Here is a 57294-nt window from a genome sequence, read left to right on the forward strand (position 1 = left end):
TGACTGGAGTCGCAGCGTTTTCCGTTAGTAAGGGTTTTGACCAGATACGTAAATCTATGAGCCCCGTCGCGGTTAACATCCCCAGAAAAACCCTACAATTTCAGGCAGTACATATTGGCTAAGGAGCAGTGATATGCGTGTTAATGGTTTAACCCCGCAAGATCTCAAGGCTTATGGTATTCACGACGTCCAGGAAGTGGTCTACAACCCCGATTACGATACGCTGTATCAGGAAGAGCTCAATCCGGCACTGGAAGGATACGAGCGCGGTGTGTTGACGAACCTGGGTGCTATCGCCGTCGATACGGGTATTTTTACCGGTCGTTCGCCTAAAGATAAGTATATCGTCCGAGACGACACCACCCGCGATACGCTGTGGTGGGCTGATAAGGGCAAAGGGAAGAACGATAACAAACCGCTCTCCCCGGAAACCTGGCAGCATCTGAAAGGACTTGTCACCCATCAGCTTTCCGGCAAGCGTCTGTTTATTATTGATGCGTTCTGCGGCGCTAACGCCGACACCCGTCTCTCCGTACGGTTCATTACTGAAGTGGCCTGGCAGGCGCATTTCGTGAAGAACATGTTCATTCGTCCGACCGATGAAGAACTGCAAGACTTCACCCCTGACTTTATCGTGATGAACGGCGCGAAATGCACCAACCCGCAGTGGAAAGAGCAGGGTCTTAATTCCGAAAACTTTATCGCCTTCAACCTGACCGAGCGTATCCAGCTGATCGGCGGTACCTGGTACGGCGGCGAAATGAAGAAAGGGATGTTCTCGGTCATGAACTACCTGCTGCCGCTGCGCGGTATCGCCTCCATGCACTGCTCGGCGAACGTCGGGGAAAAAGGCGATGTAGCAGTGTTCTTCGGCCTTTCCGGCACCGGTAAAACAACGCTGTCCACCGATCCAAAACGTCGTCTGATTGGCGACGATGAACACGGCTGGGATGATGACGGCGTGTTTAACTTTGAAGGCGGCTGCTACGCGAAGACCATTCGCCTGTCGGAAGAGGCAGAGCCGGATATCTACCACGCGATTCGCCGCGATGCGCTGCTGGAAAACGTCACCGTGCGTGCCGATGGTTCTATCGACTTCGACGATGCCTCGAAAACGGAAAACACCCGCGTCTCTTACCCGATCTACCACATCGAGAACATCGTCAAGCCGGTATCGAAGGCGGGTCATGCCACGAAGGTGATTTTCCTGACCGCGGATGCGTTCGGCGTGCTGCCACCGGTTTCCCGCCTGACCGCCAGCCAGACGCAGTACCATTTCCTCTCCGGCTTTACCGCTAAACTGGCGGGTACCGAGCGCGGTGTGACCGAGCCAACCCCAACCTTCTCCGCCTGCTTCGGCGCGGCGTTCCTGTCGCTGCACCCAACGCAGTACGCGGAAGTGCTGGTGAAACGCATGCAGGCATCCGGCGCCCAGGCGTACCTGGTGAACACCGGCTGGAACGGTACGGGCAAACGTATCTCCATCAAAGATACACGCGCCATCATCGACGCGATTCTGGATGGTTCGCTGGATAACGCCGAGACCTTTACGCTGCCGATGTTCGATCTGGCGATCCCAACAGAGCTGCCGGGCGTGGATACGCGTATCCTGGATCCGCGTAACACCTACGGTTCACCGGAACAGTGGCGTGAGAAGGCTGAATCGCTGGCGAAACTGTTTATCGAAAACTTCGAGAAGTATACCGACACACCGGCCGGTGCTGCGCTGGTGAGTGCGGGACCAAGGTAAAAGCAAAAAGGCAACGAAAGTTGCCTTTTTTATTGTTTTCTCCCTCTCCCCGTGGGAGAGGGCCGGGGTGAGGGCATCAGGCCCCCCCTTTTTTAACTCTCTTTCACCTGCCCCCGTAAAACCGGCACCGGTAACCACGCACGAATGCTCAAACCGCCCCGCTCGCTGGTGCCAATTTCCAGCAGTCCGTTATGGTTATCAACTATACGCTGCACAATCGCCAGGCCTAAGCCGGTTCCGCTGGTGCTGCGCGCGCTGTCACCGCGCACAAATGGCTGGAACAGGTGCTTACGCTGCTCAGGCTTGATGCCCGGGCCATCGTCTTCCACCTGGAACCAGGCGCGGTTGAGTTCCGTACCGCTGCTGACTTTGATCCAGCCGTTGCCGTAGCGCGCCGCGTTGACCACCATATTCGCCACCGCGCGTTTAATGGAGAGCGGGTGCATACGTACCTGAATCTCGCCTGCCTGAAGGTCGGTCGCAATTTCACGTTCGTAGCCGCTTTCGGCAGCAACCACTTCGCCCAGAACTGCGTTCAGATCCGCCATCTCCATCGGCATCTCCTGCCCGGTGCGCAGGTAGTCGATAAACTGCTCGATGATGGCGTTACACTCTTCGATATCCTTGTTGATGGACTCTGCAAGATAACCATCCTGCTCGCCCATCATCTCTGTTGCCAGCCGGATACGCGTCAGCGGGGTGCGAAGGTCATGGCTGACCCCCGCCATCAGCAGCGTACGGTCGTCCGCCAGCTGTTTAACGCCTGCCGCCATGTGGTTAAACGCACGCGTTACCGAGCGCACTTCCGATGCGCCATACTCACGCAGCGGCGGTGGGATAATACCTTTACCGACCTGCAATGCCGCATGCTCCAGGTCGACTAGCGGTCGGTTCTGGATACGAATAAACAGCCATGCGCCGCCGATGGCCAGCAGCATGATCGCCAGGGTGTATCGGAACAGCGGCGAGAAGTCGCCCTGATGAATCTCGGTGAGCGGAACGCGCACCCAGATGTTGGGTGACAGCCAGGTTTTCAGCCAGACAACCGGCGAGCTTTTATTGACCTCAACGCGCACTTCCGTCGGGCCGCCAAGCTGCTGCGCCATCTGCTGGCTAAGGAATTCATAGTGCTGCGCCCAGCGCAGGCCGGCATCTTCCGCCGCTTCGTTCGAGTAGAGAGAAATGCCCAGCTCACGGTAGATTTCCCGACGGAACGCCGGGGGAACAACCAACTGCGTGCCGTCCTCCAGTTGCAGTTTGTCGGTCATCAGCATACGCACTTCGTATGCCAGCACCTTATTAAACTGCTGAAGGCTCGGCAGGATTGCAAAGTTCAGCACCACCAGGTAGGTCGTCACCAGGCTGACAAACAGCAGGGTGACGATCAATAACAGCGTGCGGGCAAACGAACTTCGCGGCGAGAAGCGCATTCGCCTCATGCTTTAGAGCCGTCCGGGACAAACACGTAGCCCAGACCCCACACGGTCTGAATATAACGAGGATGCGCCGGATCTTCTTCCACCATACGGCGCAGACGAGAGATCTGCACGTCGATAGAACGCTCCATCGCGGAGTATTCACGACCACGCGCCAGGTTCATCAGCTTGTCACGGGAGAGCGGCTCACGCGGGTGACTGACCAGCGCTTTCAGCACCGCGAACTCGCCGCTGGTGAGCGGCATTGGCTCATCTTCACGGAACATTTCACGGGTGCCGAGGTTCAGCTTGAACTTACCGAATGCAATGACGGCCTCTTCCTGAGACGGCGCGCCCGGCAGCTCGTTCGCCTGACGACGCAGCACGGCGCGAATACGCGCCAGCAGTTCACGCGGGTTGAACGGCTTTGGAATGTAGTCATCAGCGCCGATCTCAAGGCCGACGATACGGTCAACTTCTTCACCCTTCGCCGTCACCATGATGATCGGCATCGGGTTGCTCTGGCTGCGCAGACGGCGGCAAATAGAGAGCCCGTCTTCGCCAGGCAGCATCAGGTCCAACACCATCAGGTGGAAGGATTCACGCGTCAGCAGACGATCCATCTGTTCCGCGTTCGCGACGCTACGAACCTGGAAGCCCTGCTCGGTCAGATAACGTTCCAGCAGCGCACGCAGGCGCATGTCGTCATCTACGACCAGAATTTTGTAGTTCTCTTGCATTGTGTGTACTCCCAAAGGTTCGGATAAGCCTGGAACAGCGTATTCTAAAAAAGTGCACGGGTTCGACCAGCAAATTCTGGTATAAATTCTAGACGAAATTGTTACAAAGCATATTTAACAGCAGCTTATCTGTTCATTTCATCACATAAATCATTATTAATCTTGTCTGTTACACTGTGCGCTACGTATTGTGCGCAAAGACAGTTAACCGGCATTAAAGGCTGCACCATGAAAACGCCTCTGATCACCCGTGAAGGGTACGAGAAACTCAAAAAAGAGATGGATTACCTGTGGCGCGAAGAGCGTCCGGAAGTGACCAAAAAAGTCACCTGGGCAGCAAGCCTGGGCGACCGCAGCGAGAATGCGGACTACCAGTACAATAAAAAGCGGCTGCGCGAAATCGATCGCCGGGTACGCTACCTGACGAAGTGCCTCGAGAATCTCAAAATTGTCGATTACTCCCCGCAGCAGGAAGGTAAGGTGTTCTTCGGCGCGTGGGTCGAAATTGAAAACGACAGCGGCGACACCCTGCGTTTTCGTATCGTCGGCTATGATGAAATTTTCGGTCGTAAGGATTACATTTCTATCGATTCACCCATGGCCCGCGCCCTGCTGAAAAAAGAGGTAGGCGATTTAGCCGTTGTCCAGACGCCCGCAGGTGAAGCAAGCTGGTACGTCAACGAAATCGTGTATGTTAAATAGTCCGAGAGCGCCCTCCCCGGCTGGCATTTTTTGATGTCAGCCCGTATAACTATCCCCCTGATTTTCGATCCACAAGATGAACTGACCATGATGAAAGAGTCGCTCTGCCGCATTATTGCGGGTGAACTTCAGGCCAGAGCCGAACAGGTAGAAGCTGCCGTTCGCCTGCTTGATGAAGGGAACACCGTGCCGTTTATTGCACGTTATCGTAAGGAAGTCACCGGCGGTCTGGATGACACGCAGCTGCGAAACCTGGAGACCCGTCTGGGCTATCTTCGCGAGCTGGAAGACCGACGTCAGGCGATCCTCAAATCTATCGGCGAGCAGGGCAAGCTGACCAGTGACCTGGAAAAAGCCATTAACGGTACCCTGAGTAAAACCGAGCTCGAAGACCTCTATCTGCCGTACAAACCGAAGCGCCGCACGCGCGGGCAGATTGCGATCGAAGCCGGCCTTGAGCCACTGGCCGATCTGCTGTGGAACGAGCCGTCTCACGATCCGGAAACCGAAGCCGCCAAATTTATCGACGCCGATAAAGGCGTAGCGGACACCAAAGCCGCGCTGGACGGCGCGCGCTATATTCTGATGGAGCGCTTCGCCGAAGACGCGGCGCTGCTGGCCAAAGTGCGTGATTACCTGTGGAAGAACGCGCATATCGTCTCCACCGTGGTGTCCGGCAAAGAGGAAGAAGGCGCGAAATTCCGCGACTACTTCGATCACCACGAACCCATTTCTACCGCGCCGTCTCACCGCGCGCTGGCGATGTTCCGCGGCCGTAACGAAGGCGTGCTGCAACTCTCCCTGAATGCCGATCCGCAGTTTGACGAGCCGCCAAAAGAGAGTCACTGCGAGCAGATCATTATCGACCATCTGGGTCTGCGCCTGAACAACGCCCCGGCGGACAGCTGGCGCAAAGGCGTGGTGAGCTGGACCTGGCGCATCAAGGTTCTGATGCACCTCGAAACCGAGCTGATGGGCACCGTGCGCGAGCGCGCCGAAGACGAAGCGATCAACGTCTTCGCCCGTAACCTGCACGACCTGCTGATGGCGGCGCCAGCTGGCCTGCGCGCCACCATGGGTCTCGATCCGGGTCTGCGTACCGGCGTGAAGGTGGCTGTGGTTGACGGCACCGGCAAGCTGGTTGCCACCGACACCATTTACCCGCACACCGGTCAGGCAGCGAAAGCGGCTGTCGTCGTCGCCGCGCTGTGCGAGAAGTACAACGTTGAGCTGGTTGCCATCGGTAACGGTACGGCGTCCCGCGAAACCGAACGTTTCTATCTCGACGTGCAGAAGCAGTTCCCGAAAGTGACGGCGCAGAAAGTGATCGTCAGCGAAGCGGGGGCATCGGTCTACTCCGCCTCTGAGCTGGCAGCGCAGGAGTTCCCGGATCTGGACGTTTCCCTGCGCGGTGCGGTCTCTATCGCCCGTCGTTTGCAGGATCCGCTGGCGGAGCTGGTGAAGATTGACCCGAAATCCATCGGCGTGGGCCAGTATCAGCACGACGTGAGCCAGACGCAGCTGGCGCGCAAGCTGGATGCGGTAGTGGAAGACTGTGTTAACGCCGTCGGCGTGGACCTGAACACCGCTTCCGTTCCCCTGCTGACCCGCGTGGCGGGCCTGACCCGTATGATGGCGCAGAATATCGTCGCCTGGCGTGATGAGAACGGTCAGTTCCAGAACCGCCAGCAGCTGCTGAAGGTGAGCCGTCTGGGGCCAAAAGCATTTGAGCAGTGCGCGGGCTTCCTGCGCATCAATCACGGCGATAACCCGCTGGATGCCTCTACCGTTCACCCGGAAGCCTATCCAGTTGTCGAGCGTATCCTGGCCGCCACCCGGCAGGCGCTGAAAGACCTGATGGGCGACAGCAGCGCGCTGCGTAACCTGAAAGCGGTGGATTTCACCGACGAACAGTTCGGCGTGCCGACGGTCACCGACATCATCAAAGAGCTGGAAAAACCGGGCCGCGATCCGCGCCCTGAGTTTAAAACCGCGACCTTTGCTGAGGGCGTAGAAACCATGAACGACCTGCTGCCGGGCATGGTGCTGGAGGGGGCGGTAACCAACGTCACCAACTTTGGCGCGTTTGTGGATATCGGCGTACATCAGGATGGTCTGGTGCATATCTCTTCCCTCGCCGACAAGTTCGTTGAAGATCCGCACACCGTGGTCAAAGCGGGCGACATCGTGAAGGTGAAAGTGCTGGAAGTGGATCTCCAGCGCAAGCGTATTGCCCTGACCATGCGTCTGGACGAGCAGCCGGGCGACACTAACGCGCGCCGTGGCGGTAATGGCGGTGGCCGTGAACAGCAGCGTCCGGCAGCGAAAGCCGCGAAGCCACGCGGACGTGACGCACAGCCGGCGGGCAACAGCGCGATGATGGATGCGCTGGCAGCGGCGATGGGTAAGAAACGCTAATGCTGTAAATGCCCGGTGGCGCGACGCTTACCGGGCCTACGGTTTTGTAGGCCGGGCAAACGCAGTGCCGCCCGGCAAGCAGGCCGCAGGGAATTAAAATAAATATGTTGTATCCATATTTAAACCACGAATTATCACCTCATTAACAAATAGCCCTCTTTTTATTTTCACCTCAATTTCGAAAATATTGAGCAAGGTCAAGCAGACCGCAAATTAATACGATTAACAACATCCCGTCACATTTTTATTATTGCTGATAAAAACTATTCTCATTATCATCGCAGTGTAGATTATTTAACCTATCGTGGAATCAGGCGCTATGCAATTCACTCCAGACAGTGCGTGGAAAATTATCGGTTTTACCCGTGAGATAAGCCCGGCCTATCGGCAGAAGCTCCTGTCACTGGGCATGCTACCCGGCTCATCATTCCAGGTTGTGCGCGTTGCGCCGTTGGGCGATCCAGTTCATATCGAAACCCGACGCGTTAATCTGGTTCTGCGTAAAAAAGATCTCGCATTAATTGAAATTGAATCTTTATCCCGTTAACAAGCCAGCGGTTTCAGTGAGTCTACTACAATGAAAAAATTAACTATTGGCTTAATTGGCAATCCTAATTCCGGCAAGACAACCTTATTTAATCAGTTAACTGGCGCACGCCAGCGTGTGGGAAATTGGGCAGGCGTGACGGTGGAACGCAAAGAAGGCCAGTTCACCACGACAGATAATCAGGTCACGCTGGTTGATTTACCGGGGACCTATTCCCTCACCACGATTTCATCCCAGACCTCTCTCGATGAGCAAATTGCCTGCCACTATATTCTGAGCGGCGACGCAGATCTGCTTATCAACGTGGTGGATGCCTCTAACCTCGAACGAAATCTGTATCTCACGTTACAGCTGCTGGAGCTGGGTATTCCCTGCATCGTGGCGCTTAACATGCTCGACATCGCGGAGAAGCAAAAGCTGCGCATCGACGTCGATGCCCTCTCCGCCCGTCTGGGCTGCCCGGTGGTTCCGCTGGTTTCCACCCGCGCTCGCGGCATTGACGCCCTGAAGCTGGCGATTGACCGCCACACGGGCAATGCCGACGTCGAACTGGTGCACTACGCCCAGCCGCTGCTGCGCGAAGCCGGGCAGCTGGCGCAGGAGATGGATAACAGCATGCCCGCCAGACAACGTCTGTGGCTTGGCCTGCAAATGCTGGAAGGCGATATCTACAGCCGCGCCTACGCAGGCGATGCGGCGGATAAGCTGGATGTCGCACAGGCTCGCCTTAGCGACGAGCTGGATGACCCGGCCCTGCACATTGCGGATGCGCGCTATCAGGCCATCGCCGCTATCTGTGACGTGGTCAGCAATGCATTAACCGCTGAACCCAGCCGCTTCACCGCCGCCGTGGATAAGATTGTGCTCAACCGCTTCCTCGGTTTGCCGATCTTTTTACTGGTGATGTATGTGATGTTCCTGCTCGCCATTAACATCGGCGGTGCATTACAACCTATCTTTGATGGCGGCTCTGTCGCTATCTTCGTGCACGGTATTCAGTGGCTGGGCTACACCCTCCACTTCCCGGAATGGTTGACCATCTTCCTTGCGCAGGGGATCGGCGGCGGGATCAATACCGTCCTGCCGCTGGTGCCGCAGATCGGCATGATGTACCTGTTCCTCTCCTTCCTTGAGGATTCCGGTTACATGGCGCGCGCCGCCTTCGTGATGGACCGCCTGATGCAGGCGCTGGGGCTGCCGGGCAAATCCTTCGTGCCGCTGATTGTCGGCTTTGGCTGTAACGTGCCGTCAGTCATGGGCGCGCGTACGCTGGATGCCCCGCGCGAACGCCTGATGACCATCATGATGGCGCCGTTCATGTCCTGCGGCGCGCGGCTGGCGATCTTCGCGGTCTTTGCCGCGGCGTTCTTTGGTCAGGAAGGAGCGCTGGCCGTCTTCTCCCTGTATGTGCTGGGTATCGTGATGGCTATTCTCACCGGCCTGATGCTGAAGCACACCATCATGCGTGGCGAAGCGTCGCCGTTCGTGATGGAACTGCCGGTTTATCACGTTCCGCATCTGAAAAGCCTGATTATTCAGACATGGCAGCGCCTGAAGGGCTTCGTTCTGCGCGCCGGTAAGGTGATTGTGGTGGTCAGCATTTTCCTGAGCGCCCTGAACAGCTTCACTCTGAGCGGCCAGGCCGCGGACAACATTAATGACTCTGCCCTGGCCTCCGTCAGCCGGATCATTACGCCGGTCTTCAAACCGATTGGCGTTCAGGAAGACAACTGGCAGGCAACCGTGGGCCTGTTCACCGGCGCGATGGCAAAAGAGGTGGTTGTCGGCACCCTGAACACGCTTTACACCGCGGAAAACATCCAGGAAGAGGAGTTTAATCCGGCAGCGTTCAACCTCGGCGATGAACTGCTTGGCGCGGTGGAAGAAACCTGGCAGAGCCTGAAAGACACCTTCAGCCTGAGCGTACTGGCGAACCCGATTGAAGCCAGCAAAGGCGACGGCGAAATGGCGACCGGAGCAATGGGCGTGATGGGCCAGAAATTTGGCAGCGCGTCGGCGGCCTACAGCTACCTGATCTTCGTCCTGCTCTATATTCCGTGCATCTCGGTCTTGGGCGCCATTGCCCGTGAGTCCAGCCGCGGCTGGATGGGCTTCTCCATTCTGTGGGGGCTGAACATTGCCTACTCGCTGGCGACCGTGTTTTATCAGGCCGTCAATTACAGCCAGCATCCGCGCTACAGCCTGGTCTGTATCCTCGCGGTGATCCTGTTTAACGTGATGGTGATTGGCCTGCTGCGCCGGGCGCGTAGCCGCGTTGACGTTAACCTGCTGGCAACGCGCAAAACCCCGACGACCTGCTGTAGCAGCCCTGCGGGCGACTGTCACTAAGGGGAAGAAAGATGGCATCGTTGATTCAGGTTCGTGACTTACTGGCGTTACAGGGGCGAATGGAGGCGAAGCAGCTCAGCCTCAGCCTGCATACGCCGCAGCCGATGATCGATGCCATGCTGGAAAGGCTGGAGGCCATGGGGAAAGCCGTGCGCATTCAGGAAGAGCCGGACGGTTGTCTGTCCGGCAGTTGTAAGAGTTGTCCTGAAGGTAAAGCCTGTCTCAGGGAGTGGTGGACGCTTCGCTGATAAAACCGGACAGCGCCGAACAAAACTCAGCAGGATGAGAGATGAACGGCGCATGTGCCGCTTTGGCAACCACCATTGATTTACTCTCCGGCCACAGCGCATCCAGCAGCGGAACCACCTTGCGCGGAACCAGTCCATCCAGATAGCCATAAATACGCAGATGCGGCACCGTTAACGACGCCAGCGGCTCGCGCAGATCGGCCGTTTTCAGGATTTCCAGCCCTCCGTTCAGCACCTCAACCTCCGGCATCGGCAGAGAAAGCACCGTCTGCTTCAGCGTCCGCGCATCCTGACGGGCGGTTTCTGTTCCCATCGTCTGTAATGCCAGGAAACGCTCCACCGTCCGCTGGAAGTCTTCGCTCAGCTGATGCTGGAACCCGGCCAGCACCTCAGGTTTGATGCCCGGCCACGCCTCGCGGGCGCTGAAACAGGGTGATGAGGCAACGGTGATCAGCGCCTGGACCCGTTCAGGATGGCGCAGCGCAATCTGGCTTGCCACCAGCCCGCCCAGGCTCCAGCCGAGCCAGACGGCTTTTTGCGGCGTCGCCTCCAGAACCTGCTCCGCCATGTCGTCGAGCGTCATCGCGCCGTAGCCGTGGCTGCGGCCATAGCCCGGTAGATCCACCAGGTGTACCGTGAATTGCGAGGCCAGTTCCTCACTTATGCAACGCCACACTTCGGCGTTCAGTCCCCATCCGTGCAGCAGCACAAGATGACAATTTCCCGTCCCAACGGTCTGCCACCACAGCGTCTTCATCAGTTAACGTTCTCTTTTTTCACATGGAGGTTGCGTATGCTAACAGTGCCCGGCTTGTGCTGGCTATGCCGAATGCCACTTGCGATGAGCGCGTGGGGCGTCTGTTCCGTTTGCACGCGAGCGCTGGGTTACCTGAAGGGCTGTCCGCAATGCGGCTTGCCTGCCGTAAGCCAGACGCTCCCCTGCGGCCGTTGCCTGAAAAAAGCGCCGCCGTGGAGCGCGCTGGTGGCGGTGGATGATTACGTTTTGCCGCTGAGTCGTCTGGTTCATCAGTTTAAGTTTTCCAGCCAGACTGCACTGGCGCAGCCCCTGGCACGCCTGTTGTTACTGGCGGTATTACAGGCGCGAAGAACGCGCGGGCTGCCGCCGGTCGACACGCTTGTGAACGTGCCACTGTTTCAGCGTCGGCACTGGCGGCGGGGATACAATCAGAGCGACCTGCTGTGCCGTCCGCTCGCCCACTGGCTGGGTTGCCGGTACCCAGCCTCTGCGCTGAAACGTACTCATGCCACTGCCGTTCAGCACCGGCTCAACGCCCGGTCGCGCAAAAGGAACCTGAAAAACGCCTTTCGCCTTGAATTGCCGGTCAACGGCCTCCATATCGCGATTGTGGATGATGTCGTCACCACGGGCAGTACCGTGGCTGAACTTTCCCGACTGCTTTTGCAAAGCGGCGCCGCGTCAGTTCAGGTATGGTGTCTGTGCCGTACCTTGTAGCCCTTCTTCAATGGGCGTATGATTATACCCAGGTAATTTAGTCAACTATTAGGTCAAAGCTATGATCCGTATTTCCGATTCTGCACAAGCGCACTTTGCCAAACTGCTGGCAAATCAGGAAGAAGGGACGCAGATCCGCGTGTTTGTGATCAATCCAGGCACTCCGAATGCAGAATGTGGTGTCTCTTATTGTCCTCCGGATGCTGTGGAAGCAACTGACACTGCCCTTAAATTTGAACAGCTCACCGCGTACGTTGATGAGCTGAGCGCGCCGTATCTTGAAGATGCGGAGATTGATTTCGTCACTGACCAGCTGGGTTCTCAGCTGACGCTGAAGGCGCCAAACGCGAAGATGCGTAAAGTCTCTGACGATGCCCCGCTGATGGAGCGTGTGGAATATCTGCTGCAATCGCAGATCAACCCGCAGCTGGCCGGCCACGGGGGACGTGTTTCCCTGATGGAAATCACCGAAGATGGTCTGGCGATCCTGCAATTCGGCGGCGGCTGTAACGGCTGCTCCATGGTTGATGTAACCCTGAAAGAAGGGATCGAGAAGCAGCTGTTGAACGAATTCCCGGAACTGAAAGGCGTGCGCGATCTGACCGAGCACCAGCGCGGCGAGCACTCTTACTACTGATTCAGTCCCCGTCTGTATTGCCCGGTGGCGCTGCGCTTACCGGGCCTACTTTTTCTTGCCTCCCCCTCTGTATGTTGACCTGCGTCTCATAATTCAAATTTTGCCTCCCTGGGTGATTCTCAATCACCGCATGTTACCCGTATCATTCTCGTGGGCACTCAACACCCTTATAACAGCCGACTAAACTTAACGTTTTCGCAGGCATCAGTATGAGTGCCGTTAACACTCTGTTCCCAGTTGGGACAACCGGAATTTGTCGTTGAAACAATGACGTTACCCATAACAATTCAAAGGCCAGGTCAATCATGCCATTAGTCATCGTCGCTATCGGTGTTGTGTTATTACTGCTCTTGATGATCCGCTTCAAAATGAACGGATTTATCGCTCTGGTTCTGGTGGCACTTGCAGTCGGTCTGATGCAGGGAATGCCGCTGGTTAAAGTTATCAGCTCCATTAAAGCCGGTGTCGGCGGTACGCTCGGCAGCCTGGCGCTGATCATGGGCTTCGGCGCCATGCTCGGTAAAATGCTCGCGGACTGCGGTGGCGCACAGCGTATTGCCACCACGCTGATCGACAAATTTGGTAAGAAGAACATTCAATGGGCGGTGGTGTTAACCGGTTTTACCGTCGGTTTCGCGCTGTTCTATGAAGTGGGCTTCGTGCTGATGCTGCCGCTGGTGTTCACCATCGCCGCTGCCGCCAACATCCCGCTGCTGTTCGTGGGTGTGCCGATGGCTGCGGCGCTGTCCGTCACCCACGGTTTCCTGCCGCCGCATCCGGGCCCAACGGCTATCGCCACCATCTTCCATGCCGATATGGGTAAAACCCTGCTGTTTGGTACGATTCTGGCGATCCCGACGGTGATTCTGGCAGGCCCGGTGTATGCGCGCTTCCTGAAAGGCATTGATAAGCCTATCCCGGAAGGGCTGTACAGCGCCAAAACCTTTACTGAAGAAGAGATGCCAGGCTTTGGCGTCAGCGTCTGGACCTCACTGGTACCGGTGATCCTGATGGCGATGCGTGCCATAGCAGAGATGGTTCTGCCGAAAGGTCACGCGTTCCTGTCCGTTGCGGAGTTCCTGGGCGACCCGGTGATGGCGACGCTGATTGCGGTCCTGATCGCCATGTTCACCTTCGGTCTTAACCGTGGCCGTTCCATGGATCAGATCAACGACACGCTGACTTCTTCCATTAAAATCATTGCCATGATGCTGCTGATCATCGGCGGTGGCGGCGCGTTCAAGCAGGTGCTGGTCGACAGCGGCGTGGATAAATACATCGCGGCCATGATGCATGAAACCAACGTCTCCCCGCTGCTGATGGCATGGTCTATTGCCGCGGTGTTGCGTATCGCGCTGGGCTCTGCGACCGTTGCGGCGATTACCGCGGGCGGTATCGTTGCGCCGCTGATTGCGACCACGGGCGTCAGCCCTGAGCTGATGGTTATCGCGGTTGGTTCCGGGAGCGTGATTTTCTCCCACGTGAACGATCCGGGCTTCTGGCTGTTCAAGGAGTACTTCAACCTGACCATCGGTGAAACCATCAAGTCCTGGTCCGCGCTGGAAACCATCATTTCGGTGTGCGGTCTGGTCGGGGTGCTGCTGTTGAATATGGTGGTTTGATGTAAAAAAGCCGGGTGGCGCTGACGCTTACCCGGCCTACATTCTATTCCCTCTCCCTTTGGGAGAGGGTTAGGGTGAGGGTGAAACTACCGCTTCTTACCCACCGCTTTTCGCCGCTTGTCCAAATCCTTAATCAACCTGTTCACCCCGTCATCGGCGAACATCGCTTCAAGCGTTGTGGACAGCTTGCGACGCCAGTTTTTGTACTGATAGCTGGTGCCGGGGATGTTTACCGGCTCCGCCATATCAATCCAGTCTTCCGGTTGCAGACCGAGCAACGCGCTGTTGCTGTCGGCAATATAGCGCTGTAAGCCACGGTTAAGCGTTGGCGTCATCGACATCAGCGACGCCTTATGCCCGGCGCGCTTCGGCAGACAGCCATGCTTATGCAGCGCATCCAGCAGCCCCTGCTTCGCCAGCTCGCGATCCTGATACAGCCCACGCAGAACCTCTTCATCCGGGTAGAGACCCAGCGTTTTGCCGAGCGTCAGGTCGCCGCTTTCCCAGTAGCCTCTGAGCGTAGGAAGATCATGCGTCGTCGCGACTGCCATTGACTGTTCAGGGTACGCTTTCGGCGCGCGGAAGGTTTTCTCATGGTCGTTTTCAAAATAGAGCACTTTGTAGGAGTAAACCCCGCTGTCGCGGAGCTTGCTGACAATTTCCACCGGCACGGTACCGAGATCTTCGCCAATCACCATGCACTGATGACGTTTACTCTCCAGCGCGAGGATTGAGAGCAGATCGTCCACCGGATACTGCACGTACGCCCCGTGGTCAGCCGTTTCACCGTACGGGATCCACCACAGGCGCAGCACGGACATCACGTGGTCGATACGCAACGCACCGCAGTTCTTCATGTTAGCGCGCAGCAGGTCGATAAACGGCTCGTAGGCACGCGCCGCCATCACGTGCGGATCCATCGGCGGTAAGCCCCAGTTCTGACCAAGCGGGCCCAGAATATCCGGCGGCGCCCCCACAGAAGCTTTCAGGCAGTAAAGTTCACGGTCACACCAGGTTTCCGCCCCGCCTTCCGCCACGCCGACAGCCAGATCGCGATACAACCCGATCGGCATGTTATAGCCCTGGCTCACCTGCCAGCAGGCGGCAAACTGGCTGTACGCCAGCCACTGCAACCAGAGATAGAAATCCACCTCGTCGGCATGCGTCTCACAGAATGCCTTCACTTCCGGGGTATCAACGGACTGATAGGTTTCCGGCCACACCGGCCAGCCCCAGCGCATCTCGTCCTCCTGAACCTGATACGCATGCAGCGCATCAAACGCTGCCTGCCAGTAAAGGCTCTCGCCTTCCTGCATCACAAACTGGCGGAAGGCTGTCATCTGCTCGTCGTCACGCTTCGCAAAGCCCTTCCAGGCCAGACGCAGAGCCGCCATTTTCAGCGCGGTAACGGAGGCGTAATCAACCCAGTCCGCATCGCGGGCCTGTTTCAGCAGCTGTTGCGTGGTCTCAAGCTTCCACCACGCCTGCGCCTCTTTGCTGTTTTTGAAATCGTCTAACGCGTTAACGTCGATGTAAATCACGTTCAGCCAGCGACGGGAAGACGGGCTGTACGGGCTGGCGCTTTCCGGATTCGCCGGATAGAGGGCGTGGATCGGGTTGAGGCCGATGAACGCGCCGCCGCGCTCACCAACAGATGCCAGCATCTTTTTCAGGTCGCCAAAATCACCAATGCCCCAGTTGCTGTCCGAACGCAGGGTATAGAGCTGCACGCAGGCGCCCCACAGCTTTTTGCCTTCACGCAGCGCCTGCGGCTCATAGCAGCGCTTTGGCGCCACAATCACCCGACAGTGAAAACGCTGGTCGTCCCGGGTAAGCGTAAGCGTGTGGTAGCCCTCCGGCAGCTTCGCCGGAAGGTTGAGGGTTTTGCCGCCGGTGGCATGGCCTTTGTGCTGATGCCCCTCTTCGGTGGTGAGCAGCCAGCTGAACTCGCCGCGCCCTTCCACCGCCAGCGGCATCTTTTTGCCCGCGGTAAAGACCTTGACGTTCGGCACCGGTGCACCCGACGCTTTCGCGTCGGTTTTGTGCATGGCATCCAGCAAACGTCTTTTGGTGTCCGCACCAATAGACTGCGGTTTGCCGTGCGCATTGATGTAACTGAGGCTAATTCCCGCCGCCTGCGCGGCACTGTCCAGACGTTTACTCTCCATCGCGCTTCCTTAGCGTTTTGCCTGCCAGATACGAGCCTGATAATCACGGATTGAGCGGTCAGAGCTGAACATACCGCAGCGCGCGGTGTTCAGGATACACGCGCGGGTCCAGGCATCCTGGTCGCGATACAGCACGTCGACCTGCTTCTGCGCTTCAACGTAAGCCGAGAAGTCAGCCATCACCAGGTACGGGTCGCCGCCCTGTTTGTCCATGCTGTGCAGCATCTGGTCAAACGCGTGCTTGTCGCCGTCGCTGTACTTCCCGCTTTCCAGCTCTTTGAGCACCGCATCCAGCACTTTATCTTTTTTACGCCATTTCACCGGGTCGTACCCTTTGGCTTTGATGGCTTTCACTTCTTCAACAGTATGGCCGAAGATAAAGATGTTCTCTTCGCCGACCTTCTCGGCGATTTCGACGTTCGCACCGTCCAGCGTGCCGACGGTCAGCGCGCCGTTCAGGGCCAGCTTCATGTTGCCGGTACCGGACGCTTCTTTACCGGCGGTAGAGATCTGCTCGGAAATATCCGCCGCCGGGATCAGCATTTCAGCCGCAGAAACGCAGTAGTCCGGCAGGAACACCACCTTCAGCTTGTCGCCCACTTTCGGATCGCTGTTGATCGCCGCCGCCACTTTATTAATGGCAAGGATAATGTTTTTCGCCAGGTAGTAGCCCGGCGCCGCTTTCGCACCGAACAGGAACACGCGCGGGACGCGGTCGGCCTGCGGGTTCTCGCGGATCTCTTTGTACAGCGCCAGAATGTGCAGCAGGTTCAGGTGCTGACGTTTGTACTCGTGCAGTCGTTTGATCTGGATATCGAAAATCGCATTCGGGTTGATCTCAATTCCGGTGCGCATTTTCACAAACTCGGCCAGACGAACCTTGTTCTCCAGCTTAATGGCGCGGTACTGCTCGCGGAACTTCGCGTTGTCGGCCTGTTTTTCCAGGTTGATGAGCTGGTCCAGGTCGTTGGCCCACTCTTTCTTCAGGGTCTTGTCCAGCAGGCCGGCCAGCAGCGGGTTGCACTGCTTGATCCAGCGACGCGGCGTGATGCCGTTGGTCACGTTATGGAATTTGGTCGGCCACAGCTGGTGGTATTCCGGGAAGAGATCTTTCACCACCAGATCCGAGTGCAGCGCGGCAACGCCGTTCACCGCAAAGCCGCTGACCACGCACATGTTCGCCATGCGCACCTGCTTGTCGTGCACAACGGCCAGCTTCGCCCAGACGGCCTTATCGCCCGGCCAGGTTTTCTCCACCAGCGTTTTGAACTGGTCGTTAATCTTGTTGATGATCTGCATATGGCGCGGCAGCAGCGTTTTCACCAGCTTCTCATCCCAGCACTCGAGCGCTTCCGGCATCAGGGTGTGGTTGGTGTAGGCGAAGGTGCGGCTGGTGATGGCCCAGGCGTCGTCCCAGCTCAGCTGATGCTCGTCGATCAGCACGCGCAGCAGTTCCGGGATGGCAATGGTCGGATGCGTGTCGTTAAGCTGAATAACTTCGAAGTCCGGCAGCTGAGCCAGCTTGCGGCCCGCCAGGTGGTGGCGACGCAGAATATCCGCCACGGAACAGGCGCACTGGAAGTACTGCTGCATCAGACGCAGCTTTTTACCCGCCAGATGATTATCGTTCGGGTAGAGGACTTTGGTCAGCTTCTCGGCGTCGATCCCCTGCTGCTCGGCGCGCAGGAAATCACCGTCGTTGAATTTGGTCAGGTTAAACGGATGCGCGTGCTTCGCCTGCCACAGGCGCAGCGGCTGCGCCACGCCGTTACGGTAGCCGAGTACCGGCAGGTCCCAGGCTTCACCGGTAATGGTGAACGCCGGTTCCCAGAGTCCCTGCTTCGTGACTTTCCCGCCAATCCCGACCTGCACATCCAGCTGCGCGTTGTGGCGGAACCACGGATAGGTATTGCGGTGCCAGTCATCCGGCGCTTCCATCTGATGGCCGTCGGCAAATGACTGACGAAACAGGCCGTACTGATAGTTCAGGCCATAGCCAATCGCCGACTGGCCCACGGTTGCCATGGAATCCAGGAAGCAGGCTGCCAGACGTCCCAGACCGCCGTTACCCAGCGCCGGATCAATCTCTTCTTCCAGCAGATCGGTCAGGTTGATGTCGTGTTCTTTCAGCACGTCACCGACCTCCTGATACCAGCCAAGGTTCAGCAGATTGTTACCCGTCAGACGGCCAATCAGGAACTCCATTGAAATGTAGTTGACGTGACGCTGGCCTTTCACGGGCTTCGTCATAGGCTGAGCGTCCAGCTGCTCTGCGAGCGCCCCGCTCACCGCCTGCCACCACTGGTGAGGCGTCATTTCGTTTGCAGCATGAAGACCAAAACGCTGCCACTGACGCGTCAGGGCAGCCTGAAATTGAGCTTTGTTGAAAGTAGGCTGTGACATAGGGAATCGGCATCCTGTAGAGAGTAAAAACATTTAACGCTAGTGTGCCTGGCTCATTGTGCCTCTTCCTCCTCCTGTCGGGGATTAGACAGGGAGGAGTAGCGGGGATGAGCATAAAAGTGTGATCGAGGCCACTGTGTGAGTGTGCGCTTCGCGGAAAAAGCGATCCCGGAAGAGCGTCAAAGAAATGAAATGCAGTTTCGGAGGAAATTAATCATCGCTGAAATGATTACTTACGTAGAATAATATTTCCGCGCGTCGCGATTATTCAGCACCCCTATTAAGCCGATGCAACTTTCCCCGAAGTTAATTAACTTCAGCGTCATTATCTCTTTCTGAAACCAGTTTCAGCGCAACCGCGACTTATGCACACAAGCCAGAAGCAGCGCGGCATCCAGCCATTTACGGAAAGTTCCATCAGTGATGAGAATGTTTTGTGACAGAGTGCAAATTCAGAGCCTCCAAACCCAGACATAACTTGCAATAGTTCCTCTATTGGCCGAACTTATAGATATTAATTACGAAGCGCAAAAAAAATAAATTCTCTCGTTCCCCACAGTGAAGTGAAAACTATGTTGATTCCGTCCAAATTAAGTCGCCCGGTTCGTCTTGACCATACTGTGGTCCGCGAGCGCCTGCTGGCTAAACTTTCCGGTGCGCATAATTTCCGACTGGCGCTGGTTACGAGTCCTGCGGGTTATGGAAAAACAACGCTCATTTCGCAATGGGCGGCAGGTAAAAGCGATCTTGGCTGGTACTCCCTGGATGAAGGGGATAACCAGCAGGAGCGTTTTGCCAGCTATTTAATTGCCGCGATTCAGCAGGCAACCAACGGACACTGCGTCACCAGCGAGGTGATGGTGCAAAAGCGCCAGTACGCCAGCCTGTCCTCTCTTTTCTCCCAGCTGTTTATAGAGCTGGCCGAATGGCATCGCCCGCTGTATGTGGTGATTGATGATTATCATCTGATCACCAACCCGGTTATTCACGAGTCCATGCGTTTCTTCCTGCGCCATCAGCCGGAAAACCTGACGCTGGTTGTCCTGTCGCGTAACCTTCCGCAGTTGGGCATTGCCAACCTGCGCGTGCGCGATCAGCTGCTGGAAATCGGCAGTCAGCAGCTGGCCTTTACCCATCAGGAAGCGAAGCAGTTCTTTGACTGCCGCCTGACGTCTCCGATTGAGGCGTCGGAAAGCAGCCGCCTGTGCGATGACGTTGCCGGCTGGGCCACGGCGCTTCAGCTGATTGCCCTCTCCGCGCGGCAAAACAACAGCCCGACGCATCAGTCCGCACGCCGCCTGGCGGGCATCAACGCCAGCCACCTGTCGGATTATCTGGTGGATGAGGTACTCGACAGCGTTGACCTCTCCACCCGCCATTTCCTGCTGAAAAGCTCCCTGCTGCGTTCCATGAACGATGCGCTGATTGTACGCGTCACCGGCATTGAAAACGGGCAGCTTCAGCTCGAAGAGATTGAACGTCAGGGTCTGTTCCTGACGCGCATGGACGATCCCGGCGAATGGTTTAGCTACCATCCGCTGTTTGGCAGCTTCCTGCGCCAGCGTTGCCAGTGGGAACTGGCCGCAGAGCTGCCTGACATTCACCGCGCCGCCGCCGAAAGCTGGATGGCGCAAGGTTTCCCGAGCGAGGCTATCCACCATGCGCTGGCCGCCGGGGATGCCGGTATGCTGCGCGATATTCTGCTCAACCACGCGTGGGGACTGTTCAACCACAGTGAACTGACGCTGCTGGAAGAGTCGTTAAAAGCGCTGCCGTGGGAAAGCCTGCTGGAGAATCCGCGTCTGGTGCTGCTCCAGGCCTGGCTGATGCAGAGCCAGCATCGCTACAGCGAAGTGAACACCCTGCTGGCGCGCGCTGAGCAGGAGATGGAAAGCGAGATGGATACCACCCTGCATGGCGAATTTAACGCCCTGCGTGCGCAGGTGGCGATTAACGACGGTGACCCTGAGGAAGCCGAACGGCTGGCGATGGTCGCGCTGGATGAGCTGCCGCTGGCGAATTTTTACAGCCGTATTGTGGCCACCTCGGTACACGGCGAAGTGCTGCACTGTAAGGGCGATCTCACGCGTTCGCTTTCACTCATGCAGCAAACCGAACAGATGGCGCGCCGCCACGATGTCTGGCATTACGCCCTCTGGAGCCTGATCCAGCAAAGCGAGATTTTATTTGCTCAGGGATTCCTGCAAGCCGCCTGGGAAAACCAGGAGAAAGCGTTCCAGCTGATCCGTGAACAACATCTGGAACAGCTGCCGATGCACGAGTTCCTGTTGCGTATTCGCGCTCAGCTGCTGTGGGCATGGTCGCGTCTGGATGAAGCAGAAAGCTGTGCCCGCCAGGGTCTGAATGTCCTTTCGAGCTTCCAGCCGCAGCAGCAGCTCCAGTGTCTGGCTCTGCTGGTGCAGTGCTCGCTGGCGCGCGGCGACCTGGATAATGCCCGCAACCATCTTAACCGCCTGGAAAACCTGCTCGGCAACGGGCAGTACCATAGCGACTGGGTGTCCAACGCCGATAAGGTGCGGGTGATTTACTGGCAGATGACCGGCGATAAAAAGTCCGCCGCCAACTGGCTGCGTCATACGCCTAAACCGGAATTTGCCAATAACCACTTCCTGCAAAGCCAGTGGCGCAACATCGCTCGCGTGCAGATCCTGCTGGGTGACTTTGAGCCTGCCGAGATTGTGCTGGAAGAGTTAAACGAAAACGCCCGCAGCCTGCGCCTGATGAGCGATTTAAACCGCAACCTGCTGCTGTTAAACCAGCTTTACTGGCAGGCGGGCCGTAAAAACGATGCCCAGCGCGTACTGCTGGAAGCATTGCAGCTGGCGAACCGCACCGGGTTTATCAGCCACTTTGTGATTGAGGGTGAAGTGATGGCCCAGCAGCTGCGCCAGCTGATTCAGCTGAACACACTGCCAGAACTCGATCAGCATCGCGCCCAGCGCATTCTGCGCGAGATTAACCAGCACCACCGCCACAAGTTTGCGCACTTCGATGAGAACTTTGTTGAACGTCTGCTGAACCATCCGGAAGTGCCGGAGCTTATCCGCACCAGCCCGCTCACCCAGCGTGAATGGCAGGTGCTGGGGCTGATCTATTCCGGCTACAGCAACGAGCAGATTGCCGGTGAGCTGGCGGTGGCGGCGACCACCATCAAAACGCACATTCGCAATCTGTATCAGAAGCTGGGCGTAGCGCATCGACAGGATGCGGTGCAGCATGCGCAGCAGCTGTTGAAGATGATGGGATATGGAGTGTAATTCCTCTGCGGTCTGATGCCCTCACCCCGGCCCTCTCCCACAGGGAGAGGGAGAAAATTTTGTAGGTCGGGTAAGCGCAGCGCCATCCGACACAACCGCTAGCACAATTCCAGCTGCAAATTGTTATCCTTAATTACCTGCATCACGCCCGCCGGCGGCATTACGTCGGTGTAAACCGCATCCACCATGCTGATGCTGCCCATGTTGACCATCGCGTTACGGCCAAATTTGGAGTGGTCCACCACCAGCATCACGTGACGTGAGTTTTCAATGATCGCGCGCTTGGTGCGCACCTCGTGGTAATCAAACTCCAGCAGCGAGCCGTCGCTGTCGATGCCGCTGATCCCCAGAATGCCGAAGTCGAGGCGGAACTGAGAGATAAAATCGAGCGTCGCTTCGCCGATAATGCCCCCGTCGCGGCTGCGCAGTTCGCCGCCCGCGAGGATGATGCGGAAATCGTCTTTCTGCATCAACGTGTTGGCCACGTTCAGGTTGTTGGTCACCACGCGCAGGTTCTCGTGGTTCAGCAGCGCATGGGCGACCGCTTCCGGCGTGGTGCCGATATCAATAAACAGCGTCGCGCCGTTCGGGATCTGGCTCGCCACTTTACGGGCGATACGCTCTTTCTCTGCCGTTTGCGTCGCCTTACGGTCATGCCATGAGGTGTTCACCGAGCTGGACGGCAGCGCGGCGCCGCCGTGGTGACGCAGAATACGGTTCTGATCGGCCAGGTCGTTGAGGTCACGACGGATGGTTTGCGGGCTGACGGCAAACTGCTCCACCAGCTCTTCAGTACTGACGTATCCCTGTTTTTTTACCAGTTCGATAATGGCGTCATGACGTTGTGTTTGTTTCATGAAATATCCCTGGGTATTATGTTCGTTTTCGCGCATGGAGCGTATCGGCCAGCGCCATCGCCAGCCCAACCGCCAGGCCGGTAACGTGCGCACCATTGGCGATAGACATACCAAACAGATCAAACCATCCGGCAATAAGCCATATTAACGCAAAGGTTATTAATCCACGTTGTAAATAGATGCCGCTATCCGGGTCGCGCTCGCCTCTGAGCCAGGCGTAACCCATCAGGGCGTACACCACGCCGGATAACCCGCCAAACCATGGACCGCTGAATTTGTGCTGCACGTAGCCGCTTAACAGGGCGCTGATAAGGGTGATCACAATCAGCTTGCCGCTGCCGAGCCGCTTCTCCACCGCCCCGCCGAGATACCACCACCACAGCAGGTTAAAGAGGATATGCATCACCGAGAAGTGCATCAGCGCATGCGTGAAGTAGCGCCAGACGTCAAATTGCAGGGAGGGATCGTACGGCCATGCGAGGGCAATCATCACGCTCTGGTCGCCCACCACGCTCATAATAATGAAGACGATGATGCAGGCTGCCATCAAAAGCAGCGTAAACGGCCCTGCGCGCTCGCGGAGGGTGGCGAGAAACGGAAAACGTTGATAGTGCAGGCCACTGCCGGTCTGGCCGGATTGCCAGCTTGCCGCCAGATAACGCGGGTCGCCCGGGTTTTCCAGAAAACGCGCCAGCTCGTCATTCACGCGGCCGGCCTGGCTTTCGTCTGCCAGCCAGACATCCGTCTGTGTATGCTGCTGAATAGTCAGGATAATGCCCTGCGTCGCCATATAGTCGACAAACGCCTGGGCGACGCGCGGGTTGCTAAAAGAAGTGATCATCAACATGGGCAGCGGTCGCTTATTTCCACACAAAAGGGGACAGTATAGCGGGATCAGCGCTCAAACGCGTATTCAACTTCTGCCGGGAAATGACGATGCCAGGCATCGAAGCCGCCATCGACGCTGTACACCGCGTCGTAACCCTGCTGGAGCAGATACTGCGCCGCGCCTTTACTACTGTTGCCGTGATAGCACATCACCATCACCGGGGTATCGAAGTCGTTATCGCGCATAAACGCGCCCAGCGTGTCGTTGGTGAGATGGAACGCGCCCGGCGTGTGGCCCATCGCAAAGCTCTGCGGATCGCGGATATCCACCAGCACCGCTTGTCCCTGGTGCATCTTCTGATGGGCTTCTTCTACGTTAATACATTCAAACTGATCCATGGTGTTCTCATCTTATATTCAGGTGTGGTGCGGTTTTCCCCTCACCCTACCCTCTCCCGGAGGGAGAGGGAAACGGATCACCCTCTCCCCGTGGGAGAGGGCTGGGGTGAGGGCATCAGACCGCACTATTTTACCCCGTAGTGTACGTCCTGGCGGCGGGTAAACGCCATTATGTTATCCATATCACTCTAAATTGTTTTTTTGATGTTACCAAAAGCGCGTTCCTTTGCTATTATGAGCGATATCGAACATTTTTGAGCTTTAACGAAAGTGCATGAGGGTGTTATGGAAACCAAAGATCTGATTGTGATAGGCGGTGGCATCAACGGTGCCGGTATTGCGGTTGATGCCGCAGGACGCGGTTTATCCGTGCTGATGCTGGAAGCTAACGATCTCGCCTGTGCGACGTCGTCCGCCAGCTCCAAGCTGATCCACGGTGGCCTGCGCTACCTGGAACACTACGAATTTCGCCTGGTCAGCGAAGCGCTGGCTGAACGCGAAGTACTGCTGAAAATGGCTCCGCATCTGGCGATCCCGATGCGTTTCCGTCTGCCTCATCGCCCGCATCTGCGTCCGGCGTGGATGATCCGCATTGGTCTGTTTATGTACGATCATCTGGGTAAACGCACCAGCCTGCCGGGTTCGACTGGTTTGCGTTTTGGCTCAGAGTCGGTCCTTAAGCCTGAAATCGTGCGCGGTTTCGAATATTCCGACTGCTGGGTGGACGATGCGCGTCTGGTGCTGGCTAACGCGCAGATGGTCGAGAAGAAAGGCGGCGAGGTGAAAACCCGTACCCGCGCGACCGCCGCACGCCGCGAAAACGGCCTGTGGATTGTGGAAGCGGAAGACGTGGATACCGGCGAGAAGTTCAGCTGGAAAGCGCGCGGCCTGGTGAACGCTACCGGCCCGTGGGTAAAACAGTTCTTCGATGACGGTATGCACCTGCCTTCTCCGTACGGCATCCGCCTGATCAAGGGCAGCCACATTGTGGTGCCGCGCGTGCATACCCAGAAACAGGCTTATATCCTGCAAAATGAAGACAAGCGCATTGTGTTTGTGATCCCGTGGATGGACGAGTTCTCCATCATCGGCACCACCGACGTAGAGTACAAAGGCGATCCGAAAAACGTTGAGATCGACGAGAGTGAAGTCAGCTATCTGTTGAAAGTGTACAACGCGCACTTTAAGAAACAGCTGGCGCGCGATGACGTGGTCTGGACCTACTCCGGCGTGCGTCCGCTGTGTGATGACGAGTCTGACTCACCGCAGGCCATCACCCGTGACTATACGCTTGATATTCATGACGTGGACGGTCAGGCGCCCCTGCTGTCGGTATTTGGCGGTAAGCTCACCACCTACCGTAAACTGGCGGAGCACGCGCTGGAGAAACTGGCGCCGTATTACAAAGGCATCGGCCCGGCGTGGACGAAAGGCGCCGTGCTGCCTGGCGGCGATATCGGCGATAACCGCGACGATTACGCCGCGAAGCTGCGTCGCCGCTTCCCGTTCATTACCGAAGGAATGGCGCGCCACTATGCCCGCACCTACGGCAGCAACACCGAACTGTTCCTCGGCGAGGCGAAAGAGATTGCCGATCTGGGCGAGCATTTTGGCCATGAGCTGTACGAAGCGGAACTGCGCTACCTGGTGGAACACGAGTGGGTGCGCCGTCTGGACGATGCTATCTGGCGTCGTACTAAAGAAGGGATGTGGCTGAATGCCGAGCAGCAGTCTCGCGTGGCGCAATGGTTGCAACAGCATGCGGGAAAGCGTGAATTGTCGTTGGCGTCGTAATTGAAAAAAAGCCGGGTGGCGGCTCCGCCTTACCCGGCCTACTCGATCCCGTAGGCCCGGTAAGCGCAGCGCCACCGGGCTTTTTTTTTTACAACCGCACCGGATCAATATGCCAGATATTCTCGGCATACTCTTTGATGGTCCTGTCCGACGAGAAGTATCCCATGTTGGCGATGTTATGCATCGCGGCGCTGGTCCACTTCTCCTGCTGACGGTACAGTTCGTCCACCTTATCCTGACAATCCACGTAGCTGCGGTAATCCGCCAGCACCTGATAGTGATCGCCAAAGTTAATCAGCGAGTCCACCAGATCGCGATAGCGTCCGGGCTCCTCAGGGTTAAACACGCCGGTGGCGATTTGCGTCAGCACCTGGCGTAACTCTTCATCCTCTTCATAATACTCACGCGGCGAGTAGCCCTGCTTGCGCAGCGCCTCCACCTCTTCCGCCGTATTCCCGAAAATAAAGATATTCTCCGCGCCCACATGCTCCAGCATTTCGACATTTGCGCCGTCCAGCGTGCCGATAGTCAGCGCGCCGTTCAGGGCAAACTTCATGTTACTGGTGCCGGATGCTTCCGTCCCCGCCGTGGAAATCTGCTCAGAGAGATCCGCCGCCGGAATAATCAGCTGCGCCAGGCTTACGCTGTAGTTCGGGATAAACACGACCTTCAGCTTATCGCCAATGTCCGGATCGTGGTTCACCACCTTCGCCACATCGTTGATGAGATGAATGATGTGCTTCGCCATGTAGTACGCGGACGCCGCCTTACCGGCAAAGATTTTCACGCGCGGCACCCACTCCGCCGTCGGGTCAGCCTTAATGCGGTTGTAGTGGGTAATAACGTGCAGGACATTCATCAGCTGACGCTTGTACTCGTGGATACGTTTGATTTGCACGTCGAACAGCGCTTTCGGGTTCGCCACCACGTTCAGATGCATCGCCAGCCAGACCGCCAGACGCTTCTTGTTCAGCAGCTTGGCTTCCCGTACCGCTTTATTCACCGTCGGGAAATCAATGTGCTGCTCCAGCTCGCTCAGCTGGCTCAAATCGGTGCGCCAGGTGCGGCCAATGTTCTCATCCAGAACATCGGAGAGCGGCTGGTTCGCCAGCGCCAGCCAGCGGCGCGGGGTGACGCCGTTGGTCACGTTGCAGAAACGCGTCGGGAAGATCTTCGCGAAGTCCGCAAACAGCGACTGCACCATCAGGTTCGAGTGCAGCTCTGACACGCCGTTCACCTTGTGGCTGATCACCACCGCCAGCCAGGCCATGCGTACGCGACGCCCGTTGGATTCATCAATGATCGAGGCGCGGCTCAGCAGACCGGTATCGTTCGGGTACTGCTCCTGCAAGGTCTTGAGGAAGTAGTCGTTGATCTCGAAGATGATTTGCAGATGGCGCGGCAGAATTTTGCCGAGCATATCCACCGGCCACGTCTCCAGCGCTTCACTCATCAGCGTATGGTTGGTGTACGAGAACACCTGGCAGGTTACTTCAAACGCGTCATCCCAGCTGAACTTATGCTCGTCAATCAGCAGGCGCATCAGCTCAGGGATCGACAGCACCGGATGGGTATCGTTGAGGTGAATGGCGGTTTTTTCCGCCAGATTCGCATAGGTTTTGTGCAGCTGATAGTGACGGCTAAGGATATCCTGAATCGTTGCCGAGACGAGGAAATACTCCTGACGCAGGCGCAGCTCGCGGCCTGAGTAGGTCGAGTCATCCGGATACAGGACGCGTGACACATTCTCGGAGTGGTTTTTATCTTCCACCGCCGCGAAGTAGTCACCCTGGTTGAATTTACCCAGGTTGATCTCGCTACTGGCCTGCGCGTTCCACAGGCGCAGCGTATTGGTCGCATCGGTGTCGTAGCCGGGGATGATCTGGTCATAGGCCACGGCGAGGATCTCCTCGGTTTCCACCCAGCGGGATTTTTTCCCTTCCTGCTGAATACGCCCGCCAAAACGCACCTTGTAGCGCGTGTTGTGGCGCTTGAACTCCCACGGGTTACCATACTCCAGCCAGTAGTCTGGAGACTCTTTCTGACGACCATCCACGATATTCTGCTTGAACATACCGTAGTCGTAGCGAATACCGTAGCCGCGCCCCGGCAGCGCCAGCGTCGCCAGTGAATCGAGGAAACAGGCGGCAAGACGCCCGAGACCACCGTTACCCAGCCCCGGGTCGTTCTCTTCGTCAATCAGCTCTTCTAAATCCAGCCCCATCTCTTCCAGTGCGTTTTTGACGTCGTCATAAATCCCGAGCGATAACAGCGCATTGGAGAGGGTGCGACCAATCAGAAACTCCATCGACAGGTAATACACCTGTCGCGTCTCCTGCGAAAGCTGGGCGCGGTTGGAGCGCAGCCAGCGTTCGACCATACGGTCACGCACCGCAAACAGCGTGGCGTTCAGCCACTCATGTTTGTTGGCAATAACGGGATCTTTCCCAATGGTAAACATCAGCTTATAGGCGATGGAGTGTTTCAACGCCTCAACGCTGAGCGTGGGGGAAGAGTAGCTAAATGGAGCATTCATATCAGTAACTTCGCCTCGTTACATCAAGCGTTGATAAAGGTCGCGGTAGGACTGCGCCGCAACGTGCCAGCCAAAGTCCATGGACATCGCCTGACGTTGTACGTAACGCCACAGGGATGGACGGGACCACAAGACGAAAGCACGCCGGATCGCCCGAAGCAGCGACCAGGCATTACTGTCCTCGAAAACAAACCCGCTGGCGATACCGTCCGCCAGGTTTTCCAGGGAGCTGTCAGACACCGTATCCGCCAGCCCGCCCGTGCGGCGTACCAGCGGCAACGTGCCGTATTTCAGACCATAGAGCTGCGTCAGGCCGCAGGGCTCGAAGCGGCTCGGCACCAGAATCACGTCCGCGCCGCCCATGATGCGGTGCGAGAACGCTTCGTGATAGCCAATCTGCACGCCCACCTGCCCCGGATGTTCCGCCGCGGCCGCAAGGAAACCTTCCTGCAATACCGGGTCGCCCGCGCCGAGCAGCGCCAGCTGGCCGCCCTGCTCCAGTAATCCCGGCAGCGCTTCCAGCACCAGATCCAGCCCTTTCTGGCTGGTCAGGCGGCTAACCACCGCAAACAGCGGCACCTTGTCGTTGACCTTCAGCCCCATCGCAATCTGTAGCTGGCGCTTGTTCTCCGCTTTGTCCTCCACGGAGTCGCGACCATAGCGCGCCGCCAGCAGGAGGTCCGTTTCCGGATTCCAGATCTGTTCATCCACGCCGTTCAGAATGCCCGACAGGCGACCTTCACGGTGGCGCTGTTGCAGTAGCCCTTCCATACCGTAACCGAACTCCGGCTGGGTAATTTCCCGCGCGTAGGTTGGGCTGACCGCCGTGATGTGGTCGGCGTAGTACAGACCGGCCTTCAGGAACGAAATCTGTCCGTTAAACTCCAGTCCGTGCATGTTAAAGAACGACCATGGCAGATCGATGTCATTCATATGATGCGCGTAATACATGCCCTGATACGCCAGGTTGTGCACCGTAAACACCGATTTGGCCGGGTGCCCCTTCGCCGCCAGATACGCAGGAGCCAGCCCCGCATGCCAGTCATGCGCGTGCACCACGTTCGGACGCCAGAACGGATCCAGTCCGACAGCCATTTCCGCCCCCACCCAGCCGAGCAGGGCAAAGCGCATCACGTTATCGGTATAGGCGTACAGGTTGGTATCGTGATACGGGCTGCCGGGTCGATCGTATAAATGCGGGGCATCAATCAGGTAAATCCCTACGCCATTGTAATGTCCAAACAGCAGGGTGATACGTCCCGCGAAGGTCTCGCGACGGGTAACAACCTTTGCATCGGGAATACCGCGCCGGATATCCGGAAAAGCGGGCAACAACACGCGGGTATCCACCCCTCCGGCGATTTGCGCCGCTGGTAATGCACCAAGAACATCCGCCAGGCCGCCCGTTTTTAACAACGGGAACATCTCAGAACATACGTGTAAAACCTGCATCATCGCTCCTGTTTGATTTGCAGCTTCCGCAACATTTCCCGTGTTACTAACACGATCCCCTCTTCCGAACGGTAGAAACGACGCGCATCTTCTTCCGCGTTTTCCCCAATCACCATCCCTTCGGGAATGATGCAGGCACGATCGATAACGCAGCGACGCAGACGACATGAGCGCCCTACCCAGACATCCGGCAGCAGAACTGCCGAATCGATATTACAGAATGAGTTTATACGCACGCGCGGGAACAGCACGGACTGCACCACCACCGAACCGGAGATAATGCAACCGCCAGAGACCAGCGAGTTGAGCGTCATGCCGTGGCTGCCGGAGCGATCCTGAACGAACTTCGCCGGCGGCAACGATTCCATATGCGTGCGAATCGGCCAGTTCTGGTCGTACATATCCAGCTCAGGCGTGACGGACGCCAGATCGAGGTTGGCTTTCCAGTAGGCTTCCAGCGTACCGACGTCGCGCCAGTAAGGTTCCGCATTCGGGTCTGACTGCACGCAGGACAGCGGGAAAGGATGTGCATACGCCATGCCAGCTTTGGTGATTTTCGGGATGATGTCTTTACCGAAGTCGTGGCTGGAGTTTTCGTCTTTGTCGTCCTCTTCCAGCAGTTCATAAAGATAATCGGCATCAAAGACATAGATCCCCATGCTGGCGAGCGATTTGGTGTCGTCGCCCGGCATGGTTGGCGGGTTCGCCGGTTTTTCGACAAAGTCGATAATCTTGTCATCGCCATCTACATGCATCACGCCAAACGCGGTTGCTTCCGCAACAGGCACCGGCAGACACGCCACGGTGCAGCGCGCCCCTTTTTCGACGTGGTCGATCAGCATGTGGGAGTAATCTTGCTTGTAGATGTGGTCCCCGGCGAGGATGACGATGTATTCCGCGCTGTAGCGACGAATGATGTCGAGGTTCTGGGTCACGGCATCCGCCGTGCCGCGGTACCAGTTCTCCCCGTGAACGCGCTGCTGCGCCGGGAGCAGATCGACAAATTCGTTCATCTCTTCGCTGAAGAATGACCAGCCGCGCTGAATGTGCTGCACCAGCGTGTGCGACTGATACTGGGTAATGACGCCAATACGGCGAATGCCTGAGTTCAGGCAGTTGGAAAGTGCAAAATCGATAATACGGAACTTACCACCAAAGTGAACGGCCGGTTTGGCGCGCTTGATGGTCAAATCTTTCAGACGGGTACCACGCCCGCCCGCGAGTATCAGGGCAACTGTTTTTAATGGTAGCTGGCGCGCCAACATTAACGGATCGTTCTTCTCTAATCTAACCATGACTAACTCCTTTTTTATCATCTTTGGAATACGCACACTCCGTGCGCAGGCCCGTGCCAGACAGCCATAACAACCGGATTATCCGCTCCGGCAAAGGGAGGAATGGCTCGCCATTCCCCGTCAGGTAAAACAATCTCTGCGACGTCATCCGTCGCGTTCAGCGTCACCAGCCACGCATCCGAAAGCAGGATTTGCAGACAGGGTATGCCGTGTTGCCACTCTTGCGCGCTTAACGGTTGCGCGTCTTTATTCAGCCAGCGAACGTTTCCGTCGCCCTCTTCCCACCAGCGGTCGGCGGTGAGCGCGGGGATGCGCTGGCGAAGATGGATCAGCGCCGCGGTGAAATGGGTCAGCCCGCTATTCGCTTCTCCCCAGTCGAGCCAGGTCAGGGTGTTGTCCTGGCAATAGGCGTTGTTGTTGCCGTGCTGGCTGTGGCCGTGCTCATCGCCCGCCAGCAGCATCGGCGTGCCCTGCGACAACAAAAGCGTCGTCAGCAGCGCATGAACGCTGGCGCGTCGCCGCTCGATCACATCCAGACTTCCGCCTAACCCTTCTATACCATGGTTGAAGCTATGGTTATTGTTAGTCCCATCGCGATTCTCCTCGCCGTTTGCCTCATTGTGTTTCTGATTGAAACAAACGCAGTCGCGCAGCGTAAAACCGTCGTGTGCCGTCAGCAGGTTAATGGTGGCCGACGGACGTTTGCCGTCACGCTTGAAGAGATCGCTGGAGCCAGCAAAGCGACCGGCAAACTCCCCCAGCGACAGATCGCGCGTCAGCCAGAAGCGGCGGATGGCATCGCGGAAGTGGTCGTTCCACTCGGCAAACAGCGGCGGGAAATTCCCCACCTGATAACCGCCCTCTCCGATGTCCCAGGGCTCCGCGATCAGCTTAACCTTTGAGAGCACCGGGCAGTTTTTGATGGCCTCAAACAGCGGCGCCTGCTGGCTGAACGCCGGGGTGCGCCCCATCACCGGCGCCAGGTCGAAGCGAAAACCGTCCACGTGGAACGTCTCAACCCAGTATTTCAGGCACTCGTACGCGTAATGCGTAACGGCCGGATGACTGAGGTTGAGGGTGTTACCGCACCCGGTCCAGTTCTCGTAATCGCCGTCGTCCCTGATCCAATAATAGCTACGGTTATCGATTCCGCGCTGTGAGAGCGTCGGGCCGTCAAGATCGCTTTCCGCACTGTGGTTCAGCACCACGTCCAGAATGACCTCGATACCCGCCGCGTGAAGCGCCTTCACCGCATCGCGAAACTCATCCCGTGCCTTCTCCGGCTGCACCGCGTAGCGCGGGTCGAGGGCGAACATCGCCAGCGGGTTGTAGCCCCAGTAGTTGCTTAACCCAAGACGCTGTAGCCGCGGCTCGCTGGCGAAATGCGCCACGGGCAACAGCTCCAGCGCGGTGATCCCTAAGTGCTTCAGGTACGCGACCATCGTCGGATGCCCAAGCGCTTTGTAGGTGCCGCGCATCTCTTTAGGGATTGACGGGTGCAGATATGTCAGCCCTTTAACGTGGGCTTCATAAATAACGGTGTTGCCCCACGGCGTGCGCGGCGGGGCATCGTCTTCCCAGTCGTAGAGATCGTGCACCACCACGCTTTTGGGCGCGACGGGCGAGCTGTCGCGGTGGTCAGGTTCGCCGTAGCCAACGTGGAACAGCGAGTCATCTTTAAACTCACCGTCCACGCGGTGCGCGCACGGGTCAATCAGCAGCTTCGCCGGGTTAAACCAGTGCCCCTGAGAGGGCTCCCAGGGGCCGTGTACGCGAAAACCGTAGTGCATCCCCGGCCGTCCTCCGGCCAGGTAGCCATGCCAGGTATCCCCTGTGCGCGCCGGTAAATCGTAACGGTGCTCGTTACCTTCCCCGTCAAACACACAGAGTTCCACCCGCTCCGCATGGGCGGAAAAGAGCGTGAAGTTCACCCCCTTTCCGTCAAAACTCGCCCCGAGCGGTTCGGGTTTACCTGCCGTAAGCTGCGTCATTCACCCTCCCGCACCAGCCAGATTGTGCCAAGCGGCGGCAGCGTCAGGCTCAGGGAGTTCGGACGGCCGTGGCTTTCAATGGCATCGCTCTGCACCAGGCCACCGTTACCCGCGTTGCTGCCGTGGTAGTGCATGGAGTCGGTATTGAGAATTTCGCGCCATTTGCCCGGCTGGTTAATGCCGAAGCGGTAGTGTTCGCGCGGCACCGGCGTGAAGTTGCTGGCGACAATGATCTCGTTACCCGCCTTGTCGCGGCGCACAAAGACAAACACCGAGCGCTCGTGGTCGTCCACCACCAGCCACTCAAAGCCGTACGGATCGAAGTCCAGCTCGTGCAGCGCTTTGTGGTGGCGATAAGTCAGGTTCAGGTCACGGACCAGACGCTGTACGCCGTGGTGCCAGTTGTCCGCACCTTCCAGCAGATGCCAGTCAAGGCTGCTATCGTGGTTCCATTCGCGGCCCTGAGCGAACTCGTTGCCCATAAACAGCAGCTTTTTACCCGGGAAAGCAAACAGCCAGCCGTAGTAAGCGCGCAGGTTGGCAAACTTCTGCCATGGGTCGCCCGGCATGCGGTCGAGAATGGATTTCTTGCCGTGCACCACTTCATCGTGCGACAGCGGCAGCATGAAGTTTTCGGTGTAGTTATAGAGCAACCCGAAGGTGAGCTTATCGTGGTGATACTGACGATAAACCGGGTCGAGCTTCATGTAGTCGAGCGTGTCGTGCATCCAGCCGAGGTTCCATTTGTACCAGAAGCCCAGACCACCCATTGCCGGTGGACGGGAAACGCCCGGGAAGTCGGTGGACTCTTCCGCCATGGTCACGGCGCCTTCCACCTGCTCGCCGATAATGCGGTTGGTGTTGCGCAGAAACTCAATCGCTTCGAGGTTTTCACGGCCACCATACTCGTTCGGGATCCACTCCCCCTCTTTGCGGCTGTAGTCGCGGTAGATCATCGACGCCACCGCATCCACGCGCAGGGCATCAATGCCGAAGCGCTCGATCCAGTACAGCGCGTTCCCGACCAGGTAGTTCGATACTTCACGGCGACCGTAGTTGTAGATCAGCGTGTTCCAGTCCTGGTGATAGCCTTCGCGCGGGTCGCTGTGCTCGTACAGCTTTGTGCCGTCGAACTCTGCCAGCGCAAAATCATCCGACGGGAAGTGGCCCGGCACCCAGTCGAGGATCACGTTCAGCCCGGCGGCGTGCGCGGCATCGATGAAATAGCGGAAGTCATCGCGCGTGCCGAAGCGGCGCGTGGGCGCATACAGCCCGGTTGGCTGATAGCCCCAGCTGCCGTCAAATGGGTGTTCGTTGATCGGCAGCAGCTCCAGATGGGTAAAGCCCATCCATTTGGCGTACGGCACCAGCTGGTCCGCCAGCTCGCGATAGCTCAGCCAGAAGTTGTTATCGGTGTGGCGACGCCACGAGCCGAGATGCACTTCATAGACGGAGATTGGCGCATCAAAGCGGTTGGCCTGCTTGCGCTCCTCACTCTGGACAACCTTCTCCGGCAGGCCGCAAATCAGCGAGGCGGTATTGGGGCGTAGCTCTGCCTCAAAGGCGTACGGGTCAGATTTAATGCGCAGCTTGCCGTTGGCATCGATCATCTCGAATTTGTAGAGCTGACCGTTGTGCGCGCCGGGGATAAACAGCTCCCAGATGCCGGTTTCCCGGCGCAGGCGCATGGGGTGACGACGACCGTCCCAGTAGTTGAACTGCCCGACGACGGAGACGCGCTGGGCGTTTGGCGCCCATACGGCAAAACGCGTGCCGGTGATACCGTCCATGGTATCCGCATGGGCACCCAGCGTTTCGTAAGGGCGTAAATGGGTCCCTTCGGACAGCAGCCAGGCGTCCATCTCTTTTAAAAGCGGGCCGAAGCTATAGGGATCGTCAATCAGATTTTGCTGACCGTGCCAGATAACGGCAAGCTGATAACGAAAAGGATTTTTACGGCGGGGCATGACGCCCGAGAAGAAGCCACGCGAGTCGAGGCATTCCAGATTACCTACCTTGCGGCCGGTTTTGGGTTCGATAACCCACACTTCTGTTGCATCCGGTAACAGCGCCCGAACTTCCAGTCCGGCCTCTGTACGGTGCATCCCTAGCACAGAAAAGGGGTCGGCAAAGTGACCCGCAATAAGCGCATTAATCACGTCTCTCGAAATACGATCGGACATGGTGTTCATCCTGTTTTTTTATGTCGCCCTTTTTACGCGCTCCGGGACGACTTTTAATGTGACCTAAACGGTGCAGTTAATCCTCTCTGCTCCGCCCTACCCTCAGGTGAGAAATAAATCTTCCTTAAAGCATAGCCAACGTCGTGGGTCCTCCTGATAAAAAATAAGACATCTGCGTTTTACTCCATGTAGTACGCAAAAAAAGGGGGTGACAATCACCCCCTTGTTTAACAAATTATTACGCCAGCTGGCGCAGCATACGGCGCAGCGGCTCGGCTGCACCCCACAGCAGCTGATCGCCAACGGTGAACGCGGAGAGGTACTCCGGCCCCATGTTCAACTTGCGCAGACGACCAACCGGGGTGGTCAGCGTGCCGGTAACGGCTGCCGGGGTCAGTTCGCGCATGGTGATATCGCGATCGTTTGGCACCACTTTCGCCCACGGGTTGTGTGCGGCCAGCAGCTCTTCCACGGTCGGAATAGACACATCTTTTTTCAGTTTAATGGTGAAGGCCTGGCTGTGGCAGCGCAGCGCGCCGATACGCACACACAGACCGTCAACCGGAATGGTGTTCGCGGTGCCGAGGATTTTGTTGGTCTCAGCCTGGCCCTTCCACTCTTCGCGGGTCTGGCCGTTATCCAGCTGTTTGTCGATCCACGGGATCAGGCCACCGGCCAGCGGTACGCCAAAGTTATCCACCGGCAGCTCGCCGCTGCGGGTGAGCTGAGTGACTTTACGTTCGATGTCGAGGATGGCGGACGCCGGGTCTGCCAGCTCGGCAGCGACGCTCTGGTGCAGCTGGCCCATCTGGGTCAGCAGCTCGCGCATATGACGCGCGCCGCCGCCGGACGCCGCCTGGTAGGTCGCCACGGAGACCCACTCCACCAGATCCTGTGCGAACAGGCCGCCGAGGGACATCAGCATCAGGCTGACGGTGCAGTTACCGCCAACAAAGGTTTTCACGCCGTTGTTCAGGCCGTCGGTGATGACGCCCTGGTTAACCGGGTCAAGAATAATGATGGCATCGTCTTTCATGCGAAGCGAAGAGGCCGCATCAATCCAGTAGCCCTGCCAGCCGCTTTCACGCAGCTTCGGATAGATTTCGTTGGTATAATCGCCGCCCTGGCAGGTCACAATAATGTCGAGTGCCTTCAGCGCTTCCAGATCGTAAGCATCCTGCAACGTGCCTGTGGTACCCCCAAAGGACGGTGCAGCCTGGCCGAGCTGGGAAGTGGAGAAGAAGACCGGGCGGATGGCGTCGAAATCGCGCTCTTCAACCATGCGTTGCATGAGTACAGAGCCGACCATACCGCGCCAGCCGATAAAACCAACGTTTTTCATAGCATTTTTTTCCTGCAAGGGGTGTGTGCTGATTGTGCAAGCCAGTATTGAACTGGGATATGCTTCACATTACAAAATGCTGCCAAAGTCGCAAGCGAAATTAATCGATGATTGCCCGGCAATCAGAAAAAGTGCTAATCATCGCAATGACCACAATAAGTATCAGGGATAATTTAAGATGAGTGAAATCATTTCCGCAGCGGTTTTATTGATCCTGATTATGGATCCGCTCGGTAATCTGCCGATCTTCATGTCGGTGCTGAAGCATACCGAGCCGAAGCGCCGCCGGGCGATCATGATCCGCGAGCTGCTCATCGCCCTGCTGGTGATGTTTATCTTCCTGTTCGCCGGTGAAAAAATCCTCGCTTTCCTGAACTTACGCGCCGAAACGGTCTCCATTTCCGGCGGGATCATTTTGTTCCTGATTGCTATTAAGATGATTTTCCCGAGCGCGGAGGGCAGCAGCAGCGGCCTGCCTGCGGGTGAAGAGCCGTTTATCGTGCCGCTGGCAATTCCGCTGGTCGCCGGGCCAACGATTCTGGCGACGCTGATGCTGCTGTCGCATCAGTATCCGAATCAGATGAGCCATCTGGTGATTGCCCTGCTGATCGCCTGGGGCGGGACGTTTATTATCCTGTTGCAGTCGTCGCTGTTCCTGCGCCTGCTGGGTGAGAAAGGGGTAAACGCCCTGGAGCGCCTGATGGGGCTGATTCTGGTGATGATGGCGACGCAGATGTTCCTGGACGGGATCCGGGCGTGGATGAAAGGGTGAAGATGTAAAAAAGCCGGGTGGCGCTTGCGCTTACCCGGCCTACGGGACCTGATGCCTCTACCATCAAAAATATTCATTCGTTTTGCGAGCCGCCTTCCAGAGCCTCTCTTGCCACTCCGCCCCCAACGCAGTATCTTCTTGCCGCGCCTGCAAAATCAGGCGTCAGGGTTGGTCCCCTGTTATCCTCATCCGCGATGAAACTCTTTTTATCGCGCAGTCAGTTACACTTCAATGGTGGGCTGGACGGTGGCGCCGCAAGGCGCGCCGGTAGCTGATGAGGCCGGTAGGACCAACTCCGTTCAGTCCATCACCAGTGAGGTTGGTCCCTCCAAAGATGGTCAACTCAACTCATTAGAGGCTGTCTTATGACTACTCCCCCTAACTTTTCTCACACTTTATTTACTACCCCGTTCGATCACACTACCGATTTCACCGAACTGGCAGACAACTGCGAGCGATTCGTAGACGTGCTGGTTGAATGTGACGATCCAGCACAAAAGATGGCGCTATGCGGACGGCTTTCCGCCTGCCTCGCCCTGCTCCAGCCCACACTGCTTGAACCTGTTCCGGAATATCTAAAAGCCAGCCTGACGGTGGATGACCTGCCGCTGGACGTGCCGGTCTTCGAGCCGGAAGTGGATCAGTTAGGACGGTATTGCCAGTTGCTAACGCAAATGCTGTTGGCTCGAACGCTCTCGGCGAGCAATGAAAGAGTCGCAGGAGATTTGTTGCAGGATTTAGTGGGGTTTTACAGTGATACGCTGAAAGCGCCGCGCTGGTTGCGCACAAAGGAAGGCATCGTGCCGCTGTAAAAAAGCCGGGTGGCGCTTACGCTTACCCGGCCTACGGGACCTGAGGTTTTTGTAGGTCGGGTAAGGCGAAGCCGCCACCCGACAAAATACGCCCTCTGCGGCCTGATGCCCTCACCCCAGCCCTCTCCCACGGGGAGAGGGAGAAAACCGGGATTAGCTCAGCAGCGTAAACGCAATCATCCCGACAACCGCACCCGTCGTGCCGAGGATGGTTTCCATCAGCGTCCAGGTTTTCAGGGTTTGCGCTTCGGTCGCGCCGGTAAATTTACCGAACAGCCAGAAGCCCGCGTCGTTCACGTGAGAAACCACAATCGAGCCACCCGCGATACAGATAGAGAGCGCCGCCATCTGCGCACCGGAGTAGTTCAGCTGTTCAATCACCGGCATTACCAGACCCACGGCGGTTAAGCACGCTACGGTCGCGGAGCCCTGAATGATACGTACCGCCGCGGCCAGCACGAAACAGGTGACTGCAATCGGCAGCCCCATTCCGGTCAGCGCTTCGCCCAGCGCCGGACCAACGCCGGAATCCACCAGCACCTGCTTAAACACGCCGCCCGCCCCGATCACCAGCAGGATAATCCCCGCCGGTTGCAGCGCGGCACCACAGATCTCCATCACGCGGTCTTTCGGCATGCCCTGACGCATCGCCAGGCCGTAAATTGCTACCAGACACGCCACCAGGATCGCGGTGAACGGATGACCAATAAATTCGAACCATTCGTAAGCGGTTGACCCCACCGGCACAAAGCGCGCAGCGATGGTTTTCAGGCCCACCAGCACCAGCGGCAGCAGGATCAGCGACAGGCTGAAGCCGAAGGACGGCATTTTGCCCTCGCCCAGGTGCGGCTCGGAGATGTCATCCGGAATGTGCAGCTCAACGTAACGGCTGATGAAGTTGCCCCACAGCGGACCGGCGATAATCATCCCCGGAATTGCCGCGCACAGGCCAATCAGGATCATCCAGCCAAAGTCAGCATGCATCTGGGAGGCCAGCAGCATCGGCGCAGGCCCCGGCAGCAGGAACGCCGCCGCCGCCGCCACGCCCGCAAACAGCGGAATGACCAGCTTCACGAGGTTGGTACCAGTATGCCGCGCCATGGAGAACGCCACGCTAATCAGCAGCACAACGGCCACTTCAAAGAACAGCGGCAGCGCGCAAATCAGACCGGCCAGACCAATCGCGTAGTGCGCACGGCTGTGGCCGAAGGATTTCAGCATCTTGACGGCAATCTGATCGACCGCGCCCGTCTCGTGCAAAATCTTGCCAAACATCGCGCCCAGCGCCACCACAATGGCCAGGAAGCCGAGCGTGCCGCCCATCCCTTTTTCCATCGTCGCCGCGATTTTGTCGAGCGGCATGCCGGAAAAGAGACCGGCACCAATAGAAACCACCATCAAAGCAACGAAGGCGTGCATACGTGCCTTCATCACTAAAAACAGCAGCAGCAATACGGAACCCACTGCTGTCAAAACTAGCGTTAATGTACTCAAAACTTACTGCCTTTTATTAATAACCTCGATGGTGCTGGCAACAACACCTTCCAGCGGCTGATCGATATCAACCACTAAGACATCCTGCTCGTCAGCACCCGGCTCCTGCAACGCTTCGAACTGCGTTACCAGCATCTGGGTTTTGAAGAAGTGGCCTTTACGCGCCTTCAGGCGGCTTTCAATCACCCCAAAATCGCCTTTCAGGTAGATGAAAGAGAGGTTCGGGTTGCCGTCGCGCAGCAAGTCGCGATAGGTTTTTTTCAGCGCGGAACAGACGATCAGGGAGACTTTATTGGTGCGCTGCATCGCGAACGCGGCGTCATTCAGCGCCTGCAACCACGGTTTGCGGTCGTCGTCGTTCAGCGGCTCGCCGGAAGCCATTTTCATGATGTTGCTGCGCGGATGGAGGAAGTCACCATCAAGAAACGCAGCCTGGAGTTGATGCGCCACTTCGCTCGCCACGGCAGATTTACCGCTACCGGACACGCCCATCAGGACGTAAACGTGGTGATCGTGATTAGTCGTGCTCAAAGGGTGTCCCTCAGTCAATTGTTACGGGTAACAGTTATCGGTAACATTGTCCTGCCGGGGCATAAGAGAAGCAATATCCAAACGTGCGCGAAGTGAATAAGTGTGAGCTACTTCAAATTTGTCGGATTAAATAGATCCACCCGGTGACAAGGTGAAACCTAAATCTAACATTTTCGGGGTAACTGCCTCACCACGAATGCGCGCCAGCAGGCGCTCTGCGCCAATGCGGCCCATGCGTTCACGCGGGGTCAGGACGCTCGCCAGACGCGGCTCCATCACCTGGCCAATGTCGTGGCCGTGGAAGCCGGCAATCGCCATATCATCCGGGATTTTTAAACCCAGACGCTGGCACTCAAACGCGGCGCCGACCGCAAGGTCATCGTTGGTACAGAAAATACCGTCCAGTTGCGGATACTCGCGTCGCGCCTGACGCATCAGCTCAATACCCGACGTGTAAGAAGAAGATTGCTCCACCATCACGCTGTACGGGGTCAAACCGGCGTCGAGCATCGCCTGCTCGTATCCCTTCTGTTTGATGATAGTACGTTCATCCAGACGCGCACCCAGATAGGCCACATGGCGATGACCGCGGGCGATGATCGCCGCCGTCATCTGACGCGCCGCTTCAAAGTTATCGAACCCCACGGCGATGTCGAGGCACGGCGACTGGCTGTCCATCAGTTCAACCACCGGAATGCCTGCCACTTCAATCATTTTCAGCGTGCGCGGGGTGTGAGTACGTTCCGTTAAAATCAGGCCGTCAATGTTCCAGGAAAGCATCGATTCAAGACGTTCCTCTTCCAGTTCCGGCTTGTACCCGTAGTGGGCGAGCATGGTCTGATAGCCAAATGCATCGGTGACGCTTTCAATGCCACGCAGCACTTCGGCGAATACCTGGTTGGTTAAGGAAGGAAGCAGGACGCCCACCGCACGGCTGGTCGCATTGGAGAGAATATCGGGCGCGCGGTTGGGGATATAACCCAGTTCATCAAGGGCGGCGGCAATCTTGCCACGCAACGCCACGGAAACCTGTTCCGGGTTACGTAAAAAACGGCTGACCGTCATTTTGGTCACACCGACGCGATCGGCGACATCCTGAAGTACGGGGCGTTTCTTTTTCATCGTCCTGAGAAATCTTGAAGTGAGAGATTTGCTCAGTTTATCACGGACAAAGCTCAACCTTCCCCGTTTAAAGGGAAGGTTGAGAAATTATTTAGACCGGCGGCAGGTCAAACAGCAGAATTTCACTTTCGCTGTCGGCATGCACGGAGAGCGCCTGCTCATCCCAGACTGCCAGGCCATCGGCGGTTGTCGCTTTGGTGCCGTTGATGGACACTTCACCTTTCACAACCTGGATCCACACGCGGCGGTTAGCGGCAATCTGGTGTACAGACTGTTCATCTTTCGCCAGCGCCCAGCGGTACAGCTCCATATCCTGATGCACTTTCAGGGAACCTTCACGCGCATCCGGGGACAGCACCAGCTGTTTGCCCTGTTTCGCGTCGAAGCGGCGCTGCTCGTAGCGTGGCGTGATGCCGGTCTCTTCTGGAATGATCCAGATTTGATACAGGTGCAGTTTTTCCGTTTTGCTCGGGTTGTACTCAGAGTGACGCACCCCGGTACCCGCGCTCATAATCTGGAACTCGCCCGCCGGAACCTGCTCTTTGTTGCCCATGCTGTCCTGGTGCTCAACCGCCCCTTCCAGCACATAGGTCAGGATTTCCATGTCTTTGTGCGGGTGGGTACCGAAGCCCTGGCCTGCATCAATCACGTCGTCGTTAATCACGCGCAGTGCGGAGAAGCCCATAAAGTTCGGGTCGTAGTAGTCGGCAAACGAGAATGAATGCCATGAGTCCAGCCAGCCATGATTCGCGTGACCACGTTCGTTTGCTTTGCGTAAGTAGATCATTGTTTTCACCCTCAGTTCGTTTCGATGGAGTAAGTGTGGACGCAAACGCCCTGGGATCATAGAGGGTGAAAATTGACTCCTCTGTTCAAAAATTTAGAACAAACGCAGAGGAGCCATTTTTGCTTATCTGGCGAGGGTTATCGTGGCAGGAGAAGCCTGCTCAAAGGCCCGTTCAAGGATTTCCAGGTTGGTCAGAACGTCAGATTCCTTGACATAATTCGGCGCGCCGGTGGCGAGGGTGTCATACAGCGCATCGTAGACGCGTCCATAGTCGCCCGTTTCCGGCTTCAGCTCTTCCCTGACCGTCAGGCCCTCGTCGTTCACGTACTCCAGCACGCCCACGGAATCATCTGCCGCAAAGCCCGGTTCACCCGGCATGATATTGGCCTTCAGGCTGGTCTCCTGTTGGTCAATACCGTACTTGATAAAGGAGCCTTTCTTGCCGTGAACGATAAATTTCGGGTAGTCGATTTTCACCAGATGGCTGGTTTTTACGATGGCTTTCAGGTCGCCGTAGAACAGCTGCGCTTCAAAGGTATCGTCCGGGTTGGCCTTATTGCGCAGGCTGCGGATGTCATACACCACGTGGTCCGGGCGGCCAAACAAGGAGATGATCTGGTCCATGGTGTGCACACCGAGACCGTAGAAAGATCCGTCCTGCGGCAGTCCGGGCTGGGTTTCCGCCACCGGGCGGTAGTAATCGAAGTGGCTTTCGATTTCCACGATCTCGCCGAGTTTGCCGCTTTCAATTGCCTTTTTTGCCGTCAGGAAGCAGCTGTCAAAGCGACGGTTCTGGTACGGCGTGACGGTCAGCCCTTTGCTTTTCGCCAGCGCGAACAGCTCCTTCGCTTCGGCGATGGTCGGGGTGAACGGCTTTTCCACCAGCACGTTTTTACCTGCTTCCAGCGCGCGTTTCGCGTAGTCAAAGTGGCTGTCGGCGTGGGTACAGACCACCACCAGCTTCACCTGCGGGTCGTTAAGCACCTCATCAAGATCGCTGGTGAAATGAATATGGGAATACTGCGGAGACTGCTCTTCTGGCTTCGCGCGGCGGCGATAGATATGGGCCACGTGCCAGGTCTCTTTTCGGTTAAGAACATACGGAAGGTGGTAACGCGTGGTGCTTTTGCCAAATCCAATAAATGCACAATGTAGTGTCATGGCTCAGTCCTTTTGGAAGGTTACTGAGTTTTACCATAGCGCATGTTTTGCCCTCACCCCAGCCCTCTCCCACAGGGAGAGGGAGAAAAAGGGCAAAAAAAAAGCCAGCGAGAAGCTGGCTAAAGTAATACTGGAAGCAATGTGAGCAATGTCGTGCTTTCAGGTTCCCGTAGGAGGTCTTCCTGAATGCAGAGCAATAATAATCATTCTCATTCGCACTTGTCCAACACTTTTTGCAAAAAATAGCGATTGACTCAACTTTTAAAGTCACTGATGTTGGAGAAGACTTTTAACTGACTGAGGAACAAGGAATGAGTGAAATAGTGATACGCCACGCTGAACCGAAAGATTACGACGCCATTCGTCAGATCCACGCCCAGCCGGAGGTGTACCACAACACGCTACAGGTTCCTCATCCTTCAATGGAAATGTGGCAAATGCGGCTAGGCGAACAGCCGGGCATTAAACAGCTGGTTGCCTGCATTGATGATATCGTGGTCGGCCACCTCACCATTGATGTCGCCCAGCGACCACGCCGCAGCCACGTTGCAGATTTCGGTATCTGCGTTGGCGCGCAGTGGCATAACCGCGGCGTGGCCAGCGCACTGATTCGCACCATGATCGATATGTGCGACAACTGGCTGCGCGTCGACCGCATCGAGTTAACGGTGTTTGTGGATAACGAACCGGCAATCGCGGTGTACAAAAAGCACGGGTTTGAGATTGAAGGCACCGGCAGGCGCTACGCCCTGCGCAACGGCGAGTATGTGGATGCGTATTATATGGCGCGTATGAAGTAGTTTGTTGCCGGGTGGCGGCTTCGCCTTACCCGGCCTACGTTCGTGCCGTTGTAGGCCCGGTAAGCGCAGCGCCACCGGGCAAAAAAATCAATACCCCGCCGTTAAATCATCCACCGAACGCGGGTCCGATGCGCCAAATAGCGCCCCGTCCGGCCCGACCATAATGCTCTGGGTGCTGCCCATCGCCTCCTTCACCGCCACCTTCTGCCCGCGCTGCTCAAGCAGCTTGAGGGTGTCCGGGCTAAAGCCCTTCTCCACGCGCAGCTCGTCCGGCAGCCACTGGTGGTGGAAACGCGGCGCATTGGTCGCTTCGGCGACGTTCATCCCAAAGTCGATACTGTTCACCACCATTTGCAGCACGGTTGTGATAATCCGGCTCCCGCCAGGGCTGCCGGTCACCAGCCAGGTTTTGCCGTCTTTCACCACGATGGTGGGCGACATGGACGACAGCGGGCGCTTCTTCGGCCCGACCGCATTCGCATCGCCGCCGACCAGGCCGTAGACGTTCGGCACGCCCGGTTTGGCAGAGAAGTCATCCATCTCGTTGTTCAGCAAAATACCGCTGTTGCCCGCCACAATGCCGGTGCCGAAAGTGGTGTTAAGCGTGTAGGTCACCGCCACCGCGTTACCGTCTTTATCCACCACCGAGAAATGGGTGGTCTGGTTACTTTCATACGGCGCCAGCTTGCCGGGGCGGATCTCGCTCGACGGCTTAGCCTTATTGATGTCGATCTCGTCGGCAATCGATTTGGCATAGGCTTTGTTGGTCAGCGCCTGCCACGGCACCTTCACGAAGTCCGGATCGCCAAGGTATTCCGAGCGGTCAGCGTAGGCGCGCTTCTCTGCCTCCGCCATCACCTGCATGGCATCGGCGCTACCGAAGCCGAACTTGTGCATATCGAAGTTTTCCAGAATATTGAGGATCTGCACGATGTGAATGCCCCCGGAGGACGGCGGCGGCATGGAGAAGACCTCGTAGCCGCGATAGGTGCCGCTGATCGGCTCGCGCTCCACCGCCTTATATTCCGCCAGATCCGCTTTGGTGATCAGCCCGCCGTTCTTCTGCATCTCATCGGCAATCTGATCGGCAATCGGCCCCTTATAGAAGGCGTCCGGACCGTTTTCGGCAATCAGTTCGAGACTTTTTGCGAGGTTCTTCTGCACCAGCTTATCGCCCTTTTTCAGCGGCTCGCCGTCTTTCCAGAAGATAGCCTTGCTGTTCTCATGATTGGGAATGACTTCGCTGCCGTAGGTTTTGAGGTCGTCCGCCAGCGCGTCGTTGACGACGAAGCCGTCGCGCGCCAGCTTGATGGCAGGCTGCACCACTTTATTCAGAGGCAGCGTGCCGTATTTTTCCAGCGCCAGCGAGAACCCCGCAACGGTGCCCGGCGTGCCGGAGGCAAGGTGCGAGGTCAGAGATTTTTTACTGTCCGGATTGCCCTGATCGTCGAGGAACATATCGCGGGAGGCCTGATTCGGCGCCATCTCACGGAAGTCGATGGCCGTGGTTTTACCGTCTTTGGTGCGCAGCATCATAAACCCGCCGCCGCCCAGGTTCCCCGCCTGTGGATGCGTCACCGCCAGCGCATATCCCACCGCGACCGCCGCATCCACCGCGTTACCGCCCTGCTTAAGAATATCGACGCCCACCTGCGTTGCCAGCGCGTCAACCGAGGCCACCATGCCGTGCGTCGCCCGCACGGGGTGAAAAACATCCTCCTCCACGCCGTAAGAGACCGGTGGAGCGGCGGGCGGGTTGGCCGCTACGGTAAATGTGCCGCCTGCCATCAGCGCAGCGATGGCGACCCAGCGCAAAAAGGTTGGTTTCATCATTATTGTTCTCCAGGTGAAGGGGTCCATATTCCCCGCTTAAGCCTGGTTCACAACTCTTAAAAAATCATCGTTATGCCGGAATCAGGGTAAACTTAAGAGAAGCCTCAAAGGAGGAGATAACCATGAAACGATTACTGATCCTGACCGCGCTGCTTCCGTTCGCCGCGCTCGCACAGCCAATCAACACCCTGAACAACCCGAACCAGCCGGGCTACGTCATTCCGAGCCAGCAGCGTATGCAGACGGAGATGATGAGCCAGCAACAGCAGCAGAAAGGGATGCTCAATCAGCAGTTAAAAACGCAGACCCAGGTGCAGCAGCAGCACCTGCAAAACCAGATGAATACCAACACCCAGCGCGTGCAGCAGGGCCAGATGCGGGAGCAGCCGCTGCCAAACTCAAACGGTGGGATGTTAGGGGGCGGGGTGTCGCAAAGCAGCGGTCAGCAGCACATGCTGCCGACCCAGCAGAACGGCAGTATGCTTAATAAATAAAGTTCGGCCCGATCTGGTCAATCGCATCGGTACAGATGCTGTCCACGCCCCAGCGCAGCAGCTCGGCTGCACGCTGGGGTTTGTTGACGGTATACACCAGGATATGCAGACCGGCCTCCTTCAACAGCGTCACGCGCGCTTCATCCAGCAGCTTATGGTTGAGGTGGATCGACACGCAGCCTAAGCGGGTCGTCAGCGCGCGCCAGTCTTCTCGCCACGCATCCAGCAGCAGCCCGCGCGGCAACTCCGGAACGGCAGCCTGTGCGGCTTCCAGCGCGTCGATGTCAAACGACGATAACAGCGGCGCGGTCATACCTTCCCACAGCTCGCGCGCGGCAAGGGCAATCACTTTACCCGTCAGCGGCCCGGTGCCAGTGGTCGGTTTGATTTCGATGTTGGCCATCATGCCGTGTTGACGACAGCGGTCCGCCACTTCCGCCAGCAGCGGCAGCGGTTCGCCTTTAAATTCGCCGCTGTACCAGCTTCCGGCGTCCACCTTCAGCAGATCGCGCCACGGCAGTTCGCCCGCCACGCCCCAGCCGTTGCTGGTGCGTTCGAGATTGTCGTCGTGCAGCAGGAAAATTTCGCCGTCCTTCGACAGCTTCGCGTCGAACTCGATCATCGTATGGCCGTAGCGCGCGCCAACGTCAATTGCCGCCAGGGTGTTTTCCGGCGCCAGTTTACCGCCGCCACGGTGGGCGACGATGTGGGGGTAAGGCCAGTTGCTCATACTCGTTGTCCTGTTTCACCGTCAAATAAGTGCAGGTGATTTTCCGGCATATGCAGCCACAGCGTGCTGCCTGCCTTCGGGCGCTCCTGGTGCGGCAGACGCACCACCAGCTTTTGCTCGCCCCAGCGCCCGTGCGCCAGGTTGTCTGCGCCCAGCATCTCCAGCGTGTCCATCACCAGCGGCACGCCGCCGTCCGCCTGAGACGTCAAACCAATATGCTCCGGGCGGATACCGAGCGTCATCTTACGCCCGGCGTAGCCACGATAGTACCAGTTGATCGGCAACGCCATCCCGCTTTCCAGCTCGAAGTGGGTTCCCGCCGCATTGATCCGCCCATCCAGCAGGTTCATCGCCGGGCTGCCGATAAAGCTCGCCACAAAACGGCTGGCCGGCTTTTCGTAGACTTCCACCGGGGTGCCAATCTGCTCGGCGATGCCTTTGTTCATCACCATCACGCGCTGGGCGAGGGTCATGGCTTCAACCTGATCGTGAGTGACGTACAGGGACGTGGTTTTCAGCCGCCGATGCAGCTGCTGGAGCTCAAGGCGCATCTGCACGCGCAGTTTGGCGTCGAGGTTTGACAGCGGTTCGTCGAACAGGAATACCGCCGGGTCGCGCACGATGGCGCGCCCCATCGCCACGCGCTGACGCTGGCCACCGGAAAGCTCGCGCGGGCGGCGCTTAAGCAGGCCGTCCAGCTCCAGAATGCGCGCGGCCTCTTTCACACGCTCCGCGATATGGCCTTTGCCCATGCCGCGGATTTTCAGCCCCCAGGCCATGTTCTCTTCCACGCTCATGTGCGGATAGAGGGCGTAGTTCTGGAACACCATCGCGATACCGCGATCTTTGGGTTCCATCTCGGTGACGCGCTGGCGGTCAATCCAGATATCCCCGGACGTTACGCGCTCCAGCCCCGCCACCATACGCAGCAGGGTGGATTTTCCGCAGCCGGACGGGCCGACCATCACGATAAATTCCCCGTCCGCCACGTCGAGCGTCAGCGGCTGAATGACCTGGGTTTTGCCGTCCCAGCTTTTGGTTACTGCCTGTAATTTTAAACCTGCCATCTTATTTCTCGCTATCGACCAGGCCGCGGACAAACGCGCGCTGCATGGCTAAAACAATGACTACGGGTGGGATAAGGGTGAGCAGCATCGCCGCCATCACCTGGTTCCAGAGGGTGGTGCCTTCGCCGGTGGCGATCATGCCTTTGATGCCTGCCACGGCGGTGCCGAGGTTGACGTCCTGAACGATCAGCAGCGGCCACAGGTACTGGTTCCAGCCGTAGATAAAGGTGATCACAAACAGCGCCGCGAGGTTGGTTTTCGACAGCGGCAGCACTATGTCGCGGAAGAAGCGCATCGGCGAGGCCCCGTCGATGCGCGCGGCTTCAATCAGCTCATCCGGCAGGGTCATAAAGAACTGGCGGAACAGAAAGGTGGCGGTCGCCGAGGCCATCAGCGGCAGGGTTAAGCCCGCGTAGCTGTCGAGCATCTTCAGGTTGGCGATCACTTCCACCGTCGGGAAGATACGCACCTCTACCGGCAGCATCAGGGTGATGAAAATCATCCAGAAAAACAGGTTACGCAGCGGAAAGCGGAACCAGACGATGGCAAACGCTGAGAGCATCGACACCGTAATTTTGCCGACGGTGATGCCAAACGCCATGATGAAGCTGTTGAGCATCATCAGCCAGAACGGCGCGCTGTTAGCGCCCACGCCCTGGGTCCAGATAGTTTTCATGTTTTCGAAAAGGTGTCCGCCCGGGATCAGCGTCATCGGGGTGTCGAACACCGCTTTGGTGTCCAGCGTGGCGGCGACGAAGGCCACGTACAGTGGGAACAGGATGACGATAATCCCTAAAATCAGCATGGTATGGCTGAAAATCGTCAGCCCGCGACGGTTCTCAATCATTGGTAGCGCACCTTACTTTCGACATAGCGGAACTGCACCACCGTGAGGATGATGACGAGGAACATCAGCACCACGGACTGCGCGGCAGAGGCGGAGAGATCAAGCCCGGCAAAGCCTTCGCGGTAGATCTTGTAAATCAGCGTGGTGGTAGCCTGCACCGGACCGCCCGCGGTGGCGGCGTCGATCACCGGGAAGGTGTCGAAGAAGGCGTACACCAGGTTCACCACCAGCAGGAAAAAACTCACCGGGGCGATCAGCGGCAGCGACAGCCGGAAGAAGCGGCGCACCGGCCCTGCGCCGTCGATGGCGGCGGCCTCCACCAGCGAACGCGGGATAGACTGTAGCGCGGCAAAGAAAAACAGGAAGTTATAGCTGATCTGCTTCCACACCGAGGCGAACACCACCAGGAACATCGCCTGACCGCTGTTCTGGGCGTGGTTCCAGTCGTAGCCAAACTCGCCCAGGAAGTGGGTAATCAGCCCGCGCCCTGGGTTAAACAGGAAGATCCACAGCACGGCGGCCACGGCGGGAGCCACGGCGTAGGGCAGCAGCATCAGGGTCTGGTACAGACGACTGCCGCGCACCACGTAGTCCACCAGCGCAGCGAAAAACAGCGAGGCTAAAAGGCCGCTGACGGTCACCAGGGTGCTGAATTTGATCGTCGTCCAGAAGGAGTCCAGGTAGTAGCTGTCGTGGAACAGCGCGGTAAAGTTGTCCAGCCCGACAAACTGGCTGGAAAGCCCGAACGGATCGACGCTTTGTACCGAGTACCACAGCGCTTCGCCCGCAGGCCAGATAAAGAAGATAACGGTGATGACCAGCTGCGGCGCGACCAACAAGTACGGCAGCCAGCGGGAACGGAACACCGGACGGGATGATGACATTGAGATTTGGTTCCTGAACAATGCCGGGTGGCGGCTACGCCTTACCCGGCCTACAAATATTTCTCCCTCTCCCCGTGGGAGAGGGTTGGGGTGAGGGCATCAGCCCGCACGATCCCCGTAGGCCCGGATCGCTACGCGTCACCGGGCGAATCACGGATTACGATTTGGTCGACTGCTCAAAGCGGCGCAGCAGCTGATTCCCGCGCTCTACCGCAGCGTCCAGCGCCTGCTGTGGGGTTTTCTTCCCGGTCCAGACGCTTTCCAGCTCTTCATCCACGATGGTGCGGATCTGCGGCATGTTGCCCAGACGCAGGCCTTTTGTGAACGGCAACGGCGGCTTGTTCAGCATCTGGCGCGTCGCGATATCCGCGCCCGGGTTCTTGCTGTAGAAGCCCTGCTCGCGGGTCAGGTCGTATGCGGCTTTGGTGATCGGCAGATAGCCGGTCTTCTGGTGCCATTCGGCGGCGTTTTCAGGCTTCGCCAGGAAGTCGAGGAACTCGGCCACGCCTTTGTAGGTGCCGTTGTCTTTACCCTGCATCACCCACAGGCTCGCCCCGCCGATGATGGCGTTTTGCGGCGCGCCCTTCACGTCGGCGTCGTACGGCATCATGCCCACGCCGTAGTTGAATTTGGCATAGTGACGTATATCCGCCAGCGAGCCGGACGAGGCGGTGGTAATGGCACAGTCGCCGTTGTAGAACTTCTCGGTGGATTCGTCTTTACGCCCGAAGTAGCTGAAGTCGCCCTTCTTGTTGAGTGCTTCCAGCAGCGCGATGTGCTTCACCTGCTCCGGCTTGTTGAACTCCAGCACCGCGTCGGTACCGTCGAAGCCGTTATTTTGGGTGGCAACCGGCAGGCCGTGCCAGGCGCTGAAGTTTTCAATCTGGATCCAGCCCTGCCAGCCGCTGGCGTAGCCGCACTTCATCCCCGCCGCTTTCAGCTTCGCGGTGTACTCCGCCAGATCCTGCCAGGTTTTTGGCGGCTGCTCCGGATCTAAACCGGCTTTTTTGAAGGCGTCTTTGTTGTAATACAGCACCGGCGTGGAGCTGTTAAACGGCTGGGACAGCAGATGGCCGGTTCTGGAATCGGTGTAGTAACCCGCTACGGTCGGTACGAACTGGGATTCGTCAAAGTTAATGCCCGCCTCTTTGAACACCTCGTACACCGGCTTGATGGCTTTGGAGGCCATCATTGTCGCGGTGCCCACTTCATAAACCTGTAACAGCGCAGGCGCGTTACCGGTACGGAAGGCGGCGATGCCCGCGCTCAGGCTCTGCTCGTAGTTGCCTTTATACACCGGCACAATTTTGTAATCCGGGTGGGTGTCGTTGAAACGCTGCGCCAGGGAGTCAACCTCTTTACCCAACTCCCCTTCCATGGAATGCCAGAACGGAATGGTGGTCACAGCCATTGCGTTCGTCGCAAAAGCCAGACCCAGTGCCAGACCCAAAGCTGTGTGTCGTAACGATGTCATTGTCATCTCTCTTATTGTGCCGGATGCGCGATATCACGCGTTTTATGCTCGCGAGGTAACATGACATGCTCGAATGACAGAAAAATAACTGTTTGTTTACAGATAAGTGACAGCCAGGCGTCAGGGGGATGATGGTTGTGTGAAGGGGTTGGGTGCGGTCTGGTGCCCTCACACCGGCCCTCTCCCACAGGGAGAGGGAGAGAAGCGATCGGTTCCCTCTCCCTTGAGGGAGAGGGTTAGGGTGAGGGGGAAATGCGATTAACCGCCTAAATACGCACTCCGCACCGCCTCGTTCGCCAGCAGCGCGTCACCGGTATCGGAGAGCACCACGCGCCCGTTCTCCAGCACATAGCCGCGGTCAGCGAGCTTCAGCGCCTGGTTGGCGTTCTGCTCGACGAGGAAGATGGTCATCCCCTCTTTACGCAACTGCTCGATGGTGTCGAAGATCTGCTGGATGATGATCGGCGCAAGACCGAGCGACGGCTCGTCCAGCAGCAGCAGGCGTGGCTGGCTCATCAGCGCGCGGCCAATCGCCAGCATCTGCTGCTCGCCGCCGGACATGGTGCCCGCTCGCTGAATACGACGCTCCCACAGGCGCGGGAAGAGTTCGTACACCCACTTGATGCGGGTCTGGAATTCATCCCGATGGGCGAAGAAACCGCCCATCGCCAGGTTCTCTTCCACCGTCATGCGGGAGAATACGCGGCGCCCTTCCGGGACAATCGCCACCGCTTCACGCATGATCTTAGCCGTCTGCCAGTCGGTAATATCTTTGCCGTCAAACACAATCCGCCCGCTGGTGGCGCGCGGGTCGCCGCACAGGGTGCCGAGCAGCGTGGTTTTACCCGCGCCGTTGGCGCCAATCAGGGTGACGATTTCGCCCTGATTGATGTGCAGGCTGACGTCGTGCAGCGCCTGGATCTTGCCGTAGTGCGCGTTGACCTTGTCGAACGTTAACATCGCTTTTTCCATCTTATGCCTCACCAAGGTATGCGCGGATCACGTCCGGGTTGTTGCGGATCTCTTCCGGCGTGCCGTTTGCCAGCGGCGTGCCCTGGTTTACCACGTAGATACGGTCCGAAATGCCCATCACCAGCTTCATGTCATGCTCAATCAGCAGGATGGTGGTGTCGTGATGGTCGCGCAGCTCGGCAATCAGCTCGTCCAGCTCTTTGGTCTCTTTCGGATTGAGACCTGCCGCTGGTTCGTCGAGCATCAGGATCTCCGGCTGGGTCACCATACAGCGCACGATCTCAAGGCGACGCTGATCCCCGTAAGCGAGGTTGCTCGCCTGACGGTTAGCGTGCTGGAGCAGGCCGATACGGTCGAGCCAGGTCGCGGCGCGGTCGAGCGCCTCCTCCTGCGTGCGGCGAAAGGCCGGGGTTTTCAGCAGGCCGGAGAACAGCCCGGTTTTCAGCTGCTGATGCTGTGCCACCAGCAGGTTCTCAATCACCGTCATCTCGCGGAACAGACGCACGTGCTGGAAGGTACGCACCACGCCCATGCGGGCAATCTGCTGGCCCGGCAGCCCTTCAAGGTGCTGGTCGCGCAGCATGATGGTGCCGCCCGTCGGCTTGTAGAAGCCGGTCAAACAGTTAAAGACCGTGGTTTTTCCCGCGCCGTTCGGGCCAATCAGGGAGACAATCTCTTTCTTGTGCAGATCCAGATTCACATTGTTGACCGCCAGCAGGCCGCCAAAACGCATCATCAGGCCGTTAACGGATAATAAAGGCTTCATGCCTGCTCTCCTTTCGCCTGTGTGCGTTTCAGCTTCAGCTGTGGACGGGTCATCGGCAGCAGACCCTGCGGACGCCAGATCATCATCAGCACCATCAAACCACCCAGCATTAACATGCTGTATTCGTTAAAGTCGCGCATCAGCTCGCGGGAGACCACCAGCAGGATAGCCGCGAGGATCACGGCGAACTGCGAGCCCATTCCACCGAGCACCACAATCGCCAGCACAAAGGCGGATTCGGCAAAGGTGAACGATTCCGGGCTGACGAAGCCCTGACGTGCGGCAAACAGCGTCCCGGCGAAACCGGCAAACGCGGCGCTGATGGTAAATGCGGTCAGCTTGATGCGGGTCGGGTTCAGGCCCAGGGAGCGGCAGGCGATCTCATCTTCGCGCAGCGCTTCCCACGCGCGGCCCAGCGGCATGCGCAGCAGACGGTTGATCACAAACAGGGTAATCACCACCAGCAGCAGCGCCACCAGATAGAGCCAGATCACGCGGTCGGACGGATCGTACTTGATGCCAAAGAAATTGCTGAAGGTATCCCAGCCGCCTTCACGGGCGGTACGGCTGAACTCCAGGCCGAAGAAGGTCGGTTTCGGGATCTGGCTGATGCCGTTCGGACCGCCGGTCACTTCGGTATTGTTGAGCAGCAGAATACGGACGATTTCGCCGAAGCCTAAGGTCACAATCGCCAGATAGTCACCGCGCAGGCGCAGCACCGGGAAGCCGAGCAGGAAGCCCGCCGCGGCAGAGACCAGCCCCGCCAGCGGCAGACAGGTCCAGAAGCCGAGGCCGTAATAGTGGTTCAGCAGCGCGAAGGTGTACGCGCCGATGGCGTAGAACCCGCCGTAGCCCAGCACCAGCAGGCCAGACAGCCCCACCACCACGTTCAGACCGAGCCCCAGAATCACGTAGATCATGGTCAGGGTGGCAATATCCACCGTCCCGCGCGAGACCATAAACGGCCACGCCACGGCAGCCACCAGCAGCGCCACAAGGAACAGCTTCTGTTTCACCGTTGTACCGTCGATCGCCGGCAGGACGAATTTCGGCCCGGAGACGTTTTTCAGCGTCTTCTGGAACAGCGGACGCAACAGCTGGAACAGGAACACCACAGCGGTGCCGATAAACACCCACTGCCAGCGGATGTCGGGAGCGGTATCCACCACCAGCTTCGTGCCGTCCAGTCCTAACTGGACGCCCATAAAGACGCCCGCCAGGACGAAGAACATGGCGGCAGAGAGCAGCGCCATCGCAAAATGCATCGGTTTCATACTTTCTCTACCTCCGGACGGCCCAGAATACCGGTAGGCATGACCAGCAGCACCAGAATCAGCAGGGCAAACGACACCACATCTTTATATTCGGTGCTCAGGTACGCCGAGGAGAGCGCTTCGGCCACGCCCAGGATCAGGCCGCCGATCATCGCGCCCGGAATGCTGCCGATGCCGCCCAGTACCGCCGCGGTGAAGGCTTTCATCCCGGCCATAAAGCCGATGTACGGGTTGATTACGCCGTAGAACTGGCCGAGCAACACGCCAGCCACCGCCGCCATCGCTGCGCCGATCACGAAGGTCAGGGCAATCACGCGGTCGGTGTTAATCCCGAGCAGGCTCGCCATCTTCAGATCTTCCGCGCAGGCGCGGCAGGCGCGTCCCATGCGGGAGTAGCGGATGAACAGGGTCAGGGCCAGCATGGCAATAAAGGTCACAACCCAGATAACCAGCTGCATGGTGGTGATGGTGGCAGAGAAGTTTTCGCTGGCCCCTACAATCCACTGGCCGTTAAACAGGCTTGGCAGCGCCACGTCGCGTGAACCTTCGGTCAGGCTGACGTAGTTTTGCAGGAAAATGGACATACCGATGGCGGAGATCAGCGCGATCAGGCGTTTGGAGCTGCGCACCGGCCGGTAGGCCACCCGTTCAATACTCCAGCCGTAGGCGCTGGCGATCACAATCGCGCCGACAAACCCGGCGGCCACCAGCAGCCAGCTGCTGTCGATGCCCATCATCATCAGCGCGGCGATGATCATAAAGGAGACGTAGCTACCGATCATGTACACCTCGCCGTGGGCGAAGTTGATCATGCCGATAATGCCGTAAACCATCGTGTAGCCGATGGCGATCAGCGCGTAGGTGCTTCCCAGCGTGACGCCGTTAAACATCTGCTGCAAGAAGTAGAGAAACTGCTCGGACATAAGAAAACCTTTTTATACCCGCCCGGTGAGCCGGGCGGTGGGATGATTATTTGGCGACCGAGGAAGACCCGTCGGCGTGCCACTTAAAGACACCAAACTCAAATCCCTTCAGATCGCCTTTCTCATCCCAGTTCAGCGGCCCAATCACGGTGTTCGCCCCGTGTGCTTTTAAATCTTTCACCAGATCCAGCGGCTCTTTACTGCCGGTACGGTCCAGCGCGGTGGCCAGAGACTGCACGGCCGCGTAGGTGATCCAGACGTACGGACCGCTCGGATCTTTCTTCTGCGCCTTGAGCGCATCCACGATAGCCTTATTCGCCGGATCCTGGTCATAGCGTTTTGGCATCGTCACCAGCATGCCTTCGGCAGAATCGCCCGCGATGTTGGACAAGGAGGCATTACCGACGCCCTCTGGCCCCATAAACTGGGTTTTCAGGCCGGTGGCGCGCGCCTGGCGCAGCATCTGCCCCATTTCCGGGTAGTAGCCGCCGTAGTAAACGAAGTCGATATTCTCTTTTTGCAGGCGGGCGATCAGCGCGGAGAAGTCTTTCTCACCAGCGGTAATGCCGTCGAAGAAGACGATGTTTGCGCCGCCTTTTTTCAGGCCATCCTGCACGGAACGCGCCAGGCCTTCGCCGTACTGCTGCTTATCATGAATGATGGCGATACGCTGCGGCTTAACGGTTTCGAGGATGTATTTGGCGGCGGTTGGCCCCTGAGAGGAGTCCAGACCGGCGGTACGCATGATGTGCTGGTAGCCGCGCTGGGTCAGTTCCGGGTTGGTGGCACCCGGGGTGATCATCAGAATGCCTTCGTCTTCGTAGATATCAGACGCAGGCTGCGTGGAGGAAGAACACAGGTGACCGATGACGTACTGGATACCGTCGTTAACGATTTTGTTGGCGACCGCGACGGCCTGTTTTGGATCGCAGGCGTCGTCATACTCCACGCCTACCAGCTTGTCGCCTTTGATGCCGCCTTTGGCGTTGATATCTTTGATGGCCTGACGCGCGCCGTTGAACTCCATGTCACCCCACTGGGCAACAGGGCCGGACATCGCCCCCACTACCGCAACTTTAATGTCGTCTGCCATAGCGGCATGCGAGATCGACAGTGCGACCATCCCCGCGATTAACGTCTTCGCGTTCCTTTTCATCTCTGAATCCCCATTCGTGATGTCATGTTTATATTTTGTTTTATTATGGTTAAAAAGCATTCTGTACTTTTTATGAACAACGCTATTTTTACCAGTGCCTTTAATGGTTTAGCGCAGTTTTTTGTCAAAAACCAGACTAAAATCTCTATTTTTCAGGCGATTAAGCAAAGATAATATTCTGAAATCAGGCGGAGATAAACAAATAAAAGCGCGGTTTGCAGCATAAAATAACGGTACAAAGCGCCGAATAAATCACTGCCCTTCAGGTTAAAATTCTGCTTATTTTTCGATCCATGTGTTTTCAAACTGCCCATCGCGCTGCCAAAAAACTAATCACCTGGTAAATGGGAAGAAAAAGAGAAAGCGCCTGAGCAAATAAATTGAGTACACTGGCCCTACTCTTTTTGATTTGGACAAGCAGCTAATGAAACTGACTATCGTGCGTCTGGTGACCTTTAGCGACCAGGATCGTATCGACCTGGGCAAGATCTGGCCGGAATATTCCCCTTCATCGCTGGCCGTCGATGAAAACCACCGCATCTATGCCGCGCGTTTTAATGAACGTCTGCTGGCCGCCGTCCGCGTAACGCTGAGCGGCACGGAAGGGGCGCTGGACTCCCTGCGCGTGCGCGACGTGACCCGTCGTCGCGGGGTCGGGCAGTATTTAATTGAAGAGGTGATCCGCGAAAACCCGAGCGTAACCTCCTGGTGGATGGCCGACGTGGGCGTAGAGGATCGCGGCGTGATGGCGGCGTTTATGCAGGCGTTAGGGTTTACGGCGCAGGCGAACGGGTGGGAGAAGCGCTAAAAGAAAGCCGGGTGGCGGCTGCGAGGTGCTCATAGTAGGCCCGGTAAGCGAAGCGCCACCGGGCAAAAGAGGGCTGAGCGGGCTGATGCCCTCACCCCGGCCCTCTCCCACGGGGCTGAGGGTTCCCCACAAAATAATACCTGCACAGACGGCCCCCTC

46 protein-coding genes are annotated in these 57294 nt (G+C 57.6%); 16 read left to right on the forward strand and 30 right to left on the reverse strand.

From position 1 onward, the window contains the following. Window positions 1–133: 133 nt before the first annotated feature. Entirely contained in the window at window positions 134–1750 is a 1617-nt protein-coding gene (pckA, locus tag INF61_RS05870) for a phosphoenolpyruvate carboxykinase (ATP) (protein ID WP_017693860.1), read from the forward strand. 92 nt (window positions 1751–1842) lie between these two features. Here pckA and envZ read toward each other — a convergent pair whose 3' ends face one another. Further along, entirely contained in the window at window positions 1843–3189 is a 1347-nt protein-coding gene (gene envZ / locus INF61_RS05875; protein ID WP_003861615.1) for a two-component system sensor histidine kinase EnvZ, read from the reverse strand. Further along, a complete protein-coding gene (ompR, locus tag INF61_RS05880; RefSeq protein ID WP_001157751.1) occupies window positions 3186–3905 on the reverse strand; it encodes a two-component system response regulator OmpR in 720 nt (239 codons plus the stop codon). The genes envZ and ompR overlap by 4 nt, the downstream gene beginning before the upstream one ends. 228 nt (window positions 3906–4133) lie before the next feature. On the opposite strand from ompR, the gene greB reads away from it, so the two are divergent. The 5 genes from greB to feoC all read left to right on the forward strand — a co-directional run bounded on the left by greB (window position 4134) and on the right by feoC (window position 10169). Next, entirely contained in the window at window positions 4134–4607 is a 474-nt protein-coding gene (gene greB, locus INF61_RS05885) for a transcription elongation factor GreB (RefSeq protein WP_193547614.1), read from the forward strand. Between the two features lie 87 nt (window positions 4608–4694). After that, entirely contained in the window at window positions 4695–7025 is a 2331-nt protein-coding gene (locus INF61_RS05890) for a Tex family protein (protein WP_015571440.1), read from the forward strand. A 319-nt stretch (window positions 7026–7344) separates the two neighbouring features. Next, window positions 7345–7572, forward strand: coding sequence for a ferrous iron transporter A (gene feoA, locus INF61_RS05895; protein WP_015571441.1), 228 nt, complete (start codon window positions 7345–7347; stop codon window positions 7570–7572). Between the two features lie 30 nt (window positions 7573–7602). Continuing rightward, complete coding sequence (feoB, locus tag INF61_RS05900; protein WP_193547615.1) at window positions 7603–9921, forward strand: Fe(2+) transporter permease subunit FeoB; 2319 nt, start codon at window positions 7603–7605, stop codon at window positions 9919–9921. An 11-nt stretch (window positions 9922–9932) separates the two neighbouring features. After that, a complete protein-coding gene (gene feoC, locus INF61_RS05905; protein WP_017384148.1) occupies window positions 9933–10169 on the forward strand; it encodes a [Fe-S]-dependent transcriptional repressor FeoC in 237 nt (78 codons plus the stop codon). On the opposite strand, the gene bioH is transcribed toward feoC, so the two are convergent. Then, on the reverse strand, window positions 10144–10926 hold the full coding sequence (gene bioH / locus INF61_RS05910; RefSeq protein ID WP_039269602.1) for a pimeloyl-ACP methyl ester esterase BioH: 783 nt from the start codon (window positions 10924–10926) through the stop codon (window positions 10144–10146). The genes feoC and bioH overlap by 26 nt on opposite strands. A 36-nt stretch (window positions 10927–10962) precedes the next feature. Here bioH and gntX point away from each other — a divergent pair, with 36 nt between their 5' ends. The 3 genes from gntX (at window position 10963) to gntT (ending at window position 13902) form a co-directional block, all read left to right on the forward strand. Beyond that, window positions 10963–11643 (forward strand): DNA utilization protein GntX, encoded by a 681-nt coding sequence (gene gntX / locus INF61_RS05915; protein ID WP_017384146.1) that lies wholly within the window; start codon window positions 10963–10965, stop codon window positions 11641–11643. A 61-nt stretch (window positions 11644–11704) separates the two neighbouring features. Further along, the gene (gene nfuA, locus INF61_RS05920) at window positions 11705–12280 is read left to right on the forward strand and encodes a Fe-S biogenesis protein NfuA (RefSeq protein WP_003861601.1); all 576 of its coding nucleotides are present in this window, start codon (window positions 11705–11707) and stop codon (window positions 12278–12280) included. A gap of 305 nt (window positions 12281–12585) precedes the next feature. After that, window positions 12586–13902 (forward strand): gluconate transporter, encoded by a 1317-nt coding sequence (gntT, locus tag INF61_RS05925; protein ID WP_017384145.1) that lies wholly within the window; start codon window positions 12586–12588, stop codon window positions 13900–13902. Window positions 13903–13988: 86 nt separating this feature from the next. Here gntT and malQ read toward each other — a convergent pair whose 3' ends face one another. Both malQ and malP read right to left on the reverse strand, forming a co-directional pair. Next, window positions 13989–16070, reverse strand: coding sequence for a 4-alpha-glucanotransferase (gene malQ, locus INF61_RS05930; protein ID WP_193547616.1), 2082 nt, complete (start codon window positions 16068–16070; stop codon window positions 13989–13991). 9 nt (window positions 16071–16079) lie between these two features. After that, complete coding sequence (malP, locus tag INF61_RS05935) at window positions 16080–18473, reverse strand: maltodextrin phosphorylase (protein ID WP_193547617.1); 2394 nt, start codon at window positions 18471–18473, stop codon at window positions 16080–16082. A 572-nt stretch (window positions 18474–19045) separates the two neighbouring features. Between malP and malT the strand changes: the two genes are divergently transcribed. Beyond that, window positions 19046–21751, forward strand: a complete 2706-nt coding sequence (gene malT / locus INF61_RS05940) for an HTH-type transcriptional regulator MalT (RefSeq protein ID WP_015571449.1) — start codon at window positions 19046–19048, stop codon at window positions 21749–21751. A gap of 98 nt (window positions 21752–21849) precedes the next feature. On the opposite strand, the gene INF61_RS05945 is transcribed toward malT, so the two are convergent. From INF61_RS05945 to glpE, 3 genes are read right to left on the reverse strand one after another with little or no spacing between them, the layout of a single operon-like run. Further along, window positions 21850–22608 (reverse strand): DeoR/GlpR family transcriptional regulator, encoded by a 759-nt coding sequence (locus INF61_RS05945; RefSeq protein WP_017384141.1) that lies wholly within the window; start codon window positions 22606–22608, stop codon window positions 21850–21852. Window positions 22609–22624: 16 nt separating this feature from the next. Beyond that, window positions 22625–23455, reverse strand: a complete 831-nt coding sequence (gene glpG / locus INF61_RS05950; RefSeq protein WP_015571451.1) for a rhomboid family intramembrane serine protease GlpG — start codon at window positions 23453–23455, stop codon at window positions 22625–22627. 47 nt (window positions 23456–23502) lie between these two features. After that, window positions 23503–23835: a thiosulfate sulfurtransferase GlpE gene (gene glpE, locus INF61_RS05955; protein ID WP_015571452.1), complete on the reverse strand. Its 333-nt coding sequence runs from the start codon at window positions 23833–23835 to the stop codon at window positions 23503–23505. Window positions 23836–24120: 285 nt separating this feature from the next. Here glpE and glpD point away from each other — a divergent pair, with 285 nt between their 5' ends. Then, window positions 24121–25629, forward strand: coding sequence for a glycerol-3-phosphate dehydrogenase (gene glpD / locus INF61_RS05960; RefSeq protein ID WP_015571453.1), 1509 nt, complete (start codon window positions 24121–24123; stop codon window positions 25627–25629). Window positions 25630–25717: 88 nt separating this feature from the next. On the opposite strand, the gene glgP is transcribed toward glpD, so the two are convergent. The 6 genes from glgP to asd all read right to left on the reverse strand — a co-directional run bounded on the left by glgP (window position 25718) and on the right by asd (window position 36428). After that, a complete protein-coding gene (glgP, locus tag INF61_RS05965) occupies window positions 25718–28165 on the reverse strand; it encodes a glycogen phosphorylase (RefSeq protein ID WP_032103634.1) in 2448 nt (815 codons plus the stop codon). Window positions 28166–28183: 18 nt separating this feature from the next. After that, window positions 28184–29617: a glycogen synthase GlgA gene (gene glgA, locus INF61_RS05970; RefSeq protein WP_017384140.1), complete on the reverse strand. Its 1434-nt coding sequence runs from the start codon at window positions 29615–29617 to the stop codon at window positions 28184–28186. Further along, a complete protein-coding gene (glgC, locus tag INF61_RS05975; protein ID WP_017384139.1) occupies window positions 29617–30912 on the reverse strand; it encodes a glucose-1-phosphate adenylyltransferase in 1296 nt (431 codons plus the stop codon). Before glgC ends, glgA begins: the two co-directional genes overlap by 1 nt. 17 nt (window positions 30913–30929) lie before the next feature. Further along, the gene (gene glgX, locus INF61_RS05980; RefSeq protein ID WP_165743503.1) at window positions 30930–32903 is read right to left on the reverse strand and encodes a glycogen debranching protein GlgX; all 1974 of its coding nucleotides are present in this window, start codon (window positions 32901–32903) and stop codon (window positions 30930–30932) included. Continuing rightward, complete coding sequence (gene glgB / locus INF61_RS05985; protein ID WP_023304556.1) at window positions 32900–35086, reverse strand: 1,4-alpha-glucan branching enzyme; 2187 nt, start codon at window positions 35084–35086, stop codon at window positions 32900–32902. Before glgB ends, glgX begins: the two co-directional genes overlap by 4 nt. Window positions 35087–35324: 238 nt before the next feature. After that, window positions 35325–36428, reverse strand: coding sequence for an aspartate-semialdehyde dehydrogenase (gene asd, locus INF61_RS05990; protein ID WP_003861575.1), 1104 nt, complete (start codon window positions 36426–36428; stop codon window positions 35325–35327). Between the two features lie 178 nt (window positions 36429–36606). Between asd and yhgN the strand changes: the two genes are divergently transcribed. Together yhgN and INF61_RS06000 are read left to right on the forward strand one after the other, a co-directional pair. Beyond that, window positions 36607–37200: an NAAT family transporter YhgN gene (gene yhgN, locus INF61_RS05995; protein WP_003861574.1), complete on the forward strand. Its 594-nt coding sequence runs from the start codon at window positions 36607–36609 to the stop codon at window positions 37198–37200. Between the two features lie 365 nt (window positions 37201–37565). Beyond that, window positions 37566–38012 carry a hypothetical protein gene (locus INF61_RS06000; protein WP_047726256.1) on the forward strand — a complete coding sequence of 149 codons (447 nt, stop codon included), beginning with the start codon at window positions 37566–37568 and terminating at the stop codon, window positions 38010–38012. A 153-nt stretch (window positions 38013–38165) separates the two neighbouring features. Here INF61_RS06000 and gntU read toward each other — a convergent pair whose 3' ends face one another. From gntU to INF61_RS06025, 5 genes are all read right to left on the reverse strand, one after another. Further along, the gene (gene gntU / locus INF61_RS06005; protein WP_017693851.1) at window positions 38166–39506 is read right to left on the reverse strand and encodes a gluconate transporter; all 1341 of its coding nucleotides are present in this window, start codon (window positions 39504–39506) and stop codon (window positions 38166–38168) included. Between the two features lie 3 nt (window positions 39507–39509). Next, entirely contained in the window at window positions 39510–40037 is a 528-nt protein-coding gene (gene gntK / locus INF61_RS06010; RefSeq protein ID WP_003861569.1) for a gluconokinase, read from the reverse strand. 126 nt (window positions 40038–40163) lie between these two features. Continuing rightward, window positions 40164–41159, reverse strand: coding sequence for a gluconate operon transcriptional repressor GntR (gntR, locus tag INF61_RS06015; RefSeq protein WP_003861567.1), 996 nt, complete (start codon window positions 41157–41159; stop codon window positions 40164–40166). Between the two features lie 91 nt (window positions 41160–41250). After that, window positions 41251–41946 (reverse strand): pirin family protein, encoded by a 696-nt coding sequence (locus tag INF61_RS06020; RefSeq protein ID WP_003861565.1) that lies wholly within the window; start codon window positions 41944–41946, stop codon window positions 41251–41253. A 123-nt stretch (window positions 41947–42069) separates the two neighbouring features. Then, window positions 42070–43107: an oxidoreductase gene (locus tag INF61_RS06025; RefSeq protein WP_134690563.1), complete on the reverse strand. Its 1038-nt coding sequence runs from the start codon at window positions 43105–43107 to the stop codon at window positions 42070–42072. Window positions 43108–43418: 311 nt separating this feature from the next. On the opposite strand from INF61_RS06025, the gene yhhY reads away from it, so the two are divergent. After that, the gene (yhhY, locus tag INF61_RS06030; protein ID WP_015571463.1) at window positions 43419–43907 is read left to right on the forward strand and encodes an N-acetyltransferase; all 489 of its coding nucleotides are present in this window, start codon (window positions 43419–43421) and stop codon (window positions 43905–43907) included. An 87-nt stretch (window positions 43908–43994) separates the two neighbouring features. On the opposite strand, the gene ggt is transcribed toward yhhY, so the two are convergent. After that, window positions 43995–45740, reverse strand: coding sequence for a gamma-glutamyltransferase (gene ggt / locus INF61_RS06035; protein ID WP_072134592.1), 1746 nt, complete (start codon window positions 45738–45740; stop codon window positions 43995–43997). Between the two features lie 122 nt (window positions 45741–45862). On the opposite strand from ggt, the gene INF61_RS06040 reads away from it, so the two are divergent. After that, a complete protein-coding gene (locus tag INF61_RS06040; RefSeq protein WP_017384131.1) occupies window positions 45863–46234 on the forward strand; it encodes a DUF2756 family protein in 372 nt (123 codons plus the stop codon). Here the strand turns inward: INF61_RS06040 and ugpQ are convergent. From ugpQ to livK, 10 genes are all read right to left on the reverse strand, one after another. Continuing rightward, window positions 46224–46964, reverse strand: a complete 741-nt coding sequence (gene ugpQ, locus INF61_RS06045; RefSeq protein ID WP_047718143.1) for a glycerophosphodiester phosphodiesterase — start codon at window positions 46962–46964, stop codon at window positions 46224–46226. The two genes, INF61_RS06040 and ugpQ, sit on opposite strands and share 11 nt — an antisense overlap. Then, window positions 46961–48031: a sn-glycerol-3-phosphate import ATP-binding protein UgpC gene (locus INF61_RS06050; protein ID WP_047718141.1), complete on the reverse strand. Its 1071-nt coding sequence runs from the start codon at window positions 48029–48031 to the stop codon at window positions 46961–46963. Before INF61_RS06050 ends, ugpQ begins: the two co-directional genes overlap by 4 nt. Before the next feature lies 1 nt (window position 48032). Beyond that, window positions 48033–48878: a sn-glycerol-3-phosphate ABC transporter permease UgpE gene (gene ugpE, locus INF61_RS06055; RefSeq protein WP_015571468.1), complete on the reverse strand. Its 846-nt coding sequence runs from the start codon at window positions 48876–48878 to the stop codon at window positions 48033–48035. Beyond that, entirely contained in the window at window positions 48875–49762 is an 888-nt protein-coding gene (ugpA, locus tag INF61_RS06060) for a sn-glycerol-3-phosphate ABC transporter permease UgpA (protein WP_047718140.1), read from the reverse strand. The genes ugpE and ugpA overlap by 4 nt, the downstream gene beginning before the upstream one ends. Window positions 49763–49919: 157 nt before the next feature. Next, a complete protein-coding gene (gene ugpB / locus INF61_RS06065) occupies window positions 49920–51236 on the reverse strand; it encodes a sn-glycerol-3-phosphate ABC transporter substrate-binding protein UgpB (RefSeq protein WP_017693845.1) in 1317 nt (438 codons plus the stop codon). Between the two features lie 258 nt (window positions 51237–51494). Then, window positions 51495–52208: a high-affinity branched-chain amino acid ABC transporter ATP-binding protein LivF gene (livF, locus tag INF61_RS06070; protein WP_015571469.1), complete on the reverse strand. Its 714-nt coding sequence runs from the start codon at window positions 52206–52208 to the stop codon at window positions 51495–51497. A 1-nt stretch (window position 52209) separates the two neighbouring features. Then, complete coding sequence (gene livG / locus INF61_RS06075) at window positions 52210–52974, reverse strand: high-affinity branched-chain amino acid ABC transporter ATP-binding protein LivG (RefSeq protein ID WP_003861544.1); 765 nt, start codon at window positions 52972–52974, stop codon at window positions 52210–52212. Next, window positions 52971–54248: a high-affinity branched-chain amino acid ABC transporter permease LivM gene (locus tag INF61_RS06080; RefSeq protein WP_003861542.1), complete on the reverse strand. Its 1278-nt coding sequence runs from the start codon at window positions 54246–54248 to the stop codon at window positions 52971–52973. Before INF61_RS06080 ends, livG begins: the two co-directional genes overlap by 4 nt. Further along, entirely contained in the window at window positions 54245–55171 is a 927-nt protein-coding gene (gene livH, locus INF61_RS06085) for a high-affinity branched-chain amino acid ABC transporter permease LivH (RefSeq protein WP_015571470.1), read from the reverse strand. Before livH ends, INF61_RS06080 begins: the two co-directional genes overlap by 4 nt. 46 nt (window positions 55172–55217) lie before the next feature. Next, complete coding sequence (livK, locus tag INF61_RS06090; protein WP_023295547.1) at window positions 55218–56327, reverse strand: high-affinity branched-chain amino acid ABC transporter substrate-binding protein LivK; 1110 nt, start codon at window positions 56325–56327, stop codon at window positions 55218–55220. A gap of 424 nt (window positions 56328–56751) precedes the next feature. On the opposite strand from livK, the gene panM reads away from it, so the two are divergent. Next, on the forward strand, window positions 56752–57135 hold the full coding sequence (panM, locus tag INF61_RS06095) for an aspartate 1-decarboxylase autocleavage activator PanM (RefSeq protein ID WP_015571473.1): 384 nt from the start codon (window positions 56752–56754) through the stop codon (window positions 57133–57135). The last annotated feature ends 159 nt before the right edge of the window (window positions 57136–57294 follow it).

The sequence above is a fragment of the Enterobacter cloacae complex sp. P18RS genome, assembly GCF_014982105.1.
Classification (GTDB): domain Bacteria; phylum Pseudomonadota; class Gammaproteobacteria; order Enterobacterales; family Enterobacteriaceae; genus Enterobacter; species Enterobacter hormaechei_C.

What these genes read in the sequence shown, in the direction of transcription:
- pckA (WP_017693860.1), top strand. Translation starts at nt 134, where the DNA reads ATGCGTGTTAATGGTTTAACCCCGCAAGATCTCAAGGCTTATGGTATT.
- envZ (WP_003861615.1), bottom strand. Translation starts at nt 3,189, where the DNA reads ATGAGGCGAATGCGCTTCTCGCCGCGAAGTTCGTTTGCCCGCACGCTG.
- ompR (WP_001157751.1), bottom strand. Translation starts at nt 3,905, where the DNA reads ATGCAAGAGAACTACAAAATTCTGGTCGTAGATGACGACATGCGCCTG.
- greB (WP_193547614.1), top strand. Translation starts at nt 4,134, where the DNA reads ATGAAAACGCCTCTGATCACCCGTGAAGGGTACGAGAAACTCAAAAAA.
- INF61_RS05890 (WP_015571440.1), top strand. Translation starts at nt 4,695, where the DNA reads ATGATGAAAGAGTCGCTCTGCCGCATTATTGCGGGTGAACTTCAGGCC.
- feoA (WP_015571441.1), top strand. Translation starts at nt 7,345, where the DNA reads ATGCAATTCACTCCAGACAGTGCGTGGAAAATTATCGGTTTTACCCGT.
- feoB (WP_193547615.1), top strand. Translation starts at nt 7,603, where the DNA reads ATGAAAAAATTAACTATTGGCTTAATTGGCAATCCTAATTCCGGCAAG.
- feoC (WP_017384148.1), top strand. Translation starts at nt 9,933, where the DNA reads ATGGCATCGTTGATTCAGGTTCGTGACTTACTGGCGTTACAGGGGCGA.
- bioH (WP_039269602.1), bottom strand. Translation starts at nt 10,926, where the DNA reads ATGAAGACGCTGTGGTGGCAGACCGTTGGGACGGGAAATTGTCATCTT.
- gntX (WP_017384146.1), top strand. Translation starts at nt 10,963, where the DNA reads ATGCTAACAGTGCCCGGCTTGTGCTGGCTATGCCGAATGCCACTTGCG.
- nfuA (WP_003861601.1), top strand. Translation starts at nt 11,705, where the DNA reads ATGATCCGTATTTCCGATTCTGCACAAGCGCACTTTGCCAAACTGCTG.
- gntT (WP_017384145.1), top strand. Translation starts at nt 12,586, where the DNA reads ATGCCATTAGTCATCGTCGCTATCGGTGTTGTGTTATTACTGCTCTTG.
- malQ (WP_193547616.1), bottom strand. Translation starts at nt 16,070, where the DNA reads ATGGAGAGTAAACGTCTGGACAGTGCCGCGCAGGCGGCGGGAATTAGC.
- malP (WP_193547617.1), bottom strand. Translation starts at nt 18,473, where the DNA reads ATGTCACAGCCTACTTTCAACAAAGCTCAATTTCAGGCTGCCCTGACG.
- malT (WP_015571449.1), top strand. Translation starts at nt 19,046, where the DNA reads ATGTTGATTCCGTCCAAATTAAGTCGCCCGGTTCGTCTTGACCATACT.
- INF61_RS05945 (WP_017384141.1), bottom strand. Translation starts at nt 22,608, where the DNA reads ATGAAACAAACACAACGTCATGACGCCATTATCGAACTGGTAAAAAAA.
- glpG (WP_015571451.1), bottom strand. Translation starts at nt 23,455, where the DNA reads ATGTTGATGATCACTTCTTTTAGCAACCCGCGCGTCGCCCAGGCGTTT.
- glpE (WP_015571452.1), bottom strand. Translation starts at nt 23,835, where the DNA reads ATGGATCAGTTTGAATGTATTAACGTAGAAGAAGCCCATCAGAAGATG.
- glpD (WP_015571453.1), top strand. Translation starts at nt 24,121, where the DNA reads ATGGAAACCAAAGATCTGATTGTGATAGGCGGTGGCATCAACGGTGCC.
- glgP (WP_032103634.1), bottom strand. Translation starts at nt 28,165, where the DNA reads ATGAATGCTCCATTTAGCTACTCTTCCCCCACGCTCAGCGTTGAGGCG.
- glgA (WP_017384140.1), bottom strand. Translation starts at nt 29,617, where the DNA reads ATGCAGGTTTTACACGTATGTTCTGAGATGTTCCCGTTGTTAAAAACG.
- glgC (WP_017384139.1), bottom strand. Translation starts at nt 30,912, where the DNA reads ATGGTTAGATTAGAGAAGAACGATCCGTTAATGTTGGCGCGCCAGCTA.
- glgX (WP_165743503.1), bottom strand. Translation starts at nt 32,903, where the DNA reads ATGACGCAGCTTACGGCAGGTAAACCCGAACCGCTCGGGGCGAGTTTT.
- glgB (WP_023304556.1), bottom strand. Translation starts at nt 35,086, where the DNA reads ATGTCCGATCGTATTTCGAGAGACGTGATTAATGCGCTTATTGCGGGT.
- asd (WP_003861575.1), bottom strand. Translation starts at nt 36,428, where the DNA reads ATGAAAAACGTTGGTTTTATCGGCTGGCGCGGTATGGTCGGCTCTGTA.
- yhgN (WP_003861574.1), top strand. Translation starts at nt 36,607, where the DNA reads ATGAGTGAAATCATTTCCGCAGCGGTTTTATTGATCCTGATTATGGAT.
- INF61_RS06000 (WP_047726256.1), top strand. Translation starts at nt 37,566, where the DNA reads ATGACTACTCCCCCTAACTTTTCTCACACTTTATTTACTACCCCGTTC.
- gntR (WP_003861567.1), bottom strand. Translation starts at nt 41,159, where the DNA reads ATGAAAAAGAAACGCCCCGTACTTCAGGATGTCGCCGATCGCGTCGGT.
- INF61_RS06020 (WP_003861565.1), bottom strand. Translation starts at nt 41,946, where the DNA reads ATGATCTACTTACGCAAAGCAAACGAACGTGGTCACGCGAATCATGGC.
- INF61_RS06025 (WP_134690563.1), bottom strand. Translation starts at nt 43,107, where the DNA reads ATGACACTACATTGTGCATTTATTGGATTTGGCAAAAGCACCACGCGT.
- yhhY (WP_015571463.1), top strand. Translation starts at nt 43,419, where the DNA reads ATGAGTGAAATAGTGATACGCCACGCTGAACCGAAAGATTACGACGCC.
- ggt (WP_072134592.1), bottom strand. Translation starts at nt 45,740, where the DNA reads ATGATGAAACCAACCTTTTTGCGCTGGGTCGCCATCGCTGCGCTGATG.
- INF61_RS06040 (WP_017384131.1), top strand. Translation starts at nt 45,863, where the DNA reads ATGAAACGATTACTGATCCTGACCGCGCTGCTTCCGTTCGCCGCGCTC.
- ugpQ (WP_047718143.1), bottom strand. Translation starts at nt 46,964, where the DNA reads ATGAGCAACTGGCCTTACCCCCACATCGTCGCCCACCGTGGCGGCGGT.
- INF61_RS06050 (WP_047718141.1), bottom strand. Translation starts at nt 48,031, where the DNA reads ATGGCAGGTTTAAAATTACAGGCAGTAACCAAAAGCTGGGACGGCAAA.
- ugpE (WP_015571468.1), bottom strand. Translation starts at nt 48,878, where the DNA reads ATGATTGAGAACCGTCGCGGGCTGACGATTTTCAGCCATACCATGCTG.
- ugpA (WP_047718140.1), bottom strand. Translation starts at nt 49,762, where the DNA reads ATGTCATCATCCCGTCCGGTGTTCCGTTCCCGCTGGCTGCCGTACTTG.
- ugpB (WP_017693845.1), bottom strand. Translation starts at nt 51,236, where the DNA reads ATGACATCGTTACGACACACAGCTTTGGGTCTGGCACTGGGTCTGGCT.
- livF (WP_015571469.1), bottom strand. Translation starts at nt 52,208, where the DNA reads ATGGAAAAAGCGATGTTAACGTTCGACAAGGTCAACGCGCACTACGGC.
- livG (WP_003861544.1), bottom strand. Translation starts at nt 52,974, where the DNA reads ATGAAGCCTTTATTATCCGTTAACGGCCTGATGATGCGTTTTGGCGGC.
- INF61_RS06080 (WP_003861542.1), bottom strand. Translation starts at nt 54,248, where the DNA reads ATGAAACCGATGCATTTTGCGATGGCGCTGCTCTCTGCCGCCATGTTC.
- livH (WP_015571470.1), bottom strand. Translation starts at nt 55,171, where the DNA reads ATGTCCGAGCAGTTTCTCTACTTCTTGCAGCAGATGTTTAACGGCGTC.
- livK (WP_023295547.1), bottom strand. Translation starts at nt 56,327, where the DNA reads ATGAAAAGGAACGCGAAGACGTTAATCGCGGGGATGGTCGCACTGTCG.
- panM (WP_015571473.1), top strand. Translation starts at nt 56,752, where the DNA reads ATGAAACTGACTATCGTGCGTCTGGTGACCTTTAGCGACCAGGATCGT.